General features: G+C 72.3%; 49 protein-coding genes, 1 other RNA gene and 3 pseudogenes (1 of these 53 running past the window's edge). 25 read left to right on the top strand and 28 right to left on the bottom strand.

Annotation, left to right across the window (positions count from 1 at the left end; genetic code table 11):
• Positions 1-357: 357 nt before the first annotated feature.
• Complete coding sequence (locus ACFWVP_RS00200; RefSeq protein WP_384492671.1) at positions 358-2112, top strand: NAD+ synthase; 1755 nt, start codon at positions 358-360, stop codon at positions 2110-2112.
• Between the two features lie 60 nt (positions 2113-2172).
• On the opposite strand, the gene ACFWVP_RS00205 is transcribed toward ACFWVP_RS00200, so the two are convergent.
• The 4 genes from ACFWVP_RS00205 to ACFWVP_RS00220 form a co-directional block, all read right to left on the bottom strand.
• On the bottom strand, positions 2173-3393 hold the full coding sequence (locus ACFWVP_RS00205) for an MFS transporter (protein ID WP_384492672.1): 1221 nt from the start codon (positions 3391-3393) through the stop codon (positions 2173-2175).
• A gap of 409 nt (positions 3394-3802) precedes the next feature.
• Positions 3803-4828 carry an endonuclease/exonuclease/phosphatase family protein gene (locus ACFWVP_RS00210; RefSeq protein WP_384492673.1) on the bottom strand — a complete coding sequence of 342 codons (1026 nt, stop codon included), beginning with the start codon at positions 4826-4828 and terminating at the stop codon, positions 3803-3805.
• 168 nt (positions 4829-4996) lie between these two features.
• Positions 4997-5665 (bottom strand): TetR/AcrR family transcriptional regulator, encoded by a 669-nt coding sequence (locus ACFWVP_RS00215; RefSeq protein ID WP_384492674.1) that lies wholly within the window; start codon positions 5663-5665, stop codon positions 4997-4999.
• Positions 5666-6069: 404 nt separating this feature from the next.
• Positions 6070-7707 carry an MFS transporter gene (locus ACFWVP_RS00220; RefSeq protein WP_384492675.1) on the bottom strand — a complete coding sequence of 546 codons (1638 nt, stop codon included), beginning with the start codon at positions 7705-7707 and terminating at the stop codon, positions 6070-6072.
• 158 nt (positions 7708-7865) lie between these two features.
• Here ACFWVP_RS00220 and panB point away from each other — a divergent pair, with 158 nt between their 5' ends.
• From panB to ACFWVP_RS00235, 3 genes are all read left to right on the top strand, one after another.
• Positions 7866-8753 carry a 3-methyl-2-oxobutanoate hydroxymethyltransferase gene (panB, locus tag ACFWVP_RS00225; RefSeq protein WP_384492676.1) on the top strand — a complete coding sequence of 296 codons (888 nt, stop codon included), beginning with the start codon at positions 7866-7868 and terminating at the stop codon, positions 8751-8753.
• A gap of 133 nt (positions 8754-8886) precedes the next feature.
• Positions 8887-9909, top strand: coding sequence for an ATP-binding cassette domain-containing protein (locus tag ACFWVP_RS00230; RefSeq protein ID WP_384492677.1), 1023 nt, complete (start codon positions 8887-8889; stop codon positions 9907-9909).
• Positions 9906-10754 carry an ABC transporter permease gene (locus tag ACFWVP_RS00235; RefSeq protein WP_384492678.1) on the top strand — a complete coding sequence of 283 codons (849 nt, stop codon included), beginning with the start codon at positions 9906-9908 and terminating at the stop codon, positions 10752-10754. Before ACFWVP_RS00230 ends, ACFWVP_RS00235 begins: the two co-directional genes overlap by 4 nt.
• Here ACFWVP_RS00235 and ACFWVP_RS00240 read toward each other — a convergent pair whose 3' ends face one another.
• Positions 10755-14099, bottom strand: coding sequence for a BTAD domain-containing putative transcriptional regulator (locus ACFWVP_RS00240; protein ID WP_384492679.1), 3345 nt, complete (start codon positions 14097-14099; stop codon positions 10755-10757). It lies immediately after the preceding gene.
• A gap of 124 nt (positions 14100-14223) precedes the next feature.
• Here ACFWVP_RS00240 and ACFWVP_RS00245 point away from each other — a divergent pair, with 124 nt between their 5' ends.
• Complete coding sequence (locus ACFWVP_RS00245; RefSeq protein WP_384492680.1) at positions 14224-15039, top strand: site-2 protease family protein; 816 nt, start codon at positions 14224-14226, stop codon at positions 15037-15039.
• A gap of 4 nt (positions 15040-15043) precedes the next feature.
• On the opposite strand, the gene ACFWVP_RS00250 is transcribed toward ACFWVP_RS00245, so the two are convergent.
• Positions 15044-15226 carry a hypothetical protein gene (locus ACFWVP_RS00250; protein ID WP_384492681.1) on the bottom strand — a complete coding sequence of 61 codons (183 nt, stop codon included), beginning with the start codon at positions 15224-15226 and terminating at the stop codon, positions 15044-15046.
• Between the two features lie 80 nt (positions 15227-15306).
• A complete protein-coding gene (npdG, locus tag ACFWVP_RS00255) occupies positions 15307-16017 on the bottom strand; it encodes an NADPH-dependent F420 reductase (protein ID WP_384492682.1) in 711 nt (236 codons plus the stop codon).
• Between the two features lie 202 nt (positions 16018-16219).
• On the opposite strand from npdG, the gene ACFWVP_RS00260 reads away from it, so the two are divergent.
• The gene (locus ACFWVP_RS00260; RefSeq protein WP_384492683.1) at positions 16220-16822 is read left to right on the top strand and encodes a hypothetical protein; all 603 of its coding nucleotides are present in this window, start codon (positions 16220-16222) and stop codon (positions 16820-16822) included.
• A gap of 89 nt (positions 16823-16911) precedes the next feature.
• Here ACFWVP_RS00260 and ACFWVP_RS00265 read toward each other — a convergent pair whose 3' ends face one another.
• On the bottom strand, positions 16912-17136 hold the full coding sequence (locus tag ACFWVP_RS00265) for a hypothetical protein (protein WP_384492684.1): 225 nt from the start codon (positions 17134-17136) through the stop codon (positions 16912-16914).
• A gap of 58 nt (positions 17137-17194) precedes the next feature.
• Here ACFWVP_RS00265 and map point away from each other — a divergent pair, with 58 nt between their 5' ends.
• Together map and ACFWVP_RS00275 are read left to right on the top strand one after the other, a co-directional pair.
• Positions 17195-18052, top strand: a complete 858-nt coding sequence (gene map / locus ACFWVP_RS00270; protein ID WP_384492685.1) for a type I methionyl aminopeptidase — start codon at positions 17195-17197, stop codon at positions 18050-18052.
• 183 nt (positions 18053-18235) lie between these two features.
• Positions 18236-18907 (top strand): heme oxygenase (biliverdin-producing), encoded by a 672-nt coding sequence (locus ACFWVP_RS00275; protein WP_384492686.1) that lies wholly within the window; start codon positions 18236-18238, stop codon positions 18905-18907.
• A gap of 112 nt (positions 18908-19019) precedes the next feature.
• Here ACFWVP_RS00275 and ACFWVP_RS00280 read toward each other — a convergent pair whose 3' ends face one another.
• Positions 19020-19727 (bottom strand): PhzF family phenazine biosynthesis protein, encoded by a 708-nt coding sequence (locus ACFWVP_RS00280; protein WP_384492687.1) that lies wholly within the window; start codon positions 19725-19727, stop codon positions 19020-19022.
• A 99-nt stretch (positions 19728-19826) separates the two neighbouring features.
• Here ACFWVP_RS00280 and ACFWVP_RS00285 point away from each other — a divergent pair.
• Both ACFWVP_RS00285 and ACFWVP_RS00290 read left to right on the top strand, forming a co-directional pair.
• Positions 19827-20226: pseudogene (locus tag ACFWVP_RS00285) on the top strand (hypothetical protein); the annotation flags it as partial.
• A gap of 110 nt (positions 20227-20336) precedes the next feature.
• Positions 20337-21335 (top strand): hypothetical protein, encoded by a 999-nt coding sequence (locus ACFWVP_RS00290; protein WP_384492688.1) that lies wholly within the window; start codon positions 20337-20339, stop codon positions 21333-21335.
• Positions 21336-21388: 53 nt separating this feature from the next.
• On the opposite strand, the gene ACFWVP_RS00295 is transcribed toward ACFWVP_RS00290, so the two are convergent.
• Complete coding sequence (locus ACFWVP_RS00295; protein WP_384492689.1) at positions 21389-22132, bottom strand: bifunctional DNA primase/polymerase; 744 nt, start codon at positions 22130-22132, stop codon at positions 21389-21391.
• Positions 22133-22272: 140 nt separating this feature from the next.
• Positions 22273-22920 carry a TetR/AcrR family transcriptional regulator gene (locus ACFWVP_RS00300; protein WP_384492690.1) on the bottom strand — a complete coding sequence of 216 codons (648 nt, stop codon included), beginning with the start codon at positions 22918-22920 and terminating at the stop codon, positions 22273-22275.
• 183 nt (positions 22921-23103) lie between these two features.
• Between ACFWVP_RS00300 and ddaH the strand changes: the two are divergent.
• Positions 23104-23952: pseudogene (ddaH, locus tag ACFWVP_RS00305) on the top strand (dimethylargininase); the annotation flags it as partial.
• Here the strand turns inward: ddaH and ACFWVP_RS00310 are convergent.
• Positions 23949-24950 (bottom strand): small ribosomal subunit Rsm22 family protein, encoded by a 1002-nt coding sequence (locus ACFWVP_RS00310; protein ID WP_384492691.1) that lies wholly within the window; start codon positions 24948-24950, stop codon positions 23949-23951. The pseudogene ddaH and the gene ACFWVP_RS00310 sit on opposite strands and share 4 nt — an antisense overlap.
• A gap of 299 nt (positions 24951-25249) precedes the next feature.
• Between ACFWVP_RS00310 and ACFWVP_RS00315 the strand changes: the two genes are divergently transcribed.
• Positions 25250-26560 (top strand): hypothetical protein, encoded by a 1311-nt coding sequence (locus ACFWVP_RS00315; RefSeq protein ID WP_384492692.1) that lies wholly within the window; start codon positions 25250-25252, stop codon positions 26558-26560.
• Here the strand turns inward: ACFWVP_RS00315 and ACFWVP_RS00320 are convergent.
• A complete protein-coding gene (locus ACFWVP_RS00320; protein ID WP_384493003.1) occupies positions 26542-27870 on the bottom strand; it encodes a multidrug effflux MFS transporter in 1329 nt (442 codons plus the stop codon). The two genes, ACFWVP_RS00315 and ACFWVP_RS00320, sit on opposite strands and share 19 nt — an antisense overlap.
• Before the next feature lie 82 nt (positions 27871-27952).
• Here ACFWVP_RS00320 and ACFWVP_RS00325 point away from each other — a divergent pair, with 82 nt between their 5' ends.
• A complete protein-coding gene (locus ACFWVP_RS00325; RefSeq protein WP_384492693.1) occupies positions 27953-28960 on the top strand; it encodes a Gfo/Idh/MocA family protein in 1008 nt (335 codons plus the stop codon).
• An 18-nt stretch (positions 28961-28978) separates the two neighbouring features.
• On the opposite strand, the gene ACFWVP_RS00330 is transcribed toward ACFWVP_RS00325, so the two are convergent.
• Positions 28979-30646: an alkaline phosphatase D family protein gene (locus ACFWVP_RS00330; RefSeq protein ID WP_384492694.1), complete on the bottom strand. Its 1668-nt coding sequence runs from the start codon at positions 30644-30646 to the stop codon at positions 28979-28981.
• A gap of 142 nt (positions 30647-30788) precedes the next feature.
• Between ACFWVP_RS00330 and ACFWVP_RS00335 the strand changes: the two genes are divergently transcribed.
• The 3 genes from ACFWVP_RS00335 (at position 30789) to ACFWVP_RS00345 (ending at position 33148) form a co-directional block, all read left to right on the top strand.
• Entirely contained in the window at positions 30789-31538 is a 750-nt protein-coding gene (locus tag ACFWVP_RS00335; RefSeq protein WP_384492695.1) for an SDR family oxidoreductase, read from the top strand.
• A gap of 146 nt (positions 31539-31684) precedes the next feature.
• Positions 31685-32149, top strand: a complete 465-nt coding sequence (locus tag ACFWVP_RS00340; RefSeq protein WP_384492696.1) for a lamin tail domain-containing protein — start codon at positions 31685-31687, stop codon at positions 32147-32149.
• 144 nt (positions 32150-32293) lie between these two features.
• Positions 32294-33148 (top strand): PhzF family phenazine biosynthesis protein, encoded by an 855-nt coding sequence (locus tag ACFWVP_RS00345; RefSeq protein WP_384492697.1) that lies wholly within the window; start codon positions 32294-32296, stop codon positions 33146-33148.
• An 84-nt stretch (positions 33149-33232) separates the two neighbouring features.
• Here ACFWVP_RS00345 and ACFWVP_RS00350 read toward each other — a convergent pair whose 3' ends face one another.
• The gene (locus ACFWVP_RS00350; RefSeq protein WP_384492698.1) at positions 33233-33844 is read right to left on the bottom strand and encodes a TetR/AcrR family transcriptional regulator; all 612 of its coding nucleotides are present in this window, start codon (positions 33842-33844) and stop codon (positions 33233-33235) included.
• Between the two features lie 104 nt (positions 33845-33948).
• On the opposite strand from ACFWVP_RS00350, the gene ACFWVP_RS00355 reads away from it, so the two are divergent.
• A complete protein-coding gene (locus ACFWVP_RS00355) occupies positions 33949-35400 on the top strand; it encodes an MFS transporter (protein WP_384492699.1) in 1452 nt (483 codons plus the stop codon).
• A gap of 43 nt (positions 35401-35443) precedes the next feature.
• On the top strand, positions 35444-36013 hold the full coding sequence (locus ACFWVP_RS00360; protein WP_384492700.1) for a GNAT family N-acetyltransferase: 570 nt from the start codon (positions 35444-35446) through the stop codon (positions 36011-36013).
• Between the two features lie 25 nt (positions 36014-36038).
• Here ACFWVP_RS00360 and ACFWVP_RS00365 read toward each other — a convergent pair whose 3' ends face one another.
• From ACFWVP_RS00365 to ACFWVP_RS00390, 6 genes are all read right to left on the bottom strand, one after another.
• On the bottom strand, positions 36039-36548 hold the full coding sequence (locus ACFWVP_RS00365; protein WP_384492701.1) for a GNAT family N-acetyltransferase: 510 nt from the start codon (positions 36546-36548) through the stop codon (positions 36039-36041).
• Positions 36542-38413, bottom strand: a complete 1872-nt coding sequence (locus ACFWVP_RS00370) for a serine/threonine-protein kinase (protein ID WP_384492702.1) — start codon at positions 38411-38413, stop codon at positions 36542-36544. The genes ACFWVP_RS00365 and ACFWVP_RS00370 overlap by 7 nt, the downstream gene beginning before the upstream one ends.
• A gap of 248 nt (positions 38414-38661) precedes the next feature.
• Entirely contained in the window at positions 38662-39207 is a 546-nt protein-coding gene (locus tag ACFWVP_RS00375; RefSeq protein WP_384492703.1) for a hypothetical protein, read from the bottom strand.
• Positions 39204-40379: an ImmA/IrrE family metallo-endopeptidase gene (locus ACFWVP_RS00380; RefSeq protein WP_384492704.1), complete on the bottom strand. Its 1176-nt coding sequence runs from the start codon at positions 40377-40379 to the stop codon at positions 39204-39206. Before ACFWVP_RS00380 ends, ACFWVP_RS00375 begins: the two co-directional genes overlap by 4 nt.
• 235 nt (positions 40380-40614) lie before the next feature.
• Positions 40615-41016: RNase P RNA component class A (gene rnpB / locus ACFWVP_RS00385), an RNA gene on the bottom strand.
• 18 nt (positions 41017-41034) lie between these two features.
• Positions 41035-41577: a TetR/AcrR family transcriptional regulator gene (locus ACFWVP_RS00390; protein ID WP_384492705.1), complete on the bottom strand. Its 543-nt coding sequence runs from the start codon at positions 41575-41577 to the stop codon at positions 41035-41037.
• 160 nt (positions 41578-41737) lie between these two features.
• On the opposite strand from ACFWVP_RS00390, the gene ACFWVP_RS00395 reads away from it, so the two are divergent.
• Positions 41738-42478: a MerR family transcriptional regulator gene (locus ACFWVP_RS00395; RefSeq protein WP_384492706.1), complete on the top strand. Its 741-nt coding sequence runs from the start codon at positions 41738-41740 to the stop codon at positions 42476-42478.
• Positions 42475-43332, top strand: coding sequence for a hypothetical protein (locus ACFWVP_RS00400; RefSeq protein WP_384492707.1), 858 nt, complete (start codon positions 42475-42477; stop codon positions 43330-43332). Before ACFWVP_RS00395 ends, ACFWVP_RS00400 begins: the two co-directional genes overlap by 4 nt.
• Here ACFWVP_RS00400 and ACFWVP_RS00405 read toward each other — a convergent pair.
• A pseudogene (locus ACFWVP_RS00405) lies at positions 43283-43593 on the bottom strand (RNB domain-containing ribonuclease); the annotation flags it as partial. The gene ACFWVP_RS00400 and the pseudogene ACFWVP_RS00405 overlap by 50 nt on opposite strands.
• Before the next feature lie 140 nt (positions 43594-43733).
• Between ACFWVP_RS00405 and yaaA the strand changes: the two are divergent.
• Entirely contained in the window at positions 43734-44534 is an 801-nt protein-coding gene (yaaA, locus tag ACFWVP_RS00410) for a peroxide stress protein YaaA (protein WP_384492708.1), read from the top strand.
• 63 nt (positions 44535-44597) lie between these two features.
• On the top strand, positions 44598-45248 hold the full coding sequence (gene eda, locus ACFWVP_RS00415; protein ID WP_384492709.1) for a bifunctional 4-hydroxy-2-oxoglutarate aldolase/2-dehydro-3-deoxy-phosphogluconate aldolase: 651 nt from the start codon (positions 44598-44600) through the stop codon (positions 45246-45248).
• A gap of 84 nt (positions 45249-45332) precedes the next feature.
• Here the strand turns inward: eda and ACFWVP_RS00420 are convergent, their stop codons facing one another.
• The 5 genes from ACFWVP_RS00420 to ACFWVP_RS00440 all read right to left on the bottom strand — a co-directional run bounded on the left by ACFWVP_RS00420 (position 45333) and on the right by ACFWVP_RS00440 (position 50076).
• A complete protein-coding gene (locus tag ACFWVP_RS00420; protein ID WP_384492710.1) occupies positions 45333-46118 on the bottom strand; it encodes a sulfite exporter TauE/SafE family protein in 786 nt (261 codons plus the stop codon).
• 7 nt (positions 46119-46125) lie between these two features.
• Positions 46126-47370, bottom strand: a complete 1245-nt coding sequence (locus ACFWVP_RS00425; protein WP_384492711.1) for a bifunctional RNase H/acid phosphatase — start codon at positions 47368-47370, stop codon at positions 46126-46128.
• Positions 47370-48113 (bottom strand): zinc ribbon domain-containing protein, encoded by a 744-nt coding sequence (locus ACFWVP_RS00430; protein WP_384493004.1) that lies wholly within the window; start codon positions 48111-48113, stop codon positions 47370-47372. The genes ACFWVP_RS00425 and ACFWVP_RS00430 overlap by 1 nt, the downstream gene beginning before the upstream one ends.
• A complete protein-coding gene (locus tag ACFWVP_RS00435) occupies positions 48110-48946 on the bottom strand; it encodes a Nif3-like dinuclear metal center hexameric protein (protein ID WP_384492712.1) in 837 nt (278 codons plus the stop codon). The genes ACFWVP_RS00430 and ACFWVP_RS00435 overlap by 4 nt, the downstream gene beginning before the upstream one ends.
• A 95-nt stretch (positions 48947-49041) precedes the next feature.
• Entirely contained in the window at positions 49042-50076 is a 1035-nt protein-coding gene (locus ACFWVP_RS00440) for an ABC transporter substrate-binding protein (protein ID WP_384492713.1), read from the bottom strand.
• Between the two features lie 198 nt (positions 50077-50274).
• On the opposite strand from ACFWVP_RS00440, the gene ACFWVP_RS00445 reads away from it, so the two are divergent.
• Entirely contained in the window at positions 50275-52206 is a 1932-nt protein-coding gene (locus ACFWVP_RS00445) for a hypothetical protein (protein ID WP_384492714.1), read from the top strand.
• A gap of 429 nt (positions 52207-52635) precedes the next feature.
• Here the strand turns inward: ACFWVP_RS00445 and ACFWVP_RS00450 are convergent, their stop codons facing one another.
• A complete protein-coding gene (locus tag ACFWVP_RS00450; protein WP_384492715.1) occupies positions 52636-54123 on the bottom strand; it encodes an MFS transporter in 1488 nt (495 codons plus the stop codon).
• Between the two features lie 238 nt (positions 54124-54361).
• On the opposite strand from ACFWVP_RS00450, the gene ACFWVP_RS00455 reads away from it, so the two are divergent.
• Together ACFWVP_RS00455 and ACFWVP_RS00460 are read left to right on the top strand one after the other, a co-directional pair.
• Entirely contained in the window at positions 54362-55960 is a 1599-nt protein-coding gene (locus ACFWVP_RS00455; RefSeq protein ID WP_384492716.1) for an MFS transporter, read from the top strand.
• 190 nt (positions 55961-56150) lie between these two features.
• A protein-coding gene (locus ACFWVP_RS00460; protein WP_384493005.1) for a class I SAM-dependent methyltransferase crosses the window boundary here: on the top strand, positions 56151-56158 show its 5' portion. 592 nt of this gene lie beyond the right edge of the window; only the first 8 of its 600 coding nucleotides appear in the window; it begins with the start codon at positions 56151-56153; its stop codon lies beyond the right edge, outside the window.

Consider the following 56158-nt stretch of genomic DNA (forward strand, 5'->3'; position numbering starts at 1 on the left):
GCCCGGCGCCACCGCGCGTGCGCGGGGTGCCGGACTGCGGGAACCGGCCCGGCGCCACCGCGCGTGCGCGGGGTGCCGGACTGCGGGAACCGGCCCGGCGCCACCGCGCGTGCGCGGGGTGCCGGACTGCGGGAACCGGCCCGCCGGAGCGCGCACGCGCCCCCGGACGTCCGGGGGCGCCGCGCCCCGCCACGGTCCTCCCTTCGCGGCGCCCCGCGCTGCGCCCCCTCCCCCGCTGTCGCGACGGCCCGTCCGGCCCCGTCGGCAGCGGCCCCGGACCCGCGCCCGCCCGCCCCCGGCCGGAATTCCGCGGGCCCGCCAGGACATCGCGTCAGAAAGACGATTACACTGGGCCGCGTGCCTCAACTACGTCTCGCACTGAATCAGATCGACTCGACCGTCGGTGACATCGCCGCCAACTCCGAGTCCGTCGTCCACTGGACCCGGCACGCCGCCGAGCAGGGCGCCCATCTGGTGGCGTTCCCCGAGATGGTGCTGACCGGATACCCCGTCGAGGACCTGGCCCTGCGGTCGTCCTTCGTCGAGGCCTCCCGGGCGGCGCTGCGCGCGCTCGCCGTCCGCCTCGTCGACGAGGGCTTCGGCGAGCTGCCGGTGGTCGTCGGCTACCTCGACCGCTCCGAGCACGCGGCGGCGCGCTACGGGCAGCCCGCCGGTTCCCCGCGCAACGCCGCGGCGGTCCTGCACCGCGGGCAGGTCGCGCTGAACTTCGCCAAGCACCACCTGCCCAACTACGGCGTGTTCGACGAGTTCCGGTACTTCGTGCCGGGCGACTCGATGCCCGTCGTGCGGGTGCGCGGCATCGATGTGGCGCTCGCGATCTGTGAGGACCTCTGGCAGGACGGCGGCCGGGTCCCGGCCGCCCGTGCCGCCGGGGCCGGGCTGCTGCTGTCGATCAACGCGTCGCCGTACGAGCGTGACAAGGACGACAGCCGGCTCGAACTGGTCCGCAAGCGCGCGCAGGAGGCCGGTTGCACGACCGCCTACCTGGCGATGATCGGCGGCCAGGACGAGCTGGTCTTCGACGGTGACTCGATCGTCGTCGACAAGGACGGCGAGGTGATCGCCCGTGCCCCGCAGTTCGCCGAGGGCAGCGTGATCCTGGACCTGGATCTGCCGGCCGCCGCGTCCGAGGCCCCGTCCGGGGTCGTGAACGACGGGCTGCGCGTCGACCACGTGGTGATCTCCGAGGAGCCCCTCCCCGCGTACGAGCCGGAGCTGGCCGGCGGCTACGCGGAGCGGCTCGACGACGACGAGGAGCTGTACTCGGCGCTGGTCGTGGGCCTGCGCGCGTACGCCGCGAAGAACGGTTTCAGCAGTGTGCTGATCGGACTCTCGGGCGGCATCGACTCGGCACTGGTCGCGGCCATCGCCTGCGACGCCCTGGGGGCCGCGAACGTGTACGGCGTCTCGATGCCGTCGAAGTACTCCTCGGACCACTCCAAGGGTGACGCGGCCGAGCTGGCCCGGCGTACCGGGCTGAACTTCCGCACCGTGCCGATCGAGCCGATGTTCGACGCGTACATGGGATCGCTGGGGCTCACCGGTCTCGCCGAGGAGAACCTCCAGTCGCGGCTGCGCGGCACGATGCTGATGGCCATCTCCAACCAGGAGGGCCAGATCGTCCTCGCGCCGGGCAACAAGTCGGAGCTGGCCGTCGGTTACTCCACGCTGTACGGCGACTCCGTCGGCGCGTACGGGCCGATCAAGGACGTGTACAAGACGTCGGTGTTCCGCCTCGCGAAGTGGCGCAACCGTGCCGCCGAGGAGCGTGGGCAGACCCCGCCGATCCCGGAGGCCTCCATCACCAAGCCGCCGAGCGCCGAACTGCGCCCGGACCAGGTGGACACGGACTCACTGCCGGACTACGACGTGCTGGACCGGATCCTGGAGATGTACGTCGACCGGGACCAGGGGCTCGACGCGATCGTCGCGGCGGGCTTCGACGGGGAACTGGTGGCGAAGACGCTGCGGATGGTGGACACGGCGGAGTACAAGCGCCGGCAGTACCCGCCGGGCACGAAGATCTCGCCGAAGGGCTTCGGCAAGGACCGCCGTCTGCCGATCACGAACCGGTGGCGCGAGTCGAGCTGACGCGCGGGAGGCGTACGCCGGGACCGTCCGGCGTACGCCTCCTCGGGCCGGGGTGCGCGGTCAGCGCGCCCCGGCCTCCTGCTTGCGGTGCACCTCAGCCGTGGTCGCACTCGCCCCCGCCACCACCCGTGAGGTTCCCGGGGTCCGGTCCAGGAAGCCGGCCGTGACCGCCACCGCGAGGCCGGCGACCGCGAGTACCGCGCCGACCAGGGCCGGTGACGTCCAGCCCCAGCCCGCCGCGATGGCCACGCCGCCGAGCCAGGCGCCGCCCGCGTTGGCCAGGTTGAACGCGGAGTGGTTGGAGGCGGACGCGAGGGTGGGGGCGTCCTTGGCCTTGTTCATCACGAGCATCTGCAGCGGCGTGGTGGTCATGAATCCGATCCCGCCCAGCAGGACCACCATCACGAGTGCCGCCCACTGCACGTGCACGGTGAACGGGAAGACCACGAGGACGACGGCCAGCGCGGCCAGCGATCCGTAGAGCGTGGGGCGCAGCGCGCGGTCCGTCAGTGGTCCGGCCGCCAGAGCGCCCAGGGTCATCCCGATGCCGAACAGTGCCAGGACGAGTGTCACCGAGGACTCGCCGAAACCCATGGCCTCGGTCGTCATGGCGGAGAGGTAGGAGTAGACGGCGAAGACACCGGCGAAGCCGAGCACCGCGGTGAGCAGCCCGAGCAGCACCTGCCGGTTGCCGAGCGCCCGCATCTCACGTCGTACGTTCTGGTGCGCCTCGGTGGGCATCTGCGGTACGAGCCGGGCGAGCGCCGCCATGGCGACGACCCCGATCACCGAGACGACGACGAACGTGGCGCGCCAGCCGAGGTGCTGGCCGAGCAGGGTGGCGGCGGGTACGCCGACGATGTTGGCGACGGTCAGTCCGAGGAACATGGTCGCCACGGCGCGGGCCTGCCGGCCGTCCGGGACCAGCCGGGCGGCGACGACGGCGCCGACCCCGAAGAACGCCCCGTGCGGCAGCCCGGCCAGGAAGCGGCCCGCGAGCAGCCAGCCGAAGTCGGGGGCGAACGCCGAGGCGAGGTTGCCGACGGTGAAGAGGGCCATCAGCAGCAGGAGCATCCGCTTGCGCGGCACCCGTGAGCCGAGGGCGGTGAGCAGCGGGGCGCCGAGGACGACGCCGATCGCGTAGGCGGAGACGAGGTAGCCGGCGGTCGGCACGGACGTTCCCAGATCGTCCGCGACGTTGGGCAGCAGGCCCATCATCACGAACTCGGTGGTGCCGATGCCGAAGGCGCTCACAGCGAGGGCGAGCAGGGCCAGGGGCATGGAGGTGACCTTTCGGGCAGGCGCGCGGCCCGGCCTGTGGAGCCGGGTGGCGGGAGGTGGTGGTGGGAGCGTCGGCTTCGTTGCCGGTCCGGGACTATGTATTCATCCGGAACAAAGTGTCGCAGACGATTCATGCCCGGAGGTGAACACACCGTTGCGCCCAGATGTGGCCTGTGCCTGCTCCGGCGGCGCGAGGATGCCGGGACCGCTGGTCGGAACGGATTCGGCGGTACGCCGGAGCCGGGCAGGAAGGCGGCCGCCCGGCCTGCCCGGTGGCGAAGATCACGGGTGGTCGCGACGCGCGGGTCGGCGAAGGCCGTCCTGCGCCACGGTCCCGACCTCCCGCTCGCCGTCCATCAGGTCGGCGACGTCCTGGGCATCGGCCGACAACCGATTGCGCCCCGGTCGGTCAGAGTCGGATGCGGGCCGCGATCGGGAGGTGGTCGCTGTCCGTGGCCGGGAGGGTCCAGGAGGAGAGGGGTTCGACGCCCCGGACCATGATCTGGTCGATCCGCGCCATCGGGAGCGACGCCGGCCAGCTGAACCCGAAGCCGTCGCCCGCCGCGCCCTGGGTGGACCGCATCTGGGCCGTGACCGCGTTCAGGGAACGGTCGTTCATCGTGCCGTTCAGGTCGCCGAGCAGGGCCACCCGGTCGAGCCGCTCGTCGCCGATCGCCTCGCCCAGGGCGTCGGCGCTCTTGTCCCGCTGGTTGGCGGTGAAGCCCGCGTGGAGCTTGACCCGTACGGAGGGGAGGTGGGCGACGTACACCGCGATCGAGCCGTCCGGTGTGGTGACCGTGGCGCGCATCGCGCGGGTCCAGCCCAGCTTGATGTCGACGGGGCGGGAGCCGGTCAGCGGGTACTTGCTCCACAGGCCGACCGTGCCCTGCACCGAATGGTGCGGGTAGCGGGCGGCGAGTGCCTTCTCGTACGTGGCCACCTTGCCGGCGGGCAGTTCCTGGAGGGCCACCACGTCCGCGCCGGAGCCCGCGACCTGCTGGGCGGTGCCCGTGGGGTCGGGGTTGCCCGCGTTGACGTTGTGCGTGGCGACGGTGAGGTTGCCGCCGGTGCCGGACTTGTCGGCGAACAGCAGACCGCCGAAGAGGTTCAGCCAGACGACGACCGGCAGGAGCAGCGCGATCAGCGCGGTCGCCGAACGCCGGAGGAGGCCGAGGATCAGCAGCGGCGCCACGAGCAGGCCGAACCACGGCAGGAAGGTCTCGATGAGGCTGCCGGTGTTGCCGATGGCGTTGGGGATCTCCGAGTGGAAGACCATCACCAGGGTGAGGAGGACCGAGCAGATCGCGAGGAGGATGCCGCGTCGCCAGATGCCCCGGTCCGTGGTCAGTCTGTGCCGCAGGGCCTGGAGGCGGGATCCGCGTCCGAGCGGACCTCGGTCGGTGTTCTCGGTGTCCGCCCTGTACGCCTGCACCATCGCGCTTGTCCTCACTGCCTTGCCGTACACATCGCCGCGCCCCACGACCCTAGGCGATGAACGGCGGTATTCCTGCCGTCGACGACGGCCGTACTGGCATCAGGACGACGGAAGTGGTGTCGGGGGTTCCGGTCGGCGGGACGGTTGTGGGTGCTTGTGACGGAACGCTCATGCGCGGGCGGACGCCGGGATCTCCGCGTTGACCTGCGGTTTCGGCGCGAGGCCCTGGAGCAGGACCCGGATGACGCGGTCCACCAGGTCGTCGGGCAGGGCGGACTCGGGGCGGTGGACGGTACGTACGAGCATCGGGCCGAGGAACATGTCGTCCATGAGTTCCACGTCCAGGTCGTCGCGGAGCTCGCCCGCTTCCACCGCGCGCCGGACGGCGGCCAGCATCGCCACCCGGCGTGGTGCGATGACGGTGCCCTGGTACTCGGCCCACAGCTTGGGGTGGCTCTTCATCTGCGCGAACACATTGTGCAGGAGGACCGAGGAACGCTGGGCGAGGCCCCGGGTCCGCACGGACTCCAGCAGGAGGCGCAGGTCGGCGAGGCCGGCGGTGCCGGAGACGGTGGGGTCGGCGGGCTCGATGTCGCGCAGGACGTCGACGAAGAGCTCCTCCTTACCGCTCCAGCGGCGGTAGATGGTGGCCTTGCCGACGCCCGCGGTGCGGGCGATGCGCTCGATGGACAGGCCGGCCAGGGGTTCCCCGGACTCCAGCAGTTCCACGACGGCGTCGAGGATCGCCCGCTCGGCGGCGGCGCTGCGGGGGCGGCCGCGGCGGGGCTCGTGATCGCTCCCGGCCTGGTCCTGGGGCTGGTCCTGTGCCGCCTGCACGTGGGTCCTTTCGCTGTGCGGGTCGCGGGGCGCGGTTGCCGTTCGCGGTTCCCGGGTCGCCGTCCGCCGTTCGTTCCGATTCTCGCCGACCTGTGGGGGCGGGGCGACCGCCGCTCGGGGCGGGGGTGGGGCCGGGCCCGCCCGGCGTGACGCGTTGTCCTCGAACGCCGGACGGGCTTGAATTGCCCGCCCCCGACACGGCCCTCCCGATCCGCCCTGACGCAGACCCGCCGGGCCCGTCCGACGTGACGTTTCGTCCTCGGACGCCGGACGGGCTAGGACTGCCCGGCGTGACCGATCGTCCTCGAACGCCGGACGGGCTCGGGGACTGCCCGCCCCCACACGGGCCCTCGCGTCCTGCCCTGACACAGGTCGCCTGGGCTCGCCCGGCGGGGTTCGGGCGGTTACGGGTTCCTGGTGCCTCCGGTCAGGGTCCTGCCGGGGGCCGGTGCCGGGGTGGTGGGCCGGGGGTCCTCGACGGACGGGTGGGGGGACCTGCCCGGGAGGAACAGGCCGACCACCAGGGCGCCGATCAGGGCGACCGCCGCCGAGCCGAGGGCCGTGACGTGCATCGCCGAGATGAACGCGTCGTTCGCCGCGGCGATCAGCGGCGGGCCCGCCGGGCCCATTCCGGCCGCGACGCCGAGCGTCGCCTCGATCGACTCGCCCGCGACGTCCCGCGCCGCGGCCGGGACGCCGGCGAGGTGGCCCTCGATGCCACCCCGGTAGACCGTGGACAGCACCGAGCCGAGCACGGCGATGCCGAGCGCCCCGCCGACCTGGCGGAACGTGTTGTTGATGGCCGAACCCGAGCCCGCCCGTTCGCGGGGCAGCGCCTGCATCACGGCGACGGTGACCGGCGGCATGATGTGCGCCATACCCGTGCCCTGGACGAAGAAGACCACGCACATCACCCAGACCGGCGTGTCCGTGCCGAAGAGCGCGAAGGCCGCCAGGCCACCCGCGACCAGCAGCATGCCGACGGTGCAGACCGCACGCGCGCCGAACCGGTCGACGACCAGCCGGGCGCGCGGCGCGAAGATCATCTGCGCGGCGGCGAGCGGCAGGACGAGCAGCCCCGACTGCAGGGCGCTGTAGCCGCGCACGCTCTGGAGGTAGAAGGCGGAGAAGAAGGTGACGCCCATCAGCGCGAAGAAGACCAGCGCGATGGCGGCGACCGCGGCGGAGAAGGCCGGCTTCCGGAAATAGGAGATGTCGATCGACGGGTGGCTGCTGCGCTTCTGGTGCAGCACGAAGAGTGTCAGCACGAGCAGCCCGCCGAGCAGCGGCGCGAGCACGGTGAGGCCGGTGAAGTCGGCGAGTTCGCCGCCCCGGATGATGCCGTACACCAGCAGGACCAGGCCGACGACGGACAGCAGGACGCCCGGCGGGTCGATCCGGCCGGGGTTCGGGTCCCGGGAGTCCGGTACGAGGACGGCCATGGCGATCAGCGCGACGATCACCACGGGGACGTTGACGAGGAAGATCGAGCCCCACCAGAAGTGCTCCAGGAGCAGGCCGCCGGTGATCGGGCCGATGGCGATGCCGAGGCCGACGCCGCCGGCCCAGATGCCGATGGCCTTGGGCTGCTCGTCACGTTCGAAGACGTTCATCAGGACCGCGAGCGTGGCCGGCATCACGAACGCCGCGCCGAAGCCCATCAGGGCGCGCCAGGTGATGAGTTCGCCGGGTGTGGTGGAGAGCGCGGCGAGGCCGGAGCCGATGCCGAAGACCAGGATCCCGGCCAGGAGGACCTTCTTGCGGCCGATCCGGTCGCCGAGCAGGCCGGCGGTGAAGAGCAGTCCGGCGAAGACGAGCGTGTAGGAGTTGATCGCCCACTCGAGCTCGCTCTGGGTCGCGCCGATGCCGGTCGGCGCGGGGCCGGCGATCGTCTTGACCGCCACGTTCAGGATGGAGTTGTCCAGCACGACGATGAGCAGGCTGAACATGAGGACGGTGAGGATGACCCATCGGCGGCGGTGGACCGCTTCCGGGACACGGGACTCGGCGGCGGGGGCGCCGGACGGTATGGGCGTGGGCATGGGGACGAGCCTAACCCTGTTTCGATACGAGACCGTCTCGTATTGGAAAGTCTTTACCCCGGGGGGCCCACTTCCCGGGAACGGCTCCGGGATGCCACCATGGAAGGGATCCGGGGACGCCGTCAGGGCGCCTCGAGATGACGAAGGAGCAGTACGCCATGTCTGTTCAGGCTGCGCAGAATCAGGCCGTCACACCCTCCACAGGTTCCTCCCCCGCCGCCGGCAAGGCGTTGTACGGGGGAAAGAGCACCCGTCGCATCACGGTCAACGACATCGCCGCCGCCACCGAGCGCGGGGAGAAGTGGCCCATGCTCACCGCATACGACGCGATGACCGCGTCCGTGTTCGACGAGGCCGGCATCCCGGTCATGCTCGTCGGTGACTCGATGGGCAACTGCCACCTCGGCTACGAGACCACCGTGCCCGTCACGATGGACGAGATGGCCATGCTCTCCGCCGCCGTCGTGCGGGGCACCACGCGTGCCCTCATCGTCGCCGACCTGCCCTTCGGCGCGTACCAGGAGAGCCCGGTCCAGGCCCTGCGCAACGCCACCCGCCTGATCAAGGACTCCGGGGTCGGCGCGGTCAAACTGGAGGGCGGCGAGCGGTCACACGAGCAGATCCGGCTGCTGGTCGAGGCCGGCATCCCGGTCATGGGACACATCGGTCTGACCCCGCAGTCCGTCAACACCATGGGCTACCGGGTGCAGGGCCGCGGCGAGGAGGCGGCGCAGCAGCTGCTGCGCGACGCGAAGGCGGTGCAGGACGCGGGTGCGTTCGCCGTCGTCCTGGAGCTGGTGCCGGCCGAGCTGGCCGCCGAGGTGACCCGCACCCTGCACATCCCGACCATCGGGATCGGCGCCGGCCCTGACACGGACGCCCAGGTCCTGGTCTGGACGGACATGGCCGGACTGACCGGCGGCAAGGTGCCCCGCTTCACCAAGCAGTACGCGAACCTGCGCCGGGTGCTCGGGGACGCCGCGAAGGAGTTCGCCGACGAGGTCGTCGGCGGATCGTTCCCGCAGGCCGAGCACACCTTCCACTGACGCCCCACTGACCACTGCCGCACCACCGACAGCCCGCCGACTTCCCCCATCGGCGGGCTGTCGCCCTTCGGCCGATCGGCTGTCAGCGACATGTCGGTGACTTGTCGCCGACTTGTCGGTGAGGGCTGATGTCATGGTGGACATGACGCGAAACGACAAGAACCCCAGCAGCGGCGGGAACGCCGTCGAGGTACGGGGGCTGGTCAAGCACTACGGCTCGACCAAGGCGCTGGACGGCGTGGACCTCGATGTGCGCGAAGGCACCGTCCTCGGTGTGCTCGGGCCCAACGGCGCCGGCAAGACCACACTCGTACGCTGCCTGTCCACCCTGGTCGTCCCGGACGCCGGCCATGCCGTCGTCGCCGGCTTCGACGTGGTGAGGCAGCCACGGCAGCTGCGCCGCACCATCGGTCTGACCGGGCAGTACGCCTCGGTCGACGAGAAGCTGTCCGGCTGGGAGAACCTCTACATGATCGGGCGGCTGCTCGATCTGCCGCGGAAGACCGCGCGGGCCCGCGCCGACGAGCTGCTGGAGCGGTTCTCGCTCACCGAGGCGGCCAAGCGGCCCGCGATGGACTACTCCGGCGGTATGCGGCGCCGGCTCGACCTGGCCGCCTCGATGATCGGCAGCCCGTCGGTCCTCTATCTGGACGAGCCGACGACCGGACTCGACCCCCGTACCCGCAACGAGGTCTGGGACGAGGTGCAGCGCATGGTCGCGGAGGGGGCGACCGTGCTGCTCACCACCCAGTACATGGAAGAGGCCGAGCGGCTCGCCGACGAGCTCACCGTCATCGACAAGGGCAAAATCATCGCCGGCGGCGGGGTCGACGAGCTCAAGGCGAAGGTCGGTGGCCGCACCCTGCAGATCCGGCCCTCGGACCCGGCGCGGCTGGCCGAAATGGCACAGACGCTCAGGGAGGCCGGGCTCGACGGGATCGCCGGTGCGCAGGCCGTCCCTGACGAGGGGCTGCTGTACGTGCCGATCCTCAGCGACGAGCAGCTGACCGCCGTGATCGGGCTCCTCGGCACCCGGGGCTTCTCCCTCGCCCATGTCGCCACCGCCCTGCCCAGCCTGGACGAGGTGTTCCTCGCCATCACGGGCGAGAAGTCCGGCCACCCGACCGACACGATCGCCCAGGAGGTCGCGGCATGAGCACGGCGACACTGACGCCCACGCCCACCGGCCCCGCACCGGTGAAGACCTTCTCCGACGAGGACCGGATCGGGCTGCGCGCCAATCTGCGGCACATCGGCGCGCTGGCGCGGCGCAATCTGCTCCAGATCAAGAAGGATCCGGAGTCGATGTTCGACGTCCTCCTGATGCCGATCGTCTTCACCCTGCTCTTCGTGTACGTCTTCGGCGGTTCCGTCGGCGGGAGCATGGGCGGCGGCCGGCAGGAGTACCTCAACTACCTGGTCCCCGGCCTGATGGCGATGATGGGGATGAACATCGCGTCCGCGGTCGGCACCGGCGTCAACGACGACTTCCGCAAGGGTGTCATGGACCGGTTCCGTACGATGCCGATCGCCCGTTCCTCGGTCCTCATCGCGAAGATCGTGGTCGAGCTCGGCCGGATGATGATCGCCACCCTCATCCTGCTCGGCATGGGTTTCGCGCTCGGGATGGAGCTGGGCACCTCGGTGGCCGGACTGTTCGCGGCCGTCGCGCTCTCGGCGGTGTTCGCCGCCGCGATCATGTGGATCTTCATCCTGCTCGGGCTCGCCATGAAGACGGCCCAGGCGGTTCAGGGCGTGGGGTTCCTGGTGCTGATGCCGCTGCAGTTCGGTTCGTCCATCTTCGCGCCGACCCAGACGATGCCGGGCTGGCTCCAGACGTTCACCGACGTCAACCCGCTGTCCAACCTGGCGGACGCGGTGCGCGGCCTGATGATGGGCGGACCGGTCGCCCACTCGGTGTGGGTGACCCTCGCCTGGGCCGTGGGCATCACCGTGGTGGCCGGCCCGCTCGCGGTCAGCAGGTTCCGCAAGCGGACCTGATCACGGGGCGGTGTCCGCCTCCCGCGCGTACGCGTCCGTCAGGGCGGTGGCCTCGTCGAGTGTGAGGCCACCGCCCTCGGCGTACGCGGCGTCGAAGGTGGCGTCGTCCGGCAGGCCCGCGCGGGCGATCTCCTCCGCGCGGGCGCGGTTCTGCCGCTCAGTCACCGTCGGTACGTGACGGTCCGGGAGCAGCGCCTCGTGCAGACCGAGCAGCCGCGCCGCGTCCCTGCTCCGCCGCTCGCCGCCGAGCCCGCCCAGCGACCAGGCGACGACGACGAGGTGCAGCGAGGGCATGTCGGGCGCCACCATCTGCGACATCGATCCCTGCGACCGCTCCAGCGCGCGGGAGGCCCGGTCCAGGCCCCTGGCGTACCGCCCGTCGAGGTTGTCCAGCCAGGCCTGCAGCCCCAGCACGAAGCCCTCGAAGATCGCCACGGTCTCCGATCCGAACTCCTCACGCAGGAGTTCGAGCTGCTCACGCGCCTCGGCCGTACGGCCCGTCCGGCCCAGATACATGGCGAGGTAGAGCCGGGCGGCGGGTCTCGCCTCGTGCCCGGCGTGCCGTCCCGCGTCCAGCACCTCACGCAGGATGGGCTCCCCCTCCTCGCCCCGGCCCGTCTCGCAGAGGGCGGAGGCGTATCTGGCGCGCAGCAGCGCGACCTGGGACTGGGCACCGAGCCGCTCGGCATAGGTGACCGCGGTACGGAAGTCCTCGGCCGCCGCCGCGCTCCGACCGGTGCGCTCGTTGGCCTCGCCCCGGGAGGAGAGCGCCTCGGCGGCGCCCCAGGCGTCACCGACGCGTACGAAGATGCCGAGGCTCTCGTCCGCGTCCTGCCGGGCCCCGCCCGCCCAGTCGGGGCGGTTGGCCAGGACGTTGGCCCGCATCTGCAGGGCGGCGGCGAGCTCCCACTCGTAGCCGAGCTCCCGGCAGGTGCGGACCGTCTCGTCGACCAGTTCGCGCAGCTGGTCGGGATCCCCGGTGAACAGGACGGCGAACAGCCAGAGCGATCCCGGCATCCGGCAGGTCTGCGGCTGACCGGCCCGGTAGGTGCGGGCGATCGCCTTCAGCCGCGCGATGCCCTCCTCGGTGGTCCACTCGTCGGTCGAGTGGTCCATGTTGGCCAGCTGGATCAGCCGCACACCGCGCCGGGCCTCCTGGAGCTGCTCGGGCTCCATCGGCGGCGGCCTGTCCGTGCACCGTTCCAGCAGGGAGGGGGCCGGTTCGACGGGCTCGGCGAACGGGTCGGGGCCGAGCTCCGCCGCCGCGTCGGCCCAGTGCCGGGCGTCGGTCCGCAGATCGCGCATCTGCCAGTACCAGCCGAGGGAGAGGACGAGGCAGAGGAGCTCCTGCTCGTCCCGGGCGGCCTCGGCCCGGCGCAGGGCGGTGCGCAGGTTCTCGTACTCGCGCCGGAGCAGGGCGAGGGCGTCCTGCTGTCCCGCGCCGCGGAGCAGCGGATCGGTGAGGCGGGCGAGCTCCCGGTGGTGGACGAGGTGGCGCCGCTCGACGGCGGCCCGCTCGCCGGCCTCGTCGAGCCGGTCCGAGGCGTACTCGGCGACGGTCTCCAGGAGCCGGTACCGCATCCCGTCGTCGCTGTCCGGGGCCGCGACGACGAGGGACTTGTCGACCAGGGAGCCGAGGATCCCCGCGATGTCGCGGGCGTCGACGCCCCCGACGGAGCAGACCTCCTCGGCCGCGGTCAGCGCACACCCGCCGGCGAACACCGACAGCCGCCGGAGCACCGCGCGTTCGGCCGTGTCGAGGAGGTCCCAGGACCAGTCGACGACGGCCCGCAGGGTCTGCTGGCGCGGCAGCACCGTACGGCTCCCGCTGGTGAGCAGGCGGAAGCGGTCGTCGAGGCGGTCGGCGATCTGGCGTGGGCCGAGCATCCGCAGCCGGGCCGCCGCGAGTTCGATGGCGAGCGGCAGACCGTCCAGACGGCGGCAGATCTCCGCGCAGGCCGCCGCGGTCTCCTCGTCGGCGTCGACGCGGAAGCCGGGCCTGGCGGCGGCGCCTCGGTCGGCGAGCAGACGCAGGGCCATGGGGTCCGGCAGCGGGCCCACGGGGTGCAGCAACTCGCCCGGGACGCCGAGGGGTTCACGGCTCGTGGCGAGGACGGTGAGGCCCGGGCAGTGGGCGAGGAGATGGTCGGCGAGTTCCGCCGCCGCCTCGATCACGTGCTCACAGTTGTCGAGCAGCAGGAGCATGCCGCGCCCGGAGCAGTGTTCGGTGAGCTGGACGACGGCGCTCCCGGCACGGTCGGAACCCCGCTCGGCCGCGCGTTCGACGGCGCGGATCTCCTCGGCGCCCGCACCCCGCAGCACGGTCTCCCGGGCACCGATGGCGCTCAGTACGGCCTCGGCGACGGCGCCCGGGTCGTCGACGGGGGCGAGCTCCACGAACCAGACCCCGTCGGGCCAGGAGGCGGCGACCGTCTCGGCGGCCTCCTGGGACAGTCTGGTCTTCCCGGCGCCGCCGGGGCCGAGCAGGGTGACCAGCCGGGCCCGGGTCAGGTCCTCGCGCAGTCCGGCGATGTCCGTCTCCCGCCCGACGAAGCTGGTGAGCCTGGCCCGCAGGTTGCCCTGGCGGACGCGGACGCGGCCGGGTGCCGGGGCCGGGCGGGGCGGGTCCTGGTGCAGCAGTTCCTCGTACAGCTTGCGCAGCTCGGGGCCGGGGGCGGTACCCAGGCGGTCGGCGAGTACCGTCCGCGCGTCCTCGTACGCCGCGAGGGCCTGCGCGGGGCGCCCGGCGGCCTGCAGCGCCCTGATGCGGAGGGCCTGGAGGGGTTCGTCGATCGGGTGGTCGGCGCAGAGCGCGGTGAGTTCGGGCAGGGCGTCGTCGGCGCGGCCCAGGGCGAGGGCGGCGGTGATCCGGGTGCGGCGCGCGTCGAGGCGCCGGGCCTCCCAGCGGGCCGCGGCCACCGCGCGGTCGGGCAGATCGGCGAGGGCGGGCCCGCGCCACAGTGCGAGCGCCTCGTCGAGGACGGTCAGCGCCCGCGCCGCGTCGCCGTCCGTCAGGGCCCGCGCCCCCTCCCCCGCGAGCCGCTCGAAGCGGTACAGGTCCACGGCGTCCGGGCCGACGGCGAGCCGGTAGCCGTTCTCCACGGAGTCGACCGCGTCCCGGCCGAGCGCCCGCCGGAGCCGGCCCACGAGTGCCTGCAGTGCGCCGGACGCGTCGGCGGGCGGATCTCCGTCCCAGACCTCGTCCACGAGCACCCCGGCGGGGACGGTACGCCCGGGGCGCAGGGCGAGCACGGTGAGCAGGGCACGCAGCCGCGCCCCGCCGAGGGCTGCGGCCGTGCCGTCGTCGCGGAGTGCGCGGGTGGTACCGAGGATGCCGTAGTGCACGCGCCCATTGTCCGTGACGGCCGGGTGGTTCGTGGAACTACCACCCGGCCACGAGACGTTCTCGCCGTGCCACCCGTAGTGTTCGGGGCTCGCCGTCCGCCGTCCAGCCACCAGGAGTCCGCCGATGACCACCGCAGTCCGCCGGGGCGACCGGCGGGTCAGTCCGATCTTCCTCGGGATCGTCGCCGTCATGGCCGTCTCCGGCTGGGCGGTGTGGACGGACTTCGCGGAGCAGACCGGATTCGCGGTCTTCCTGTTCGTCACCGCGGCCTGGATCGTCTCGCTCTGCCTCCACGAGTACGCGCACGCGCGCACGGCGCTGCACAGCGGGGACATCTCGATCGGGGCGAAGGGCTATCTCACCCTGAACCCCCTGAAGTACACCCACGCGCTGCTGAGCATCGTGCTGCCCGTGCTGTTCGTGATCATGGGCGGCATCGGCCTGCCGGGCGGTGCGGTCTACATCGAGCGGGGCCGGATCACCGGCCGCTGGAAGCACAGCCTGATCTCGGCGGCGGGCCCTGTGACGAACGTCCTGTTCGCGGTCGTGTGCACGGCGCCGTTCTGGCTGGACGCGCTGGACGGAGTCCCGCTCTCCTTCCGCCTGGCGCTGGCGTTCCTCGCGCTGCTCCAGGTGACGGCCGCGATCCTGAACTCCCTGCCGGTCCCGGGGCTCGACGGCTACGGGGTGATCGAGCCCTGGCTGTCGTACAAGGTCCGGCGCCAGGTGGAGCCGTTCGCGCCGTTCGGGCTGATCGCGGTCTTCGGTCTGCTGTGGATCCCGGAGCTGAACGGGGTCTTCTTCGACGCGGTCGACGCACTGCTGCGGGGGCTGGGCGTCAGCGAGATCGAGACGTACTGCGGGCTCGACACGTACCGCTTCTGGCAGGAGTGGTTCGGCGACCAGGACCCGGGCTGCGCGGTGCCGCAGGGGGCGTGAGCGGTCAGCTCGCGGCTGCCGCTTCCGCCTTGTGCCTGCGGAAGTAGAACCACGTCATGTTCGAGGAGAGACCGACGATCAGCACCCAGACGATCCCGGGGAGGATGCTGCCCTGGACGAAGGAGACCACGGCGGCGGCGACGGCGAGTACGCAGACGGCGAGGGCGTAGAGAGCGAGGCGGGGCATGAGGGCTGGTGCTCCTGTCGGGGGATGGTGCGCGGTCCCCTCCAGTGTCCCTCATGCCCGATTCGGCTCCGGGCACGGGCTCACACGTCGGTGGTGCGCAGCCCCGCGTGTGCCTTGTAGCGGCGGTTGACCGAGATCAGGTTGGCGACGAGCGACTCGACCTGGTGGGCGTTGCGCAGCCGGCCGGCGAAGACGCCCCGCATCCCGGGGACACGGCCCGCGAGTGCCTGCACGATGTCGGTGTCGGCGCGTGCCTCGCCCAGCACCATGACGTCGGTGTCGATCTCGTCGATCGTCGCGTCCTGGAGCAGCACCGCCGAGAGGTGGTGGAAGGCGGCGGTGACCCGGGAGTCCGGGAGCAGTGCGGCGGCCTGCTCCGCGGCGCTGCCCTCCTCGGGCTTCAGGGCGTAGGCGCCCTTCTTGTCGAAGCCGAGCGGGTTGACGCAGTCGACGACGAGCTTCCCGGCGAGTTCCTCGCGCAGCGACTCCAGCGTCCTGGCGTGTCCGTCCCACGGCACCGCGACGATCACGACGTCGCTGCGGCGCGCGCACTCCGCGTTGTCCGTGCCCTCGACCCCGAGGCCCAGTTCGGCGGCGGCGGCCTCGGCCCGGTCGGCGGCGCGGGAGCCGATGACGACCTTCTGCCCGGCGCGGGCGAAGCGGTAGGCGAGACCGCGGCCCTGGGGGCCGGTGCCGCCGAGTACGCCGATGGTCAGCCCGGACACGTCGGGGAGGTCCCAGGGGTCCCGGGCGGGGGGCTTGGCCGCGTTGCCGCTGTCATTCGTAGTCATGGCGCCGACCCTACTGCGAGGTAGGGAAGGGCGCCCTGTCCCTGCGCCGCTCTGCGACATCCGTCACGGCGCTCGCCCGGAGGGTCAGGCCGCGTGCCGGCCCCGCAGGGGGCGGCGGTGTTCGGCCCCGGCATTTCCCGTCCGGGTGGACTGCCGCGTTCCGGCAGTCCTGCGGGGGAGGTCGGGGGCATGATGCGGGGTCATGGATGCTGTGCGTGTCGCGTTGCTGCGTGAGGTGCTGGCCGGGACCGAGTGGCCCGCGGCGGCCCGCCGGTTCGCCCGGACCCTGCGGTCCTCGGTCGTGCCGCGGGGTGGTGGGCTGCTGCTGGTGGGTACCGAGGTGTACGAGCCGTGGCACATGGCGGCGCACCTCGTGGACGAGTCCACCTGGTCCGGGCTGCCGCAGCTGCGCCCCACGCTCGTACGCCACCGGGTCGACCCGGCCGATCCGGTGCACCTGGCCGTGGGCCTGGGCCGGATCGAGGCGGCCGGGCGGGGCGAGACTCTGCTCGTGGTGGCGCCGGAGCGGCCGGACGGCGGCCTGCTGGAGCGGGTGCACGACGCGCGCCGGGCGGGGGCGACGGTGCTGACGCTGGACGGGGGCGACGCGGAGGTGCGGGGGCTCGCCCATGAGGCACTGACGGTGACCGCGGGGGACGAGGTGGACCTGGACACCGTGCAGCACCTGGTCAGCGCGGCGGCGGGGGAGAACGGTACGCCCGCTCCGCGCGGTCGCCGCACGTTCCGGGACCGGTTGTCCCGGCTGGCGGACCAGCTGACGGCACCCCCGCCCGCCCGTTGGTGACGGAGCCCGGGCGGGCGGGGCGGGGTGCGTCTCGGGCGCAGGACCTTCCAGGCGCGGGACCCTGCAGGTGCCGGACCCGGGCCTCGGCCCTAGTCGGGCGTCTCGTCCGTGCGGTCGTGCCACTTCGGGTCGTTCTCCCAGTCGAGGTTCCGCTCACGCGCCGTGTCCATCGCGTGCTGCGCCTCCTCGCGGGAGGTGTACGGACCGAAGCGGTCCTTCGCCGGGCACTCGGGACCTTCCTCGACCTTCTTGTGCTCCAGGCAGTAGTACCATTCGCCCGGTTTGCCGACCGTACGCTTCTTGAACAGGGCCATCGTCGGATCCTTTCCTCTCTGCCATGCTGCCCCGGACACGCTGGTTAGACTCGCTGGCATGTCTGGCCAGTCGCTTCTCGTACCAGGGGAGATCACTCCCGTCCGTTCCGTTCCGGGAAACATCCGGCGCCCCGAGTACGTGGGCAAGCCCGCACCCACGCCGTACACCGGGCCGGAGATCCAGGACTCCGACACCGTGGAGCGCATGCGGATCGCCGGCCGAATCGCCGCGCGGGCGATGGAGGAGGCCGCGAAGCACATCGCCCCGGGCGTCACCACCGACGAACTCGACCGGGTCGCCCACGACTTCATGGTCGACCACGGCGCGTACCCGTCGACCCTCGGCTACCGCGGCTTCCCGAAGTCGCTCTGTTCGTCGCTCAACGAGGTCATCTGCCACGGCATCCCGGACTCCACGGTGCTGCGGGACGGCGACATCGTGAACCTCGACGTCACCGCTTACATCAACGGCGTGCACGGCGACAACAACGCCACCTACCTCTGCGGCGACGTCGACGAGGAGTCGCGGCTGCTCGTGGAGCGCACCCGGGAGTCGCTGAACCGTGCGATCAAGGCCGTCCGTCCGGGCCGGCAGATCAATGTGATCGGGCGGGTCATCGAGTCGTACGCGAAGCGGTTCGGGTACGGCGTGGTGCGGGACTTCACCGGCCACGGCATCAATTCCTCGTTCCACTCCGGGCTCATCGTCCCGCACTACGACAGCCCGCACGCGACGACCGTGATGCAGCCCGGCATGACGTTCACCATCGAGCCGATGCTGACGCTCGGCACCCATGAGTACGACATGTGGGACGACGGCTGGACCGTGGTGACGAAGGACCGCAGGCGGACCGCCCAGTTCGAGCACACACTGGTGGTAACCGAGACCGGGGCGGACATCCTGACCCTCCCCTGACACAGCCCCTCGGCCGGGCCGGACACGGATGTTTACCGACAGCCAGTCGGGAACATATTGACTTAGGTAAGCCTAAGCAGGAGGATCGGCGTATCGGCGCGGCGATGGCGCACACGACTGTCGCTGCCGGTATTTACGCATCTGTCCGGACTTCCCGTCCCCCTCGGCCCCCGGAGGCCCGCCTTGGACGCCAGCGCCACCACCACGCCCACCCCCTTCTCCACGCTCATCCGGACCGCCTCGCACGAGCAGCACACGGAGGCGGAGTCCTCGTCGTTCATGAGCGACATGCTCGGCGGGCGGCTCGGGGTGGACGCGTACACGCGGTACACCGAGCAGCTGTGGTTCGTCTACCGGGCGCTGGAGGACGGCGCGGAGGCCCTGCGCGAGGACCCGGTCGCGGGCCCGTTCATCCAGCCGGAGCTGATGCGCGGCACCGAGCTGGAGCGCGATCTGGCACATCTGCGGGGCGACGGGTGGCAGGACGGCCTGGAGCCGCTGCCGTCGACCGCCGCGTACGCCGAGCGGGTCGCCGAGTGCGCCCGTGACTGGCCGGCGGGTTACATAGCGCACCACTACACCCGTTACCTCGGGGACCTCTCCGGCGGCCAGATCATCCGTGGCACGGCGGAGAAGACCTGGGGCTTCGCCCGCAAGGGCGACGGGGTGCGGTTCTACGTGTTCGAGGAGATCTCCAACCCGGCCGCGTTCAAGCGGGAGTACCGGGAGCTGCTGGACGCGGTGAACGCCGACGACCTGGAGAAGCAGCGCATCATCGACGAGTGCAAGCGCGCGTTCGCGCTGAACACGGCCGTCTTCCGCGAGCTCGGCGAGGTCTTCCCGCTCAGCGCGTGAACCTCGGGGCGGTCCTTCCCCTCAGCACCCTCGGCACCTTCGGCGCGTCCGCACGTGCACTCCGTGCGCCGGCCGGTCGTTCGGGTAGCGGCCGGCGCACGGTCGTCGCCCGTCAGCCCGTGGCCGCCGTGAGGACCCGGCCCCCGAAGCCGCCCTTGGCTGCCAACACGACGCGGCCCCCGATCTCCACCGTGCCGTCCGGCGCGGGTGCGGTGAGGATCTGGGAGCCGTGTCCTTGCCTGATGTTGAGGGCGCGGCCGAGCTCGACGCTCAGCAGCATGGCCGCCGCGCCCGTCGCCTCGTCCTCGTCGATCCCGTCGTCCCTCCGCGGGAAGGCCCGAGCCCGTACACGTCCGGCCGCCTCGTCCTCCCAGGCCCAGACGTAGAGCCAGCCCTCGCCGGGCGGCGGCCCCGTCAGCGCCTCGACCTCGGCGGCCGACCCGTACCGCTCCAGTGCCCTGGGCGGCGCCCACTCGGGGCGGGCCGTGATCCAGGTGAACTCGCCGTCCTGGCGGGCGAACACGTCCCCCACGGTCAGTTCCAGGATCTCCAGGTCGAGCAGCCAGGCCGCGCCGACGAGTGGATGCCCGGCGAACGGCAGCCGCAGACCGGGCGTGCGGATGTCGACGGTCCCGCGCTCCGGGTCGTCCACGAACACCGTCTCGCTGAAGCCGAGTTTCCGGGCGAGCGCCTGCCGGGACTCGTTGTCGGGGTACCTGCGCCCGTCGCGTACGACGCCGAGCGCGTTGCCGTGCCGGCCGTCGGGGCCGCAGAACACACGCAGTACGTCGATGCCGTCGGGTACGTCGAAGTCGTTCACCTGGGCATTCAAGCACCGTGCGGGGATCCGTGACGCCGCAGGGCCCGTGCCGTCCGGATCAGCCGGTGCGGCGGCGCGCCGCGATCACGACGCCCGCGCCCGCCACGACGCGGCGAGGTGCGCGCCGACGGACGTCCGGCCTCCGCGTGGTCCGCGTCCGAACCCGCCCGGCGCCGGGCCGTGCTGCCACAGTCCGCCGGCCTGCCCTGCCCTTCCCGTTCCCGGTCGAGGACGTCGTACGGCGGGGCGGGCGCCCTGGGCGGGAACGGCCCGGGAGGACGGGGACGACGCCGCCGTCGTCGCGGCGACGGCCACGACGGAGGTGGCGGACTTCGCCGCCCGCCCGTTCTCCGCGCTGTCGGGCGGCGAGCGGGCCCGGGTCGCGGTGGCCGGCCCGCCCGCCGGGGTGTTCACCGGGGCGCTGCTCGGCGAGGTGTACCGGCAGCCGGTGGAGGTGTTCCCGCACCCGCGGACCGGGGGGCCGGTCCGGACGCCGTGAGGTCACGGTGTGGGCGCTGTATCTCATCCCCGCACTCGCGCTGTTCCTCGCCCCGGTAGGGTTCGGACGGTCAGTGCGGACGATGGATCAGAAGGCGCAGAAGGCAACGGATGAGAAGGCTGGGTCGACTGGCGACGGGGCTCGCGACGGCGACGGTGCTGAGCGTGACGGCGAGCGGTTGCGTGACGGTGCACGGCGAACTGGAAGTCGTGCCGGGCGCGACGAGGTCCGAGGCGGCACAGGCCCTCGACGACTTCACGGTCGCCTACAACAAGGCGGACGAGGCGTACGATCCGGCGCTGGACGCGGACCGGGTGACGGGTTCGCTCGGCGCGATCAACCAGGCCGGCCTGACGGCACGCCAGAAGAACAATCCGGACGGCAACCCGGCGCACAAGCCGCTGGAGCTGTCCGACGCCTCGTACACCATCCCCGAGAAGGCGGGCTGGCCGCGCTGGTTCGTCGCGGACACCGACTCCAACCGCGACGAGGACGGCGGGAAGCTGGACACCCGCTGGCTGCTGGTCTTCGTCCGCGCGGAGGCGGACGCCCCGTGGAAGGCCGCCTATCTGGCGGTCGTCACCCCGTCCCAGGTGCCGAAGTTCCGCAAGGACGCCGACGGCTGGGCGCAGCCGGTGCCCGCCGGGGACACGGACACGGCCCTGGCGACGAGCCCGGCGGAGCTGAGTACGGCGTACACGGACTTCCTCAAGGACGGGACCCCGGACGTCTTCGCCCCGGGTGCGACGACCACGGGCTGGCGGGACGCGCGCAAGAACACCCGGCGGGCGGGCTTCTCTTTCCAGTACGTCGACCAGGCGCTGGACAGCGGGACGTTCGCGCCCCTGGGCCTGACGACGGAGGACGGCGGGGCGCTGGTCTTCTTCAGCAGCAGGCACTTCGAGCGGCAGACCGCGGCGAAGGGCCTCCGGCCGGAGGTCACGGCGGACGTGCGGGCCCTGCTGACCGGCGAGGTGACGACCACCCTCACCAAGGAGCGGGTCTCCAGCCAGCTGGTGTACGTGCCGAAGCGGGGGGCCGGGGACGCGGCCGGCAAGGTGCGCGTCCTGAACAGGCTGCCCGGGCTGATCGCGGCACAGGGCTCCTGACCGCGGCCGGGCACCACCACCCCCGTCGGGCCACCGCCCGTCGGGGGCTCTCCTCAGCGGCTGAGCGGCCAGGCCACCGCGTCGTGGTCGAGATCGCTCTCGTCGGCCGTGTCCGCGTACTGCGCACAGGCGTCGGTGAGCGTCTCCAGGAGGTTCAGCGGATCGGGCAGCGGATGCTCCGGGCCCCGGATCCAGTGCACGTCCAGCTCACCGGGGAGCCGGGCGGGCGGCAGCAGGACGTAGCTCCCGCGGCAGTGCCAGCGCAGCCCGGGGTGCTCGTCCATGGTCTCGGGGTGGCAGTCCAGCTCGCAGGGCCACCACTCGTCCTCGTCCTCGGGGGTGCCGCGGGTGGCGGTGAAGAAGAGGATCCGGTCGCTGCCGGACTGGGCCACGGGGCCGACGTCGACGCCCGCTTCGAGGAGGCGTTCCATGGCGGCGAGGCCGGCCGGGAGGGGGACGTCGAGGACGTCGTGGATCATGCCCGTCGCGGTGATGAAGTTGGCCAGCGGCTGTCCGGCGGCCCAGCGCTCGATCTGGTCGCTGTCGGTCGTGGACTGCGTCTGCCAGGCGAACGAGACGGGGTGCCGGGCGGGGGTGGGGCAGCCGACGCGATCGCACGAACATCGGTATCCGGACGGGTGCGCGGCGGGTGAGATCGGCATTCCCGCCTCGGCGACGGCCAGGAGCAGCGCCAGCCGGGCCGCGTCGTCGGCTTCCGGCTGTGGTTTCGGCCGCCGGCGCAGCCACTGGGAAATCCTGCCCTCTGTGCCGCGATAGCGGCCGGAATCGGCGCCCATCTATCCCCTCACCTCAGCGGTTACCTGTCCATGGTCCCACCATCCTGCTCCTCGGGTGGCCAGAGTTGCCAAGCGGGTGTCCGGGTGGCCACACAGAGGCGAGCACACCCGTACGGAACGTCACGGCGGAGGGGCCCCGGTCAGGGCCTGGGCGACAGCCCTCCGAGGGCGTAGTCGACGATCGTGTCCGCGTACGCGTGGGTGAGCGGAAGGGTTCTCAGCAGCCAGCGGTGGGTGAGCGGGGCGATCAGCAGCTCCAGCGCGACGCGCGGATCGACGTCCGCGCGCAGGTCTCCCGCCTCCTGCGCCGCACGCAGACGTGTGACATACAACTGCATCGACGGATCGAGCAGCCTCTCGACGAACTGGGCCCCGAGGACCGGGTCGACGATGCCTTCGGCGGCGAGCGCACGGGTGGGTGCCTCGGTGACGGGGTCGTTCAGTTCGTCCACGGTGGCCCTCAGGACCGACTTGAGGTCCGCCGCCAGGTCGCCGGTGTCCGGGATCCCGTGCCCGCCGCCGCCCTCCCCCGCGTCGCCCTCCCCCGCGCCGGCGGCCTCCTCGGCCTGCCGGGCCGCCAGGTCGAGGAACGCCTCCATGAGCACGGCGGCCTTCGAGGGCCACCAGCGGTAGATCGTCTGCTTGCCGACGCCGGCGCGGGCGGCGATACCCTCGATCGTCGTCCGCGCGTATCCCGTCTCGCCGACGAGGGCGAGGGCCGCGTCGTAGATCGCGCGGCGGGAGCGGTCGCTGCGGCGGCTGGAGTCCGGGGTTCTGTGGGATGACATCCACCCAATCTACAGCTCACGGTCCGAAACGTATCGTCTTGTGGCCCTTGTGGAGTCCGGTCGGCGTCCCCCGGACGTCACTCCTGTGAACCACCCGATCGGATCACTGCGCATCGGCCCCGAGCGGCGCACCATGAGTGCACGCACAGACCGTGCGCGTCCCACCGTTCCGCAGCTCCGGCTGCCGTTCGTGAGGAGCCTGCATTGACTCGTGACGCCACCCCTCGTCGCTACCTGATGTGCGCCCCGGCCCACTTCGAGGTCACGTACTCCATCAACCCGTGGATGGACCCCTCTAAACCCGTGGACCTGCCCCTGGCCAACACCCAGTGGGAGGACCTGCGCGACCGCTACCGCTCGCTCGGCCACACCGTCGAGCTGCTCACCCCCCGCCCCGACCTGCCGGACATGGTGTTCGCCGCGAACGGCGCCACCGTGGTCGACGGCCGTGTGCTCGGCGCCCTGTTCGCCTACCGGGAGCGGTACGCGGAGGCCGAGGCGCACCGGGAGTGGTTCCGGGCCGACGGCTGGACCGACATCCATGAGCCGGACCACGTCAACGAGGGCGAGGGCGACTTCGCCGTCACCGCCTCGTACCTCCTGGCCGGGCGCGGCTTCCGGTCCAGTCCGCTGTCCCACGGCGAGGCCCAGGAGTTCTTCGGACGGCCGGTGATCGGCCTCGATCTGGTGGATCCGCGCTACTACCACCTGGACACGGCGCTGTGCGTCCTGGACGACGCGGCCGACGAGATCATGTACTACCCGGGGGCGTTCTCGCCGGGCAGCCGGGCCGTACTGGCACGCCTCTTCCCGGACGCGCTCGTCGCCGAGGAGGCGGACGCCGTGGCGCTGGGCCTCAACGCGGTCAGCGACGGGCGCCATGTGCTGCTCCCGCAGGCCGCCGTGGGGCTGCTGGATCCGTTGCGGGACCGGGGCTTCGAACCGGTCCCGATGGATCTGGGCGAGCTGCTCAAGGGCGGCGGCAGCGTGAAGTGCTGCACCCAGGAGCTGCGGCCCCGGACGGTTCCCTAGAGGTCCGGCTCGGCGTGGGGCGGCCAGGCGTCGCCCCACGCGGTGTCCCTGGCGGCGCGGTACAGCTCGCCGTGCCGCTTGGTGACCGTGGCGCGCCGCAGGCCCTCGTCCCGGGTGCAGAGCTCCAGCAGCACCTGGCCCTTGCGGATCTGGGGCCTGCGGGTGACCCGTTCGCGTACGGGCACGGTGGGGAAGCGGGTCGCCGCGACGTAGCTGAACTTCTCGTCCTCGTGGCTCAGCGAGCCGCCCTTGACCTGGCGGTGCAGGGACGAGCGGCTGACCCGTGCCGAGAAGTGGCACCAGTCCTTGCCCGGTTCGATGGGGCAGGCTCCGCTGTGCGGGCAGGGTGCGGCGACGGTCAGCCCGGCGGCGACGAGCCGGTCGCGGGCCTCGATGACGCGGGCGTAACCGTCGGGGGTGCCCGGCTCGACGACGACCACGGCCTGGGCGGCGGCAGCGGCGGTGTCCACCAGGGTGGTCCGGTCCGCGGGCGTGAGCTCCTTGAGTACGTACGAGACGGTCACCAAGTCCGTGGGCGCCAGCTCCAGTGCCGAGCCGATCCGGGCCCGCTGCCAGGTGGCGTCGCGCAGCCCGGGGATACCGGAGGCCGCGGCCAGCTCGCGGCCGAGCGCGAGGGCGGGCTCGGCCCAGTCCAGGACGGTGGTCCGCGGCCCGTCCCACTGCCCCGCGACGGCCCAGCTCGCCGCGCCCGTACCGCCCCCGACGTCGGTGTGCGTGGCCGGCTCCCACTCCGGTGCGGCGTCGCGCAGGGCGGCGAGGCAGGCACGTACGGCCTCGAAGGTCGCGGGCATCCGGTACGCGGCGTACGCGGCGACGTCCGAGCGGTCCCGCAGGACCGGCGCGTCGGTGGGGGTGGTCCCGCGGTAGCTGGCGATGAGCCGGTCGACGGCCTGCGCGGCCTTGGTGGGCGGCAGCCCGTCGAGCAGCGCGGCCAGTGCCGCGCGCAGGGCTTCCGCGGTGGGGAGGGTGGCGTTCACCGCCGAATTGTAGGCGCAGCCGGCCTGCCTCCCGCAGCCCGGTGGTCCGGGCTCCCGCAGCCCGGTGGTCCGGGCTCCCGCGGCCCGGTGACCCCACCCTCCGGGGCCCGGCGGTCCGGCCTGGCGCGGCCCGGTCTCCGGCCCGCCGCGAGCCGGTGTCCGTCCCTCCGCGGCCCGGTGGTCCGGCACGGAACGGCTGCGGAACCGAACTCCTCTTCGCCACAGGCCTGTTGCTATGCTGACCGGCGCCCGGCCGGGACCGGCGGGAATTGCTCGGGGACTTGTTCATCGGGGGGACCATGAGACAGCGGATCGTGCGCCTCACTCTGGTCGGCGGGGTGCTCTTCCTGGCGCTTCTGCTCCTGCTGGCGACCTGTGGAAGCGAGGGCGGCGAGGACGACGGCAAGCAGCGAAAGCCGGCCGCGTCCGCGAAGAACCCGGGCCCGGCGACACGGCTGACCGTTCCCTCCACGTACACCACGTCCCGTGGCTGGGAGGTCGTGGGGGCCGGACCCGACTACGCGGTCTCCCATCCGGCCGCCCGGCTCGCCTATCTGGTCCGGGAACCCGAGCAGCGCTACCGGCTGCGGACCGTCGATCTGGAGACCGGCCGCGACGGCTGGAGCGGTGAGGCATGGCGCCCGCCGGACCCGCTGCGCTTCCCGAAGCTGCTCACCATGGCCCAGGGGGACCGGCAGTTCTTCGTGACCTGGGCGTTCGGGAAGATCGGTGACGGCCCCGCGCCCCTCGAGACGTTCGTCTCCCTCGACGTGTACGACGCCATGAACGGCGAACGTCTCCGGGTCGAGGTGCCGTGGTCCGGTGCGCCGACGATCACGGCGACCGGCCCCGGCATCGTGATCAGCGACGGCCGGGCGAACAGCGCGGTGGTGGACCCGGTCACCGGAAAGGTCTCCGAGGTCGCCGCCTCGGCGGTGAGGTATCCGAAGGGCTGCACGACCTGCAAGCGGCTCACCGAGGTGCGCGGGCAGACCACACAGGGGCTGCTGCTGAGCGGGTCACGCGAATTCTGGGTGCGGGACGGCTGGTTCAGCCGGAAGGTGGCGCCCAAGGGCTCCGATCCCCGCTCCGGGGTACCGACGTCCGTGACCTCCGGCCTGGTCCTGGCCAAGTGGCAGCTCGCCAAGGGTGCGAAGCGGGCCGCGACCCACGAGCTGTGGACGGTGCACGAAGCGGGGAAGGGCAGAGCCGTCGTCTCGGTGGAGTGCCACCGGCCGGCCATAGCGCCGGGGCGGCCTCCGCAGGCCCTCGTCTCACCCTCGGGCAGATATCTGGTGGCGGGGAACCTGGCCTTCGACCTGGAGGCGAAGAAGGGGTTCTGCTTCGAGGACAAGGCCGGGGCGCCGCTGTTGACACTCGCCTCGGTCACGGACGACGGCACGGCGTACGGTGCGCGGAACGCCCGCGACGCGGCCGACGCCTTGGAGGGCGGCGGCATCCCGGTCGTCATGAACTTCACGACCTGGGGCTTCGACCCGCTGTCACCGAACGAGCGGCTGCCGGACGTGGAGTCGTCCGGCACCGGCGTGTTCCGCTGGACGGACCGCAAGGACCGTCTGCATCTGCTGGGCTACCCGCGCACCGGCTGATCCGACGACCTGGTTTTGTTCCGCCACGGCCTGCACAGCACCAGGAAGCAGGCCACGGCGGACAGGGCGCAGACGACCTGTACGACGGCCATGGGTACGGCCGTGTCCTCCCCCGCGATCCCGACGAGCGGTGAGGCGATGGCGCCGATGAGGAACGACGACGTGCCGAGCAGGGCGGAGGCGGATCCGGCGGCGTGCCTCGTCCGCATCAGGGCCTGGGTGTTGGTGTTCGGCATGGCCAGGCCCATGGCCGACATGAGCACGAACAGTCCGACGGCGACGGGCAGGAGGCCGACCTCGCCGAAGACCCCGGAGGTCATCAGCAGCAGGGCGACGGCCGCGAGGGAGATGACCGCGAGGCCGAAGCCGAGTGCCTTGTCCAGGCTGACCCGGCCGACGAGGATCTTGCCGTTGATCTGGCCGACGGCGATCAGGCCGATCGAGTTGACGCCGAAGAGCAGGCTGAAGGTCTGCGGCGAGGCCCCGTAGATCTCCTGCACGACGAACGGTGACGCGGCCACGTAGGCGAAGAGTGCGGCGAAGGCGAGGCTGCCCGCGACCATGTAGCCGGTGAACACCCGGTCGGCCAGCAGTCCGCGCATGGTGCGCAGCGCGTCGCCGACCCCGCCGGTGTGCCGGTCCGCCTCGGGCAGTGTCTCGTGCAGCCACTTCCAGACGACGAGGGTGAGCAGGACACCGACGACGGTGAGGACGGCGAAGATGCCGCGCCAGTCGGTGAACCGGAGGACCTGTCCGCCGATCACGGGCGCGATGACGGGGGCGACTCCCGAGATGAGCATCAGGGTGGAGAAGAACCTGGCCATCTCGTCGCCGTCGTAGAGGTCACGCACGACGGCCCGGGAGATGACGATGCCGGCCGCGCCGGCCAGGCCCTGCAGGAGGCGGAATCCGATGAGGAGTTCCGCGGAGGGGGCGAAGGCGCAGATCGCGGTGGCGGCCACGTAGACGATCATGCCGAGGAGCAGGGGCTTGCGCCGGCCCCATCGGTCGCTCATGGGCCCCACGACGAGCTGGCCGAGCGCCATGCCGGTGAGGCAGGCGGTCAGGGTGAGCTGGACGGTCGAGGCCGGGGCGTGCAGCGAGTCGGTGACCGCGGGGAGCGCCGGGAGGTACATGTCCATGGACAGCGGCGGCAGGGCGGTGAGTCCGCCGAGGACCAGCGTGACCAGGAGCCCGACACGCCGGGCCGCGGCAACGGCGGCGGTGCCGGGAAGAGTCGGTGGGTGGGTGTGGACTATGTGCTCTTCGTGTCGTTCCTGCTGGGCCCGGCTCACGCCGCTGTCCGGCATCATCGTCTCCGCTTCGTTGAATCCGCATCTATGCTCTCAGGTCAGTCGTAGTGGTCGATACCTTTTCTGTGAGGCGGGCGGCATGAGCGGGACTGTGCGTTGGGGTGTTCTGGCGACGGGCGGCATAGCCGCGACGTTCACCGCGGACCTCCTGGCGATGAAGGACTCCGGGGCCGAGGTCGTGGCGGTGGCCTCCCGCTCGGAGGCGTCCGCGAAGGTGTTCGCCGACCGGTTCGGAATCGAGCGGGCGTACGGCAGCTGGGCGGAGCTCGTCGCGGACGACGACGTCGATGTCGTGTACGTGGCCACGCCGCACTCGGCGCACCGGGAGGCGGCCGGGCTGGCGCTGGAGGCCGGGAAGCACGTGCTGTGCGAGAAGGCGTTCACGCTCAACGCGCGCGAGGCACGGGAGCTGGTGGCCCTGGCCCGGGAGCACGGGGTGTTCCTGATGGAGGCCATGTGGACGTACTGCAATCCGCTGATCCGCCGGATGACGGAGCTCGTGCGGGACGGTGCGATCGGCGAGATCCGCACGGTGCAGGCCGACTTCGGTTTTCTGGGCACGTTCGGCGCCGAGCACCGGCTGCGCGACCCCGCCCTGGGCGGCGGCGCGCTGCTGGACCTCGGGGTCTATCCGGTGGCGTTCGCGCAGTTGCTGCTGGGTGAGCCGGACCGGGTGCAGGCGGACGCGTTGCTGTCCCCGGAGGGCGTCGACCTCAACACCGGGATGCTGCTGGGCTGGGAGTCGGGGGCCACGGCGCTGCTGAACTGCTCGATCGTCGGGGATCTGCCCACCACCGCTTCGGTCACCGGCACGGCCGGGCGGATCGACTTCCCGCAGGGCTTCTTCCATCCGGAGCGCTTCATCCTGCACCGGACCGGCCGGGAGCCCGAGGAGATCACCACGGGCCCGGGCCCGCAGGGCCTTTCGGGCATGCAGTACGAGGCGGCCGAGGTGATGCGTGCGGTGCGCGCGGGTGAGACGGAGTCCCCGCTGGTGCCGCTGGACGGTTCGCTCGCCGTGATGCGGACGCTCGACGCGGTACGTGACCGTGTCGGCGTCCGCTATCCGGCGGACGGCCTCGCCTGACCGTCCGGCCGTACGGCGTCACGCGGGGGTGAGCCCCTGGTTCCCCGCCTCGGTGACGAAGGACGCGGCGGTGGTGACGGGCGCACCGGGTGTGGTGACGGCCGGCAGCGTACGGAAGTCGGCGCGCGCCTGCTCCGTGCCGAGGGTGACGAGGGCGTAGCCGCGGCGGCCGTTGTAGAACTTCATGTGCGGGTTCGCCCGGGTCTGGTTGGTCCAGCTGGCCGGCTTATCGGCACCGTCCTTGCCGCTGGAGATCGAGGTGGCGACGATCTCCGTGCCGACGGTCCGGGAGGCCGGGTCGTCGAAGTCCTTCTTCAGGTCGAAGCCGTAGCCGACGTGCACGTCACCGGTCAGCACCATCAGGTTGTCGACCCCGGCGGCCTCGGCCCCGGCCAGGATCCGCTGCCGGGAGGCCGGGTAGCCGTCCCACGAGTCCATGGACAGCTTGAAGGCGTCGGTCGGTACGTCGCGTCGCCGGGCGAAGGTGACCTGCTGGGGTACGACGTTCCAGAGGGCGCCCGAGTTCTTCCAGCCGTCGAGGAGCCAGCGCTCCTGCGTGGCCCCCGTCATGGTGCGCGACGGGTCCTCGGACTCCGGTCCGGGGACCTTCCACCCGTCGCCGTACGCCTGGTTGCTGCGGTACTGGCGGGTGTCGAGGATGTCGAACTGGGCGAGCCGGCCGAACCGCAGGCGGCGGTAGAGCCGCATGTCGGGGCCGGTGGGGCGCTGCGGGGTGCGCAGCGGCTGGTTCTCCCAGTACGCGCGGTAGGCGGCGGCCCTGCGCAGCAGGAACTCCTCCGGCGGGACGCTGTTCTCCGGGATGCCGCCCGCGTAGTTGTTCTCGGTCTCGTGGTCGTCCCAGGTGACGACGAAGGGGTGCGCGGCGTGGGCGGCGCGCAGGTCGGGGTCGGACTTGTAGAGGCCGTACCGCATCCGGTAGTCCTCCAGCGTCGCCGTCTCGCGGTTGTAGTGGTCCGGCAGGACGCGGTCGGTGTAGTTGCGGGCGCCTCCGGTGGCGGTGACCGCGTACTCGTAGAGGTAGTCGCCGAGGTGGAAGACCACGTCGACGTCCTCGGCGGCGAGGTGCCGGTAGGCGGTGAAGTAGCCGTCGTGGTAGGCCTGGCAGGAGACGGCGGCCAGGGTCAGCGAGCTGGTGCGGGCGCCGCGGGCGGGGGCGGTGCGGGTGCGGCCCGCGGGGCTGGTCCAGTTGCCCGCGCGGAAGCGGTAGTAGAACGTACGGCCGGATTCGAGGCCCTTGACGTCGGCGCGGACGCTGTGGCCGAACTCCGGGTGGGCGGTGACCGATCCGCGTCGGACGACACGCGTGAAGCGCTCGTCGCGGGCGATCTCCCAGCGGACCTGGACCCGGGTGGCGGGCAGTCCGCCGTCGGCCTGGTAGGGGCGGGGGGCGAGTCTCGTCCACAGGAGGACGGAGTCGGGCAGCGGGTCGCCGGAGGCCACACCGAGGGTGAAGGGGTCCTCGGTGATCTTCCGGGCGTCGAGCTCGGTGGCGCCCGCGACTCCCGCGGTGGGGAGGTTGACGGCGAAGGCCAGCGCGGCGGCGGCCCCGGTGACGGTGAGGAACCTGCGGCGGTCCACGCCCGCGCCGAGCTGCCGGGCGGCCGCCCGCAGCTCCGCGGAATGCCCCTGCCGACCGGACGTACTGCTCATCTGTACGGCTGCCATATGCCCCTCCGGTGCCGGATGTTGTCAGAGGCATTGGAGTGCGGGGCGACGACGTTCCGTTGGCGGGTACACAACATCCTTATGGCGGTGCGATGAGATCCGGATGCCGCCCGCCGCCAAACCTGCCGTACGCTGCCGGGCCATGAACGCTGAGCGGAGAATCGCTGTCGTCACGGGTGCGGGATCGGGCATCGGCAGGGCTGTCGCCCTCACCCTCGCGGGTGCGGGCTGGACGGTGGTGCTGGCGGGGCGGCGGGCGGCCACCCTGGAGGAGACCGCCGCGGCGGCGGCGGGCCGGACGGTGTGCGTACCCACCGATGTGAGCGACCCGGACGGGGTGGCGGCCCTCTTCGCCTCCGTACGGGACCGTTTCGGTCATCTCGGGCTGCTCTTCAACAACGCGGGGACGTTCGGGCGCCCGGCGCCGGTCGAGGACATCGCGTACGAGGACTGGCGGGCGGTGGTGGACGTCAATCTGACGGGGGCGTTCCTGTGCGCGCAGGCGGCGTTCCGGCTGATGAAGGAGCAGGACCCGCAGGGCGGCCGGATCATCAACAACGGTTCGGTCTCCGCCCACGCGCCACGCCCGCACTCGATCGCGTACACGGCGACGAAGCACGCCGTCACGGGCCTGACGAAGTCGCTGTCGCTGGACGGGCGTCCGTACCGGATCGCCTGCGGGCAGATCGACATCGGCAACGCGGCGACCGACATGACGGAGCGGATGCGGACGGGGACCCTCCAGGCCAACGGTGAGGTGGCGGTCGAGCCGGTGATGGCGGCGGCCGACGTGGCCCGGACGGTCCTGCACATGGCGGATCTGCCGCTGGAGGCGAATGTGCAGTTCGCGACGGTGCTGGCGACGGCGATGCCGTACGTGGGTCGAGGCTGACGGATTCACTTCATCCTCGCCCGCAACTGACCCTTGAATGACAGATTTTGCACGCTTTCGTCGATTTCACCTTCTGGGACTGGGCAAGCGCGTGCTGCCCGTATGCTGCTGACCTTCACCTGACGCACACAGGAGGACCACACCGCATGCGCATACGCACCGCCGCGCCCCTCGCCCTGGCCGCCGCCACCGCTCTGGCCGGCTCACTCCTCGCCTCGGCCCCGGCATCGGCGGCCTCCCACCAGAGCGGGCTGCACCTCGGCAAGATCCAGTACGACAGCCCCGGCAAGGACACCCGGACGAACACGTCCCTCAACGCCGAGTACGTGGACATCCACAACAACGGCACGTCCAAGCTGCAGCTCAAGGGCTACAAGCTGAAGGACGACACCGGCTACACGTACACCTTCGGCAGCTTCACCGTCGCGGCCGGCAAGACGGTGCGGGTGCACACCGGCAAGGGCAAGAACACCGCGTCGCACGTGTACTGGAACCGCGGTTCGTACGTGTGGAACAACACCGGCGACAAGGCGCGGCTGTACAAGGCGACGGGCACGCTCCGGGACTCCTGCTCCTGGACGAAGGGCACCGGCGTCAAGGTCTGCCACTGACCACGGCGAACGGGCCGGCGCGGGCCGGGGGGCCGCGGCTCGGTTCGGGGGGGGCCCGGGGGGGACCGCCCCCCGGCCCACCCCCGGAAGTCTTCCCCGGCCCAGCCGGGGAATGCCCGCGACGGCGCCCGGGTTGACGTGCGCATGAGTCGACTGCCCGGTACCGAGGTCCTCCGCTACACCGCCTTCTCCGCCGACCCAGACGGCGGCAACCCCGCCGGGGTCGTCCTGGACGCCACCGGGCTGGACGACGCGGCGATGCTCGCCGTCGCCGCCGGGCTGGGCTACAGCGAGTCGGCCTTCCTCACCGCGCGGGACGGCCGGGGCGGGTACACGATCCGCTACTTCAGCCCCAAGGCCGAGGTCCCGTTCTGCGGCCACGCGACGGTCGCGACGGCCATCGCCCTCGCCGAACGCGACGGTCCCGGCGACCTGGTGTTCACCACCCGCGCGGGCGAGGTCCCGGTCACCGTCGTCCAGGAGGGCGGCGAGCTCCGCGCGACCCTCACCAGTGTCGAACCGCACGTCACGGACATCGCGCCGGACGACCTCGCGGAGGCCCTGGCCGCGCTGGACTGGCAGGCCACCGACCTCGATCCCGCGCTGCCGCCCCGCATCGCCTACGCGGGCGCCCGCCACCTGGTGCTGGCCGCCGCGACCCGGGAGCGACTGGCGGACCTGGACTACGACTTCGCCCGCCTGGAGGCGCTGATGCACCTCCTGGACCTGACCACGCTCCAGTTGGTGCGGCGCGAGTCGGAGACCGTCTTCCACGTCCGCGACCCGTTCCCGGTCGGCGGAGTGGTCGAGGATCCCGCAACGGGCGCGGCGGCCGCGGCCTTCGGCGCGTACGCGCGCGAGCGCGGCATCGTCCGGGACGACGCGGTCCTGACCCTGTACCAGGGGGCGGACATGGGCCGCCCCGGCACCCTCACGGTGGAACTGCGCCCGGACGACACCCGGATCAGGGTGAGCGGCACGGGTACCCGAATCGGCTGACCGGCGCGAGGGGCATCCCCCTCGTCACGCGCACCCACCCCACGAGCACCCACATCCGTGGGCCCCGCGACCCCCGGCACCCCCTCAGCCCACGTACACGCCCGCCCGTGCCGCCGCGGCCGCCGCGTCCGCCGCGCGGTCGGCGGCGGCTTCGTCGAGTGGGTCGCCGCTGGCCAGCAGGCGGTAGTAGAGGGGGGCCGAGACGGCCCTGATCACCTCGCCCGCGTCGGTGCCCGCGGGCAGTTCGCCACGGTCGACCGCCGCGTCGACACAGCCCGCCCACTCCGCGATGCGCACCGCGTAGAAGCGGTGCAGCGCCTCGGCCGTACGGGGGTCACAGGTGGCCGCGGCGATCACCGCGGCGAAGAGAGGACCCTGTCGCGGGTCGGTCAGGGTCCGCACGACCAGCCGGGCGTTGGCCCGCAGGTCCTCGTCCAGGGAACCCGTGTCCGTACGCGGTACGGACTGCTCCGCCATGTCCGTGAGCAGGTCGGCGACCAGACCGCCCGTGCCGGCCCAGCGCCGGTAGACCGTCGTCTTGCCGACCTCGGCGCGGCGCGCCACATCGGCGAGGTCGAGCCCGTCGAATCCGTGCTCGACCAGCGCGTCACCGGCCGCCCGCAGGACGGATTCGCGTACCCGGGCCGTGCGACCACCGGGCCGGACCATGCCCGGCTCCGCTCCCTCGATATCCATAACGGGTCTCCAGTTCCATTAATCGACTCAATCCTGCTACGGTGACTCCACCCTAACGGAACCACGGACCCGTTAGCGCCTTCACCTTCAGGAAAGGGCCCACCATGTCCACGTCCCGCACGGCGCCCCCGGCCGCTCCCCCGGCCCCGGTCTCTCCCCTCCCGCGCATGACCGGACGGCAGAAGCTCGTCCTCGTACTCCTCCTCGGCGCACAGTTCATGATCGCCGTGGACTTCTCCATCCTGAACGTCGCGTTGCCCGCCGTCGGCGAGGGGCTCGGCTTCTCCCTCTCGCACCTCCAGTGGATCGCCACCTCCTTCGCGCTGGCCGCCGCGGGATTCACGCTGCTGTTCGGCCGCATCGCCGATCTCGTCGGCCGCAAGCGCCTGTTCATCGGCGGCATGGTCGTACTCGGGCTTTCCTCGGTGCTCGGCGGCCTCGCCACCTCCCCCGAGGTGCTGCTCACCGCGCGGGTGCTGCAGGGCCTGGCCACCGCGGCCGTCACCCCGGCCGGTCTCGCGCTGCTCACCACGGCGTTCAAGGAGGGCCCGCTGCGCGAACGCGCCCTCGGCCTCAACGGCGCCCTGATGTCGGCCGGTTTCACCGCCGGGGCGATCCTCGGCGGGCTGCTGACCGATCTGCTCTCCTGGCGCTGGGCCTTCTTCGTCAACGTCCCCGTCGCCGCACTCGTCGTGGCCCTCGCCCCGTCCGTGATCGCCGACTCCCGGCCCGCCGCCCGCCCGAAGCTCGACGTGCCGGGCGCGGCGACCGTCACCGGCGGTCTGCTGCTCCTCGTGTTCGGGCTGACGCAGGCCGGCGAGTCCGGCTGGCTGGCGCCCACGACCCTGGCCGCGCTGCTCGCGGGCGGGGCCCTCCTCGTCGCCTTCTGGTTCGTCGAGAAGCGAGCGGCGGCCCCCCTGATCCCGGTGCACATCCTGAAGCGGCGCAGCGTCATCTGGGGCAACGCCACCGGACTGATCGCCTTCGTCACCGAGACCTCCCTGGTCTTCCTGCTCACGCTCTACCTCCAGGAGGTCCTGGGCTACTCGCCGCTCGCCACCGGCCTCGCCTTCGGTGTCCTGGGGGTCGGGACCGTCATCGGCGGCATGCTCGGCGGCCGTGCGGTGGGCCGCTTCGGGAACCGGCGCACGATCGTCCTGGGCGGTGTCGTCCAGGCCGCCGCCACCCTCTCGCTGGTGGCGCTCGGTACGTCCGGCGGCTGGATCCAGCTCCTGCTGGCCGCGACCTTCGTCGGTGGCGTCGGCAACATGCTGATGATCGTGGGCTTCATGGTCACCGCCACCTCGGGGCTCCCCGACGAGGAGCAGGGCCTGGCCACCGGGCTCGCCACGATGACGCAGCAGGTCGGCATCACGATGGGCATCCCGGTGATGAGCGCGGTCGTCACCGCGCGGATGGGCACGGCGACCGGTCCCGACGCGGTGCTGTCCGGCGTCTCGGCCGCGGTCCTCGTCAACTCGGCACTCGTGCTGGCCGGTGCCCTGCTCGCGGGAGCCTTCCTCGGCCGGCCCGGCCGACGGACCTCCGCCGGGTGAGTCGGGCCCGGTTCCGTGACCCGTCCGCGACAGGATGACGGCCATGGCACAACCCCTGACCGTCCCCAGCATGACCGCCGGACCCGATTTCGTCCTGCGCCCCTGGGAGATGAGCGACCTGCCCCTCGTACGCGAGGCGGCGGCGGACGACTACATCCCGCTGATCACCAGCATTCCCTCGCCCTACTCGGACGAGGCGGCCGAGGCGTTCGTCCGGCGCCAGTGGGAGAGGGCGGAGACCGGTGCCGGATACCCGTTCGCCATCGTCCGCACCCGGGACCGGCGACCGGTCGGCTCCATCGGACTCTGGCTGAGGGACGCGGCGGAGGGCCGGGCGACGGTCGGTTACTGGATGACCGGCCCGGCCCGGCGGCAGGGGGTGTCGGGAGCGGCACTCCGTACGGTCACCACCTGGGCCCTGCACGAGCTGGGCATCCCCCGCGTCCAGCTCCTCGTCGAACCGTGGAACACCGCGTCGGCGCGGACCGCCGAGAGCGCCGGGTACGTCAGCGAGGGGCTGCTGCGCGGCTGGCAGAGGATCGGCGACCGGCGCCGGGACATGGTGATGTACGCACGGCTCGACGAGAGCCGCCCGACGGCCGGGTTCGGTTGAGCCCGCGGGCCCCGGCGCACCGGCCTCACGTCAGCGGCCCCGGCGCACCGGCCTGCCGGCAGCGGTCCGACGTCCACCGGTACAGCACGTCGGGTTCCTTCTCCTCGTTGCGGCTGCCGTCGTCGTACGCGACCGCGACGAACCCGTGCCGCTCGTAGAAGGCGCGCGCGGCGGTGTTGCGGCGGAACGTGTACAGGCTCAGCTCCCCGCGCGAGGCCTCCTTGACCAGGCCCAGCAGCCGCGACCCGATGCCGCGCCGCAGCGCGTCGGGCCGCAGGTAGAGCTGGTCGAGCTCGTCACCGTCCAGGGCGGCGAACCCCAGCAGCTCCCCCTCCGCGTCCTCGGCCACCCACACCCTGCTGCCGGGCAGCAGGGTGTGGGTGATCCAGGCCTGTGTGTCCTCGTCGTCGTGCACACGGGGGAGGTAGGGCAGGACCGCCGCGCGCGAGGCCAGGAAGACCCGGGTGACGGCCTCCGCGTCCCCGGGCGTCGCGGTGCGCAGCCGTACGCCGGCTCCGGCCTCGGGTTCTAGCACTTCGCCGGCTTCGGTTCGCCCGGCGCGGGCTGTTTCATGACGGGCTTCAGATGCAGGTCGTACAACCCGGCCCACCGCGAACGGCTCCCGCCGGACGACTTCATGATCTCTCCCAGCGCGCCGCACACCTCGGCGTGCAGGCCGGTCTCGGTCGCGTCCATCGCGACACCGTAGCCCTCCGTGTCACCCTCGATGTTGTCGAGTGCCTTCGTCTCGTCGGAGTACTTGTCGGCGAGACCCGCGACGATGACGTCGTCCGTGGCCACCGCGTACACCGGGGTCCTGGGGTCCAGCAACGCCTTGACGCAGTCCTCGAAACCGGGCCGGAGCACCTGCTGGTCGGCCATGCCCTCGTTCTTGATCCAGGCCTCGTAGACCGACTTCCTGGCGGTGCAGACCTTCGCGCTGGAATCCTTCTGCAGGTCGCTGATGTCGTTGTAGGGCCTGTTCTTGCGCACCAGGAGCCCCTTGAGGGCCTGGTAGTAGGGACCGGCGAAGATGACGCCGTCCCTCTTCTCGCGTTCCGCGTTGATGCTGTACGAGGCCAGCACGATGTCCACCCGGTCGGCCTTCCCCAGATAGTCGCTCCGGTTACCGGAGTTGACGCGTACGAAGGTCACCTGGTCGTCGTCGAAGCCCAGGTGCCGGGCGATCTCCATGCCCATGTCGACCTCGAAGCCCTTGAACGTTCCCTTGGTCTCCACACTCAGTCCGGGCTGGTCGGACTTGACGCCGATCCGCAGCACGGCGTGCGTGTCCCGGAACAGGGGCGGCGCCTCGCTCCCGCCAGTCGTCCCCTCTCCTGACTCCGCGTCGCCCTTCGTGCCGGTCCCGTTCTGCCCCCAGACGAACCATGCCCCGCCCGCGAGCAGCGCCGTACAGAGCACGGCGACCGGCACCGTCCACCTGCCCCGGCGCCCACGACCGGGCGTCTCCGGGCGGACGGCCGCGGGAGGCGGGTCCTGCCGGGCGGGTTCCGCCGGCCGCTGGGTGGCCGGCGTGTCGAGCGTGAGCACGTCCCGGGTGACGGCCTGCAGCATGCGCTCCGCCTCGGCGGCGTCGGGGCGGAGCAGGGGGTCCTTCCGCAGCAGTGCCTCGACCAGTGCGGCGAGCGGCCCGGCGTACTTCATGGGCGGCACGGGCGACTCGCGTACGGCGATGAACACCTCGTAACCGGTCGTCCCGTCGAAGGGACGCCTGCCCTCGACCATCTCGTAGAGCGTGACGCCGAGCGCCCACAGGTCGGACGCGGCCGTCGCGGGGTGCGGCTGCGCGGCGCTGCGGCTGAGGAGTTCGGGCGCGAGGTACTGCGGTGTCCCGATGATCTCGTGCGCCCGGGTCACCTGCACGGCCCCCTCGAAGGTGGCGATCCCGAAGTCCATGAGGAGCGCGCGCCCGTCGGGCCGGAAGAGGATGTTGTGGGGCTTCACGTCCCGGTGCAGTACCCCGGCCTCGTGCACGGCGGTCAGTCCGCGCAGCACCTGGAGCCCTATGCGCGCGGCGTGTGGCACGGACAACTGCTGCTGCTCGCGCAGGAGGTCGGCCAGGGAGCGCGAGTTGAGCAGCTCCATCACGATCCAGACCTGGTTGCCGTCCTCGATCACGTCGTGCACGGCGACCACGTTCTGATGCCCGATCCTGGCGATGGCCTGGGCCTCGCGCCGCGCCCGGTTCACCCACTGCGCCTGGGCATCCGGCGTCACGGCCCCGGGGTACAGCAGCCCCTTCACCGCGACCTTCCGGTCGAGCCGTGTATCGAGGGCCTCCCAGACCACTCCCATCCCGCCACGCCCGAGCTGACTCTGCAGCCTGTAGCGGTCGGCGATCACTGTGTCCGGACCGATGCGCATGCCGTCGCTGTCCATCCGACCCCCTGTTTGTGCTGTTGTGGTGAGCAACAATAGACGCTGCGTCAGGGCGCGAACGATGAGCCGGGCAGAGGTGTTCGAGCCATCCCCCGGCGCGCGGGGCGACCGTTCCAGCAGGGGCGCACGGTGTCATGTATCGCCCCTGACCGTCCGAAAAGGGCCCTGCCGCATGACGGCCGACGCACTGTGCTCGGCGGCACCAGGGGAGGGGCGAGAGAGCCGGTAGGTATCCCCGCAGGCCTGCCTCAGCGCAACAGGTCGCTTCCCCCGCGCGGAACACCCCGCAGGTGACGTCCCGCATGTTTCATTCCCAGGAGGAGGCGGTGGCCGTCGTCGGCCATGACGAGGCCGCTCACGACGGCCTCGCGCATGATGTCGACGGTGTCCTTGACGCAGATGCCCTTGCGACGCGCGTAGTGGCCCGCTTCACCGTCGTCAGTGATCCACACGGAGGTTTCGAACCCCCTGCGATGCTCGATGACGACCAGCGTCTCCGCCTCACCCAGGTGCTGCAGGGGCCGGAACGGGGAGCCCGCGAAGACGGCGCGGCGAATACGATCCACCAGGGCGGTTTCGGCCGGGGAGTCGATCTCGATGGGGTCGCCGAGCCATCCGCCGGCGAATACCTGGCTCAGCTTAGGCCAATACCGTTGCGACTGCTCGGCCTCAGCCGCGACAGCCTGCGTCCAACGGCCGCGGCCGTCAAGAACCTTCTCCAGAAGGCTCAGACGGTCGACGGAGGAGAAGTTGCACAGCACGGTGTTGTCGGGGAACCAGCAGTGGCGCGTCATGGCTGGAAGACCAGGTCCCCTTCGCCCACGTCCGTATCCGTAGTGGATGGTGCGCGATCCGGTGGAACCGGTTCGGGTTCGAGCAGACTGCGCATGCTGTCCACGTCCACGCCCGTGTACGCGGCCAGCGGGCGCAGGGTGGTGTCGCCGGCGAGGTACGCCTCGTACAGCAACTGCGCGGGACGGAACGGTAGTCGTCTGGCCAGCGCCCATGTCTTGCGGGCCTCGAAGAGGTCGCTCTGTCCGGTGAGCCAGTGGCAGGTCTGGGTCGTGAGGCCGCGCAGTCTGTCAGCCGTCTCCGGTGCGATGACACCCAACTGGGCGAGCCGTGCCGCGAGTGCGCTCGGTGACACCTGGAAGCGCACGACCAGCATGGTGAGTTGCTCGTCCGTGAGGTCGTCTTCCCCTACCGCTGAACTGATCTCGCTCCGGGGCATCAGAAGGTTGGCGGCGAACACGTTGGCGCGCACTTCCGTCAGATCCTTCTGGTGTCCCGGGGACAGATGAGTTTCCGTCAGCAGGTCCTGGGCATCCCTGGCCAGAATGTGTCCGAGCTCGTGGGCGAGGGTGAAGCGCTGACGCGTCGGCACGCCGGTCCGGGCGATCATGACCAGCCGGAATCCGTCCGCCTGCCAGGCAGCCCCGTCAATCCCCTCCGGCAGTCCGACCTTCGCCACGTCGACGCCGAAGGTGTGCTCCATTACCTGGAGCAGCTCGGCGGTGTCCAGGCCGCCGACGGTGGACGAGCCCGCGGCGGTGAGTCGGGCGAGTGCGTCCTCCGCGAGAGCCACGCCCTGGTCGACGTAGCGCTTGAGGTCCGAGCGGACAGGGGGCAGCTCCGGCAGCTCGGGCGAAAGGCCCAGGAGGTCGATCACCTCGTGTGCCGTGGTGAACCTTTCGACAAGGTCCTCGAGTCTTCCTCGACCGTGCTCGTCGACTGCCGGTGCGCTGGTACGGGCAGCAAAGGCAGGGCGCAGCGGTTCTCTTCCGGTCAGCAGCCAGTCCACCGTGGTGCTGCCGAACTCGGCGATGCGGGCGAGGTCGAGAGACGTGAACCTGCGGATGCCGCCGAGAGACTTCGACAACTTGTCAGGGGTCAGCCCGATGGTCTCGGCGAACGCCGCCTGACTGGCCGAAGCCGCCCCCATGACGATGCGTACACGATCAGTCACAGTCGCAGCCATAGGTTCACCGTAAGGGCAAGATGCGAAAATCGCAACACGCCGGAATGCGCGTCGCCTGCTCCACTCGGCCAATCGGCCGGCCTGCCAGGAGTTCCGTCGACAGCAGCGCCACGTACGTAGCCACGGGGTCCGGTTCGAACAGGTGTGGACCGGGTTCAGGCGAAGCCCTTCAATCCACGAAAGTGGCTGTCCTGTGTTTCCACTGGCCAGAAGCCCTGGGGGGCAGACGAGTCGGGCTGTACGCCGGGTTCTGTCGCCCGGTCGCCTCGCGGCGGCCGGGGAGACGGCCATCCATCTAGGACCGGCATTGCTGCCGGTCTCGTGCGGTCTACCCGCGAACTCGGGCGAGCAGCCCTCGGACGTTCGCGCAGGACCGTCTTGCGACGGCCCCTCTTGACCTTGCTCCGGGTGGGGTTTACCTAGCCGCCTGAGTCACCTCAGGCGCTGGTGGTCTCTTACACCACCGTTTCACCCTTACCCGGGACCGAGGTCCCGGGCGGTCTGTTTTCTGTGGCACTGTCCCGCGAGTCACCCCGGGTGGCCGTTAGCCACCACCCTGCCCTGTGGAGCCCGGACGTTCCTCGGGAGGATCCGGGGATCCTCACGCGGCCGTCCGCCCGGCTCGTCTGCCGTGTCGTCCATGCTACCCGGCGCCTTCCCGGCCCCGGACCGCGAAGGCCGCGATGCCCGCCTCCCAGGCCGCCGCGAGGTCGGCGCCCGGAAGGAAGCGGTCGTTCAGTTCCAGGGTCACCATTCCGTGGGCGAAGGCCCAAGCGGCCCGGGCCCGGTTCTCGTCGCCGCCCGCCGCCCGGAACAGCGGGGCCGCCGCGGCGTACACCGCGCCCACGGGCAGGACCGCGCGGCCCATGGTGAGGAGGTAGAGGTGCGGGTGGGCCAGGGCGTGGGCGCGGTAGGCGGTGGCGAGGCCCGCGAAGGAGCCGGGGGCCTCGTGTTCCGCGGCCTGGAGCATCTCCGCGGTCTCGCGAAGCATCTCGCCGGCCAGCGCCGTCACCACGGACGACTTGTCCGGGAAGTACTTGTAGAGCGTCGGTGCCTTGACTCCCACCCGGTCGGCCAGCCGGCGCATGGTGAGCGCCTCGGCGCCCTCCTCCTCAAGGAGCGTGCGTGCGGCGGCGACGATCTGCCGGGGCCGGCCCGTGGGCGGGACGGTGGCGAGGTCACTCATGCGTGAGCCTCCTTCGGGCGAGGGCGGAACGGAGTCGGGACGGTGCCGGGACGACGTCGGTACGCGGTCCGTATCCGAAGGGGTGATCGTACGAGAGAGGGACAAGCCGGTCGCCGGGGGACCTTGACCCTGCCGCAGCGTCAGGGTTTCTACTGGCCCCATGCGTATCGGAGAGATCGCCGCGCTCGTCGGAGTCACCTCCCGGGCGATCCGGCACTACCACCATGTCGGTCTGCTGCCCGAGCCCGGGCGCCGGGCCAACGGCTACCGGGCGTACAGCGTCCGGGACGCGGTCCTGCTGGCCCGGATCCGGCGGCTCACCGAGCTCGGTCTCGGTCTGGACGAGGTGCGCGACGTGGTGGCCGACGACGCCGGGCGTGGACTCGTCGAGGTGCTGGGCGAGCTGGACGCCGATCTGGCCCGCCAGGAGCGGGAGATCGGGGAGCGGCGGCGGCAGTTGGCCCGGCTGATGGACAGGCCGGTGAGCGGCCGGGAGCCGGTGTCCCCGGCCCTTGCCGAGCTGCTGGGAGCGGTGCCCGCCACCGACTCCCCCACCGCTGCCAAGGACCTGGAGCACCTGTCGCTGCTGGAGGGTGCGGACGGCGCCGCCGAGGTGTACGCCGCGTTGCGGCCGATGGCCGGGGACCCTGCCGTCCTGGTCCTGTACGAGCGGCTGGACGAGCTGGCCACGGCGACCGTGGACGATCCCCGGATCGCCCCGCTGGTCGCCGACCTGGTCGCAGCGGTACCCGCCGGCCTGCTCGACGCGCTTCCGTCCGGCGGGCCGGTCCGGTCGGGTTTCGGGGAGGCGCTGCTGGCCGACTACGCACCGGCTCAGGCCGAGGTGGTGCGCCGGATGATGGCCGCGATGGCTTCACGACCGGCCGGGGGGACGCGATGAGTGCGCGGATCGCGCGCGCGGCGGCGTGGGGGGTTCTGCCCGCCGAACTGGCCCTGGTGGTCTGTCTGGTGGCGGGTGTGCGGATACCCGTCGCCCTCCTCCTCGGCGCCGAGGCCCTCGTGCTCGCCGTACTGGTGGTGGAGGCCGTGACGCTGTGGCCCCTGTACGCGGCGGGGAGACGGGCGGGGGCGGGACGCCGGAACGCGCTGCGGGCGGCCCTGCGGACGTCGGTCCCGGTGCCGGTCCGGCGGCTGGTGGCGCACGAGGTGCGGGCCCTGCACAGTCTCGGGCTGTGGCTGCTGCGCCGTCGCCACGGCGTTCCGGAGGGTGCGGTGGCCGTCCCGTACACCGGGCCGCAGACGGCGATGATGTACGGGCTGGTCTTCGTCTCCCTCGTGGAGACGGTGATGCTGGCCCTGCTGATCCCCTGGCCGGTCGTGCACCGTGTGGTGCTCGTGGTCGACGTGTACGGGGTGGTGCTCCTCCTGGCCCTGCACGCGGCCTGCGTGACCCGGCCGCACGTGGTGGGCGCGGACGGTTCGCTGCGCCTGCGCCACGGCGGGCTGCTCGATCTGCGGATTCCCGCGTCGGCGGTCGCCGGCGTCCGGGTGGACCGGCGCTACCCGGAGGGCCGGTCGGTCCTGCTGCACCCCGACGGCGTACTCGACCTGTCCGTGGGCAACCAGACCACGGTGACCGTGGAGCTCACGGGTCCGGTCGCTTTCGTACGGCCGATGGGTGAGCCCGGTACGGCGCACACCGTCCGCTTCCACGCGGACGACCCCCGTGCCGCCGTCGCCGCGCTCACACGCGTGCGAACCGCGCCTCCGCCGAGCCCGGACCGGCCTGGGTGAGCCGCATCCGCAGGCGTTCGCCGAGCGGGAGCGGGGTGTCGGAATTCCATCCGGGCGACGATCGCCGGGGTCCTCGATGTGGACGGTGCCGACGGCCGGGCGGTCGTCCTCGACGTCGATCGCGTAGCCGTCGAAGACCGAGCCCACCCGGTCCTTGAGCGCAGCCGCCTCGACGGGGTCGACGCACTCGCGCTCCACGGTGTCGGCGCGACGCGTGCCCTCCGCCATCCCCCCGGGCAGGCCGGGCAGCGCCTGGAGCACCTGGCCTGTGGTCGCCGTCCCCGGTCCGTGGCGCCCCCGACGCGGGCAGGCACCGGGGGCACGGCGCCCGTGACCCGTACCCTTGTCCAGGGGTTCCCGCGCCGCCGGGGGCCCCTCTGTCACGTACGAAGGAGACACCCGTGCTCGTCCTGTTGCCGCCCTCCGAGGGAAAGGCCGCCTCGGGGCGTGGAGCGCCCCTGAAGCAGGAGTCCTTGTCCCTGCCCGGCCTCGCCGGGGCGCGGGCGGCGATCCTCGACGAGCTGGTCGAGCTGTGCCTGGCGGACGAGGACAAGGCCCGGGTGGTGCTCGGCCTGAGCGAGGGGCTGCGCGGCGAGATCGCGAAGAACGCGGAACTGCGCACGGCCGGGACCAGGCCGGCCGGGGAGATCTACACCGGGGTGCTGTACGACGCCCTCGGTCTGGCCTCGCTGGACACGGCGGCGAGGCGGAGGGCCGGGAAGTCGCTGCTGGTCTTCTCCGGTCTGTGGGGCGCGGTCCGGGTGGGCGACCGGATTCCGTCGTACCGCTGCTCGATGGGCGTGAAGCTGCCGGGGCTGGGCGCGCTCGGCGCTTACTGGCGCGCGCCGATGGCGTCCGTCCTGCCGGAGGCCGCCGGGGACGGGCTCGTGCTGGATCTGCGGTCGTCGGCGTACACCGGGGCGTGGAAACCGGCGGGCGCGGTGGCTGAGCGCACCGCGAGCGTGCGGGTGCTGCAGTCGCAGAGGGTGAACGGGGTGGAGAAGCGGTCGGTGGTCAGCCACTTCAACAAGGCGACCAAGGGCCGGATGGTCCGCGATCTGCTGGTCGCCGGGGCGAAGCCGAAGGGGCCCGCCGAGCTGGTGGGGGTGTTGCGGGACCTCGGTTACACGGTCGAGGCGCAGGCCCCGGAGCGGGCCGGGCGGGCGTGGGCGCTCGATGTGGTGGTCACGGAGATCCACTGACGCTCGTTGCATCCTATGCAACGCTCATTGCGTAGGATGCGGTTCGCGCGGCAGGATGTGCTCATGACCTCCTCCGCGCCCGCCGCCCTGCCCGCGTCCGCCTCCGTCCTGGACCTCGCGCCCGTCGTCCCCGTCGTCGTGCTGGAGGACGCGGCCGACGCGGTGCCCCTGGCCCGGGCGCTCGTGGCGGGCGGACTCCCGGCGATCGAGGTGACGCTGCGGACCGCCGCCGCGCTCGACGCGATCCGGGCGATCGCCGCCGAGGTGCCGGGGGCCGTGGTGGGCGCCGGCACCGTGATCTCCGTACGGAACGTGACCGAGACGGTCTCCGCCGGGGCGCGTTTCCTGGTCAGCCCGGGCTGGACGGACACCCTGCTGGACGCGATGAAGGCGTCGGGCGTGCCGTTCCTGCCGGGGGTCTCCACGACGTCCGAGGTGGTCGCGCTGCTGGAGCGCGGGGTCACCGAGATGAAGTTCTTCCCGGCCGAGGCGGCCGGCGGCACCGCCTATCTCAAGGCCCTGTCCGCCCCTCTGCCCCAGGCCCGGTTCTGCCCGACCGGCGGCATCTCGCCCGCCTCCGCGCCGACGTATCTGGCGCTGCCCAACGTCGGTTGCGTGGGAGGCAGTTGGATGGTTCCCGGTGACGCGGTGGCGGCGAAGGACTGGGTGCGGGTGGAACGGCTGGCGCGTGAGGCATCCGTCCTGCGGGGCTGAACACCGGCCCGTCGGTACGGGGTCGGGGGCGGGCCCACGCCGCGCGGCCGGGCCGTGGTTCCGTGCCCGGAGTCCGGCGGGCGGTCAGCGCAGCGTCTGGACCGCGTACAGCGTGCCGATGCCCAGGGCGAGGGTGCCCAGCAGGAGCCGTAGCGCCGTTTCGGGCAGGCGGGGCTGGAGGCGGGCTCCGAGGTAGCCGCCGCAGAGACCGCCGAGGCCGCAGGTCAGGCCGAGTGCCCAGTCGGGCGCGATGTCGCCCGTGGCGGTCAGGGACAGCAGGGCGTACGCACCCGCTCCCGCGAGGGAGGTCACGAACGTGCAGGCGAGGGCGGCGGGCGCGACCTTCGCGACCGGGACCCCGCGCCCCACGAGGATCGGCCCGAGGAGCGAACCCCCGCCGATCCCGTAGATCCCTCCCGCGACGCCGACGGCCAGGGCCAGTCCGGTGGTGGCGCGGGGGGACGGTTCCGGGGCGACGGCGCCGCTGCGTGAGGGGCGCAGGGTGCGGGCGCACAGCCATGCGCCCAGCGGGAGCAGCAGGACGGCGATGAACAGCCGGAAGACCGCGGGGCCCGGCACGGCGAAGACCCTGATCACCGCTCCGGCCACCACCCCGGGCACCGCGCCCAGGACGAGCAGCCGGGTGAGCGGGCCGCGCAGTCCGCCGCTGTTGCGGTAGCGCAGGAGGGCTCCGGGGCACGACACCACGTTGTACAGCAGGTTGGTGGGTGTCACCGCGGGGCTCGGCACACCGAGCACGCTGAGCTGCACCGGCAGCAGGAACACCGCGCCGGACACGCCCACGGGTGCGGTCGCGGCCGAGATCAGCAGCCCGGCGAGGAAGCCGAGCAGCCCCGTGGGCCAGCTCACCCGCCCGCTACCGCAGGTGCGAGGTGTCGTTGAGGACCCTCAACGAGGGATTGCCGTCCGCGTAGTACGCCACCGTAGAGACGGAGGCGGGTGAGAGCTCCATGCGGAACAGGGACTCGGGCGGGGCGCCCAGTGCGAGCCTGACCAGGGTCTTGATCGGGGTGACGTGGGTGACCAGGAGTACCGTGCGTCCCGCGTGGCGGGAGATCAGGCGGTCGCGCGACGCGGACACCCGGTCGGTCACCTCGGCGAAGCTCTCGCCGCCGCCCGTGGGGGCCGCGTCGGCGGACGCCAGCCAGGCGGTCAGGTCAGCGCCGTGGCGCTCCCGCACCTCGGCGAAGGTGAGGCCCTCCCAGGCGCCGAAGTCCGTCTCGCGCAGGCCGTCCTCGATGCGGACCTCCAGGCCGAGCCGGGCGGCGACGACTGCCGCCGTCTCGCGGCAGCGGCGCAGCGGGGAGCTGACGATCTCCTGGACCGTGCCGAGGGCGGCGAACGCCCCGGCGGCGCGGGCGGCCTGGTCGCGGCCCGTGGCGGAGAGCTCGGGGTCGCTGCCGCCGCTGCCGGAGAACCGCTTCTCGGGGGTGAGCGCCGTCTCGCCGTGCCGGAGCAGGACGAAGGTGGCGGGCGCCCCCAGGTCGGGGGTGCCCCAGCCCACGTGCGGGGCGGCCGGCGCGGGGCGGGCGGCGGCGGCCAGGGCGGCGCGGACCTTCGCCGCGCCCGCGACCGCGTCCCCGGGCGGACCGTCCTGGACCGGGTCAGGGGCGGGCGTGCGCGGCGGGGCGTCCAGGGCGGCCGTCGAGGACGACGGCTCCCACTGCCTGCCCCGCTTGCCCGCGTCCATCGCCTCGTTGGCGAGCCGGTCGGCGTGCTTGTTCTCGTTGCGCGGGATCCACTCGTACGTGACGGAGGAGACCGGCAGGATGCTCGCGGCCTGGGCCGCGAGCGGTTTCATGTCGGGGTGCTTGATCTTCCAACGCCCAGACATCTGTTCGACCACTAGTTTGGAGTCCATCCGGACGCGCACTCGCACGTCCGCGTCCGCCTCCGGGAACAGCGCCTTCGCCGCCTTCAGGCCGGCGATCAGGCCCCTGTACTCGGCGACGTTGTTCGTCGCGACGCCGATGTACTCGGCGGCCTCGGCGAGCGTCTCGCCGGTGACCGGGTCGATGACGGCCGCGCCGTATCCGGCGGGCCCCGGGTTGCCCCGGGAGCCTCCGTCCGCCTCGACGACCAGCTGGCGGGGTGCGGGCATTACAGGCCCGACTCCGAGGTGCGGACCAGGATGCGGTGGCAGTTCTCGCAGCGCAGCACGGTGTCGGGGGACGCCGCCTTCACGTCGTTGACCTCGGTGATGTTCAGCTCCAGGCGGCAGCCCTCGCAGCGGCGCTGGTAGAGCCGGGCGGCACCGACACCGCCCTGCTGGACGCGCAGCTTGTCGTAGAGCTTCAGCAGGTCGGCGGGGACGGAACCCGCGACGACCTCGCGGTTCTTGGTGACGCCTGCCGCCTCGGTGTCGAGCTCGTGGGTCGCCGCGTCCCGGCGGGCGGTCGCGTCGTCGACCTTGGCCTGGACGGCGCTGACGCGCGCGGTCAGCTCGGTGACGCGCTCCTGGGCGGACTCGCGGCGCTCCATGATCTCCAGGACGACGTCCTCGAGGTCGCCCTGGCGCTTGGCCAGCGAGGTGATCTCGCGCTGCAGGCTCTCCAGGTCCTTCGGCGAGGAGACCGCGCCGGAGTCGAGCCGCTGCTGGTCGCGGGCGGCGCGCTGGCGCACCTGGTCGACGTCCTGCTCCGCCTTGGTCTGCTCGCGGGTGGTGTCGCTCTCCTCGGTCTGCGAGGCGACCAGCAGGTCGCGCAGCTGGGCGAGGTCACTGTTGAGCGCGTCGATCTCCGCGTGCTCGGGCAGGGACGTCCGCTTGTGGGAGAGCTGCGACAGACGTACGTCGAGGGCCTGGACTTCGAGGAGTCGGATCTGGTCGGCGGGCGCGGCGTTCAGTTGGGGGCTCCAGAAGAGTGGTGGGTGGTCCAGGGGTCGGTGACCCGCTTCGAGACATGGACCCGCAGGTCCCATCCGTGGCGGTCGGAAATTGCGTCGAGCTGCGCGGCGGCCTGCTCGCACCAGGGCCACTCGGTGGCCCAGTGTGCGGCATCGACCAGGCCGAGCGGCGAGTGCTGGACGGCCTCGGAGGCCGGGTGGTGGCGCAGGTCGGCGGTGAGGAAGGCGTCGACGCCCGCCGCCCGCACGGCGTCGAAGAGGCTGTCGCCGGAGCCGCCGCTCACCGCGACCCGCCGCACCACGGCGTCCGGGTCACCCGCGAGCCTGATGCCCTGCGCGGTGGCGGGCAGCCGGGCCGCGGCGCGGGCGGCGAGGTCGCGGAGGGTCTCGGGGTGGTCGAGCTCGCAGATCCGGCCCAGGCCGCGGCGCCCCCCGGCATCGGTGGGGTCGGGCACGAGGGGGCCGGTGACCCGCAGGTCGAGGGCGGCGGCGAGGGCGTCGGAGACACCCGGGTCGGCGCTGTCGGCGTTGGTGTGCGCCACGTGCAGGGCGATGTCGTGCTTGATGAGCCCGTGCACGACGCGGCCCTTGAAGGTGGACGCCGCGACCGTCGTCGTACCGCGCAGGTAGAGCGGGTGGTGGGTGATGATCAGCTGGGCACCGAGGGTGCGGGCCTCGTCGGCGATCTGCTGGACGGGGTCGACGGCGAAGAGGACCCGGTCGACCTCCGCCTCGGGGTCGCCGCAGACCGTGCCGACCGCGTCCCAACCTTCGGCCCGCTCGGGCGGCCAGAGGGCGTCGAGCTCGGCGATGACTTCAGACAGACGGGGCACGGAGGAAAGGCTACCTGTCCGGCGCGCCCCGTCGGCCCTGGCTGCGGGCACCCGTACGGGCGGACCCGCAGCCGGTCACGAATCGTTACTTCCCGCTACTTCACGAGGTCGGCGCGGAGGTCGTCCAGGACCAGGTCCGCGGAGGTGACGCCGAGGCCGAGGTACCAGGTCTCGTCCGAGACGTCCTTGGCCTGACCTGCCTTGACCGCCTTGAGGTTCTTCCACAGCGGGTTGGCCCGGGCGGTGTCGCGCTCGGTGGCCTTCGGGTCGCCGTAGACGCCGGTGAAGATCCAGTCGGCGTCGGCCTCATCGATGTTCTCGGGGCTGATCTCGGCGGCGAGGTCGTCGATCCGCTGGTTCCCGGGCCGCGGCAGTCCGGCGTCCTGGAGGATCGTGCCGATGAAGGAAGCCTTGGCGTACAGGCGGATGCGGTCGGGGAGGTAGCGGACCATGGAGATGGTCGGCTTGTCCGGGCCGATGTCCTCGCCGAGCTTCTTCGCCTTCGCCTCGTACGCGTCGAGAGCGGTCTCGGCCCGGGCCGTCCTGTCCAGCGCGGCGGCGTTGAGGAGGTAGTTCTCCTTCCAGGTGAAGCCCGGACGGATGGAGAACACGGTCGGCGCGATCTTGGAGAGCTCGTCGTACTTGTCGGCGGCGCGCAGCTGGCTGCCGAGGATGAGGTCGGGCTTCAGGCCGGCGATCGCCTCCAGGTTCAGGCTGTTGATCGTGCCGACGTTCTTCGGCTCACCGGCGTCCTTCGCCAGGTACGAGGGGATGGCCGCGTCACCCTCGGAGGGGGCGTAACCGACGGGCTTCACGCCGAGCGAGACGACGTTGTCGAACTCGCCGACGTCCAGGACGACGACACGCCTGGGCGCGGCCTTGATCTCGGTGCTGCCCATGGCGTGGGTGAGCGTACGGGGGAACTGGCCGGCCTTCGCGTCCGTGCCGTACGCCGCGGTCTTCTTCGCCGCGTCGCCGAAGTCCTTGCCGCCCGTGGCGACGGCCGCCTTCCGGTCGGCGCCCACGTCGGCCTTGCCGCCCGAGGCGTCGTCGCCGCCGCACGCCGAGAGGGAGAGTGCGGCGGCCACTGCCAGGCCGACTGCGGCGGTACCGCGGCGACGAAGGGACATCTTTTACTCCAGTTCGGGACCTGCACAGGAAACTCTTAGGATTGCCTCACCTTAGTCAGGGATATCGGCGGCAGCACAGTCACCCCCCTCCCCACAGGCGAATCCGGACATCGCCACCCTTATGTGTGAAGTGCGGTGGCTGGTGTTGTTCGGCAGGAAGTGCGAAAACTAGCTTCGGTTGCCGGAGGTGATCGCACCATGACTGCCTGTGCCATCGAGAACGGGACCGCCGGAGCGGCGGCGGGTGCCACGACGCCCGAACCCGAACCCGCGAGACCGGACGGGTCCGGGGAGCCGGAGGAACCGCGCGCGACCGTGGACGGGGAGGGGGTCGCGGGTGCCGGCGGGACCGGCCGCCTCACGGAGCCCGCAGGGCGCGGCGGAGCCGTCGCGCCCGTGGTCGCCGTGTCCGTGGCCGCCGTGCCCGGGGCCGAGGTGCCCGTGGGCGCGAGGTCGCCCGGTGCCGGCACCCCTGGAGCGGCCACGTCCACCGGGGTGCTCGGGGCCGGCTGGACCCGCGTGGCCAAGACCGGCGCCCCGATCCGTGGAACGGCCCCGGCCCGCGCGGCCGGCGGGCGCACCCCGGCCGTGGGCGCGGCGGAGCCCGGCGGGATCACACCGCCCGCCCGGAGCGGCGAGCAGCCGCGAGCCGTCGCGCCGCCCGAAGCCGCCGGGGACGAGGTGCCCATCCCGCACGGGGAGTTCGACCGAGCCGGTCGGCATCGGCACGGGAGGCCCGACTCCCCGACCCGGCACGGGGAGTTCGGCCCGGTAGGCCGGCCCGACGAGTCCGACCGGTCGGCCCACCACCGTGAGTTCGACCGAACCGGCCCGTACGACGGGTTCGAGCAGCCCACCCCCCACGGTGAGTTCGCCCCATCCGGCCCGTACGACGGGTTCGAGCGGCCCGCCCCCCACCGCGGGCTCGGCCCGGCCGGCCCGTACAACGGGTTCGACCGCACCGCCCGGCCCCGCCCCACCGCCCCGACTCCTGGTCCCGTCCGACGCGCCGCCGCGTCCGACGCGCCGCCGCGTCCGGCGCCGCCCGTGCTCACCATCGCCGCCGACCACTCGTACGCGGCCCGGCTGACCACCGCCGCCGGAGCCGATCCCGCCTGGTTCCCGGAGCGCTGGACGCTCGACGGCCCCGAGCCGTACGCCGTGCCCCTCCCCCTCGACCAGCCGGAGGAGGCCGACTCCGATGTGCTGCCGCTCTCCGACGGGCGGGTGCTGATCCGGCGGCGGGTGGCCGACCGGCATACCTTCTCGCTGCTCTATCCGACCGGGCCCGGTACGGGTGAACTGCCTCTGGGCGCACTCGAATGCACGGACCTGACCCTCCTCCCGCCGCCCCCGGACGGCATGAGCGCCTACGCCCTGCTCCCCGGTGCACGCTCCACCGCCGTCTGGCTGGTCGCGGGCGGCGCCTTCGGGCCCGAGCACGTCGCGGACGTACCGGGGCGGTGTTCGGGCGGTGTCTGGCTGGACCGTGAGGGGCGACTGCTCGCCCTGGACCGGCAGTTGCCGGATGGCGGCCCGGTGAAGGCGGTCGCCGTGGACCTGGTGCGGGGCGGTGAGGTGACACCGCTGCTGCAGATCGCGCCGGACAGCGACGACCGGCTGCTGCTGGCCGACGCCGACAGCGGGCTGCTGCTGATCCGCTCCGACGCCCCCGGCCACGACCGGCTCGGCTGGGGGGTGCTCGGCAGTTGTCTGCCGGTGCGCTTCCCGGAGTGCCTGCGCCCCGCGGACGTGGCCGTGACGCCGTTCGCCGTGCAGCCGGGCCAGATGCTCATGCCGGAGAGCTGCGCCGTGGCGCTGCGGATCGACGGGGCGGCGGGCAGCTGGGTGGGGCTGTGGCGTCCGGAGGGACGTCGCCTGCACCAGGTCGCGGCGCCTGCGGGCTGGCTGGCCGGGGCGGGTTTCTGGACCCGGGAAGGGGTCCTGCACCTGCCGTACGAGCAGGCGGGTACACCGTGCGCCGTGGCCCTGGTGGAAGCCCCGGTGGACGAGGAACACGGACCTGCCACGAACGGAACGGAACCATCCGGGGCGGCCCTGCCTCCTGGTGTGTGCAGGCCCGTTCCACTCGGCCAGGCGCCCCTCACCGGCCGCACGGCACCTGGATAAACTCGGGACCAGGCCACGCAGTCGTCCCGCACGGGTACCGACGGTGACCGCGTCGGGTTGCGGTGGCGGGGCTTGCGACTCACACGTACGCGATTTCAACGGGGTGACTTCCCACATGTCTGAAACCCGAACCGACACGACCCAGACACGTCCGCCGGGGGCGGACAGGGACGCGGCCGGCTCCGGAAAACACCGAGGGGGCGAGTCGGCGGAGAGGACGACCGCGCAGCCGCACGGCCGCCACCGCCGTACCTCCGAAGGGAGTGGCAGAGCGGCGGCCTGAACCGCGCCGCGCACACCGGGGGCCGTCACAGCCACCAGGCCGTGACGGCTCCCGGCCGTGGACGCGCCCGGCCCTTCCCGGACTCGGCCCGCACCCAGGACATGTGGGCGCGCGGGCCACGGTCGCCCCCGCGCCGCGCACGCCCCCTACGCGTCCCTTCCCACGGCCGACTGCGCCTCGGGCTGCGCGAGGACCGGCGTCGCGGTCGGCTCCTGCGGGCTCCTGCGGGGACGCCCCGGCAGCCAGAGCAGCATCAGCACCGCCGCGCCCAGCAGCACCACGGTGGCGGTACGGAAGGCCAGCGCGTAGCCGGCGGTGAGCTCCGCCGCCCCGGTGGACCCGCCGGTGCGGGCCGCCGCGACCGTGGAGAGCACCGAGAGGCCCAGCGCACCGCCCATCGTGCGGGAGCTGTTGACCAGTCCGGAGACGAGGCCGGCGTCGCCCGGTGCCGCACCGGACGTCGCGAGCGCGGCCAGCGGGGTGGAGGCGAGTCCGGCGCCGGCCATCATCAGGATGCCGGGCAGGCAGACGGCGGTGAGGTACGAGCCGTGCACCCCCATCGTCGACTGCCAGCCGAAGCCGGCGGCGGCGACGAGCACGCCGAGGACGGCCAGGGTCCTGGCACCGGTCCGCGCCATGATCCGGGGCGCCGCCTTGGAGCCGAGGACGACGGCGGCGGAGGTAGGCATCAGGGCGAGGCCGGCCTGCAACGGCGTGTAGCCCAGCACGTTCTGGGCGTAGACGGTCATGAAGTACCACATGGAGAACGTCGCGGATCCCATGAGCAGCATCGACACGTTCGCCGACGAGACGGCCCGTACACCGAGCACCCGCAGCGGCATCAGCGGGGCCGCCGTCCGCGACTCCACCAGGACGAAGACGCCCAGCAGCGCCAAACCGGCGAGCAGCGGGACGAGTGTGGCGGAGGCGGCCCAGCCCGAGGCCTCGGTCTGCACGATGCCGTACGCCACCGCGGCGAGGCCCGCCGTGACGAGCACCGCCCCCGGCAGGTCGACCCGGCGCCGGTCGCCGGCCCGGCCCTCGGCCAGCCACAGTGCGGCACCGGCCAGGACGAGCGCGCCGACGGGTACGTTGATGAGCAGGACCCACCGCCAGGAGAAAGCGTCGGTGAGTACCCCGCCGATGAGTCCGCCGGCCGCCCCGCCACCGGCGCCGACCGCCATCCAGGTGCTGATCGCCTTGGTGCGGGCGGGGCCTTCGGGGACGGCCGCGGTGAGGATGGTGAGGGTCGCCGGGGAGAGAACGGCGGCACCGAGCCCCTGGGCGGCGCGGGCGGCGAGCAGCTGCCAGCCCTCCTGGGCGAGTCCGCCGGCCAGTGAGGCCACGGTGAAGAGGCCCAGCCCTGTCAGGAACATCCTCTTGCGGCCGTATATGTCGGCGGCCCGCCCGCCGAGCAGCATGAATCCGGCGAAGGCGATGGAGTAGGCGTTGACGACCCATTGCAGTCCGGGGCCGCTCAGAGCGAGGTCGGTGCGCATGGACGGCAGCGCCACATTGACGACGGACACATCGAGGACGACCAGGAACTGGCCGGTACAGGCCGCCGCGACCACCGCCCAGGTGCGGGTCCTCGATCGGGCGGGCAGCCGCTTGGGCGTGGGGGCGTCAACCATGGGTGTCATACTCGCAGGCACCCTGTGCCCCGTACATCGGTTTGGGGTCGCGACCGGGTCTCGGTCCAGGGGCGTAGGACCCTGTTCCGGACCACCGACGTTCCGCCGGAATACCTCGCGCGCACGAAATCGTTCAGTGTGCACACACTTGGCGGTCGGCGCGCCCTTTGGGCGCGCCCCCGCATGCTCCGCCCCGCTCGTTTCCCCTTCCTCTCTGCCCTGCCCGGAGGCCCCACGTATGCGACGGACGACGAACGAACAGCAGCCCGGGGAGCTCTCCAATCCGCGCGGGCCGGGCCGGGCCGGTGGTGTCGTCCCCGTGCTCGCGTTCGCGGGAATCACCGTCGCGGTGATGCAGACCCTGCTCATCCCCGTCATCAAGGACCTGCCGGTCCTCCTGGACACCGACCCGGCCGACGCGACGTGGGTGATGACCGCCACACTGCTCGCCGGTGCCGTCTCGACCCCGATCATGGGGCGGCTCGGTGATCTGTACGGCAAGCGGCGGATGCTGCTCGCCAGCCTCGCCGTGATGGTGTTCGGCTCGCTGGTCTGCGCCTCCACCGACGATCTCGTGATCATGATCGTCGGCCGGGCGCTCCAGGGCTTCGCCATGGGCGCGATCCCGCTCGGCATCGGCATCATGCGTGACGTCCTGCCGCGCGAGAAGCTCGGCTCGGCGATGGCCCTGATGAGTTCCTCGATAGGCGTCGGCGGCGGACTCGCCCTGCCCGCCGCCGCGCTAGTCGCCCAGCACGCGGACTGGCACGCGCTCTTCATCGGCTCGGCGGTCCTCGGGGTACTGGCCATGGCGCTGACCGTCCTCGTCGTTCCGGAGTCCTCTCTGCGCGCCCCCGGCCGCTTCGACCTCGTCGGCGCGCTGGGCCTGTCGCTCGGGCTCGTCTGCCTGCTGCTGCCCGTCACCAAGGGCGGCGACTGGGGCTGGACCTCGCCCACCACGCTCGGGCTGATCGGCGCGTCCCTGGTGATCCTGGTGCTGTGGGGGCTGTTCGAACTGCGCAGCCCGGCTCCGCTGGTCGACCTGCGCACCAGCGTCCGCCGCGAGGTGCTGCTCACCAACCTCGTGTCGATCATGGTCGGGGTCGCCTTCTACGCCGTCTCGCTGGTCCTGCCGCAGCTGCTCCAGCTGCCGGCGTCGACCGGATACGGGCTGGGGCAGTCGATGGTGGTCGCCGGGCTGTGCGTGGCACCGCTGGGCCTGACCATGATGTTCGTGGCCCCGCTGTACGCCCGCCTCTCGGCCCGCCGCGGCCCGAAGGCCACCCTGATGCTCGGCATGCTGGTCATCGCGATCGGCTACGGGGCGGGGCTGGGCCTGATGAGCGCCGCCTGGCAGACCGTGGTGATCGCGGTGGTGCTCGGGGCGGGGATCGGGCTCGCCTACTCCTCGCTGCCCGCGCTCATCGTCGGAGCCGTCGACGCGTCCGAGACGGGCGCGGCCAACGGCCTGAACACGCTGATGCGGTCGATCGGGACCTCGCTGTCGAGCGCGGTGATCGGCATGGTCCTCGCGAACACCTCGGTGCGGATGGGGTCGGTGGACGTACCCACCATGGACGGCTTCCGGACCTCGTTCGTGATCGCGACGGGTGCGGTGCTCGTCGGTCTGGTGCTGGCGGCGTTCCTGCCGGCCCAGCGGCCCGCGCGCCCGGTCCTGCTGGCGAGCAGCGCGGGCGACGCGGAGGCCGCGGCCCGGGCCGCGGCCTCCGCCCCCGAACCGGCCTCCGCCTCCGCACCGGCCTCCGCCTCCGCACCGGCCTCCGCCCCCGTACCGGCCGAGACGCCCCTACCGGCCGAGGCGCCCGTACGGCGCTGACGTGCGGGTCCGGGCTGCGGCACCGTACGCCCCCGCCGGGATCCCCGGCGGGGGCGTACGGCACGATGGGCGCCGGTCGACGCCCGTAGCCGATCGCCGCCCGTACCACCTGGAGGAATCCGTGACCGCCGAGCCCGCCGTCGCACCCGAGCCGGAGGTCCTCGCCGCCTTCGAGGCCGCCAAGGGCTTCATGCCGCT

Source organism: Streptomyces sp. NPDC058637 (assembly GCF_042717325.1).
GTDB lineage: Bacteria > Actinomycetota > Actinomycetes > Streptomycetales > Streptomycetaceae > Streptomyces.

Bases quoted from the DNA above. Each gene is read 5' to 3' on its own strand.
- ACFWVP_RS00205 (WP_384492672.1), bottom strand. From the start codon at position 3,393: ATGCCCCTGGCCCTGCTCGCCCTCGCTGTGAGCGCCTTCGGCATCGGC.
- ACFWVP_RS00210 (WP_384492673.1), bottom strand. From the start codon at position 4,828: ATGGTGCAGGCGTACAGGGCGGACACCGAGAACACCGACCGAGGTCCG.
- ACFWVP_RS00220 (WP_384492675.1), bottom strand. From the start codon at position 7,707: ATGCCCACGCCCATACCGTCCGGCGCCCCCGCCGCCGAGTCCCGTGTC.
- panB (WP_384492676.1), top strand. From the start codon at position 7,866: ATGTCTGTTCAGGCTGCGCAGAATCAGGCCGTCACACCCTCCACAGGT.
- ACFWVP_RS00230 (WP_384492677.1), top strand. From the start codon at position 8,887: ATGGTGGACATGACGCGAAACGACAAGAACCCCAGCAGCGGCGGGAAC.
- ACFWVP_RS00235 (WP_384492678.1), top strand. From the start codon at position 9,906: ATGAGCACGGCGACACTGACGCCCACGCCCACCGGCCCCGCACCGGTG.
- ACFWVP_RS00245 (WP_384492680.1), top strand. From the start codon at position 14,224: ATGACCACCGCAGTCCGCCGGGGCGACCGGCGGGTCAGTCCGATCTTC.
- ACFWVP_RS00250 (WP_384492681.1), bottom strand. From the start codon at position 15,226: ATGCCCCGCCTCGCTCTCTACGCCCTCGCCGTCTGCGTACTCGCCGTC.
- npdG (WP_384492682.1), bottom strand. From the start codon at position 16,017: ATGACTACGAATGACAGCGGCAACGCGGCCAAGCCCCCCGCCCGGGAC.
- ACFWVP_RS00260 (WP_384492683.1), top strand. From the start codon at position 16,220: ATGGATGCTGTGCGTGTCGCGTTGCTGCGTGAGGTGCTGGCCGGGACC.
- ACFWVP_RS00265 (WP_384492684.1), bottom strand. From the start codon at position 17,136: ATGGCCCTGTTCAAGAAGCGTACGGTCGGCAAACCGGGCGAATGGTAC.
- map (WP_384492685.1), top strand. From the start codon at position 17,195: ATGTCTGGCCAGTCGCTTCTCGTACCAGGGGAGATCACTCCCGTCCGT.
- ACFWVP_RS00290 (WP_384492688.1), top strand. From the start codon at position 20,337: ATGAGAAGGCTGGGTCGACTGGCGACGGGGCTCGCGACGGCGACGGTG.
- ACFWVP_RS00295 (WP_384492689.1), bottom strand. From the start codon at position 22,132: ATGGGCGCCGATTCCGGCCGCTATCGCGGCACAGAGGGCAGGATTTCC.
- ACFWVP_RS00300 (WP_384492690.1), bottom strand. From the start codon at position 22,920: ATGTCATCCCACAGAACCCCGGACTCCAGCCGCCGCAGCGACCGCTCC.
- ACFWVP_RS00315 (WP_384492692.1), top strand. From the start codon at position 25,250: ATGAGACAGCGGATCGTGCGCCTCACTCTGGTCGGCGGGGTGCTCTTC.
- ACFWVP_RS00320 (WP_384493003.1), bottom strand. From the start codon at position 27,870: ATGCCGGACAGCGGCGTGAGCCGGGCCCAGCAGGAACGACACGAAGAG.
- ACFWVP_RS00325 (WP_384492693.1), top strand. From the start codon at position 27,953: ATGAGCGGGACTGTGCGTTGGGGTGTTCTGGCGACGGGCGGCATAGCC.
- ACFWVP_RS00330 (WP_384492694.1), bottom strand. From the start codon at position 30,646: ATGGCAGCCGTACAGATGAGCAGTACGTCCGGTCGGCAGGGGCATTCC.
- ACFWVP_RS00335 (WP_384492695.1), top strand. From the start codon at position 30,789: ATGAACGCTGAGCGGAGAATCGCTGTCGTCACGGGTGCGGGATCGGGC.
- ACFWVP_RS00340 (WP_384492696.1), top strand. From the start codon at position 31,685: ATGCGCATACGCACCGCCGCGCCCCTCGCCCTGGCCGCCGCCACCGCT.
- ACFWVP_RS00345 (WP_384492697.1), top strand. From the start codon at position 32,294: ATGAGTCGACTGCCCGGTACCGAGGTCCTCCGCTACACCGCCTTCTCC.
- ACFWVP_RS00350 (WP_384492698.1), bottom strand. From the start codon at position 33,844: ATGGATATCGAGGGAGCGGAGCCGGGCATGGTCCGGCCCGGTGGTCGC.
- ACFWVP_RS00355 (WP_384492699.1), top strand. From the start codon at position 33,949: ATGTCCACGTCCCGCACGGCGCCCCCGGCCGCTCCCCCGGCCCCGGTC.
- ACFWVP_RS00360 (WP_384492700.1), top strand. From the start codon at position 35,444: ATGGCACAACCCCTGACCGTCCCCAGCATGACCGCCGGACCCGATTTC.
- ACFWVP_RS00370 (WP_384492702.1), bottom strand. From the start codon at position 38,413: ATGGACAGCGACGGCATGCGCATCGGTCCGGACACAGTGATCGCCGAC.
- ACFWVP_RS00375 (WP_384492703.1), bottom strand. From the start codon at position 39,207: ATGACGCGCCACTGCTGGTTCCCCGACAACACCGTGCTGTGCAACTTC.
- ACFWVP_RS00390 (WP_384492705.1), bottom strand. From the start codon at position 41,577: ATGAGTGACCTCGCCACCGTCCCGCCCACGGGCCGGCCCCGGCAGATC.
- ACFWVP_RS00395 (WP_384492706.1), top strand. From the start codon at position 41,738: ATGCGTATCGGAGAGATCGCCGCGCTCGTCGGAGTCACCTCCCGGGCG.
- ACFWVP_RS00400 (WP_384492707.1), top strand. From the start codon at position 42,475: ATGAGTGCGCGGATCGCGCGCGCGGCGGCGTGGGGGGTTCTGCCCGCC.
- eda (WP_384492709.1), top strand. From the start codon at position 44,598: ATGACCTCCTCCGCGCCCGCCGCCCTGCCCGCGTCCGCCTCCGTCCTG.
- ACFWVP_RS00425 (WP_384492711.1), bottom strand. From the start codon at position 47,370: ATGCCCGCACCCCGCCAGCTGGTCGTCGAGGCGGACGGAGGCTCCCGG.
- ACFWVP_RS00440 (WP_384492713.1), bottom strand. From the start codon at position 50,076: ATGTCCCTTCGTCGCCGCGGTACCGCCGCAGTCGGCCTGGCAGTGGCC.
- ACFWVP_RS00445 (WP_384492714.1), top strand. From the start codon at position 50,275: ATGACTGCCTGTGCCATCGAGAACGGGACCGCCGGAGCGGCGGCGGGT.
- ACFWVP_RS00450 (WP_384492715.1), bottom strand. From the start codon at position 54,123: ATGGTTGACGCCCCCACGCCCAAGCGGCTGCCCGCCCGATCGAGGACC.
- ACFWVP_RS00455 (WP_384492716.1), top strand. From the start codon at position 54,362: ATGCGACGGACGACGAACGAACAGCAGCCCGGGGAGCTCTCCAATCCG.